Annotated in this window: 37 protein-coding genes and 1 rRNA gene (1 of these 38 only partly in view); 32 read left to right on the top strand and 6 right to left on the bottom strand. The window is 51.3% G+C overall.

Annotation, left to right across the window (positions count from 1 at the left end; genetic code table 11):
* From BLW29_RS10370 to BLW29_RS10410, 9 genes are all read left to right on the top strand, one after another.
* On the top strand, positions 1 to 108 hold the end of the coding sequence (locus BLW29_RS10370) for a metallophosphoesterase family protein (RefSeq protein ID WP_090979021.1). The gene continues 753 nt to the left of window position 1, outside the view; only the last 108 of its 861 coding nucleotides appear in the window; its start codon lies off the left edge, out of view; its stop codon occupies positions 106 to 108.
* Positions 108 to 740, top strand: a complete 633-nt coding sequence (locus BLW29_RS10375; RefSeq protein ID WP_090979024.1) for a glycerol-3-phosphate responsive antiterminator — start codon at positions 108 to 110, stop codon at positions 738 to 740. Before BLW29_RS10370 ends, BLW29_RS10375 begins: the two co-directional genes overlap by 1 nt.
* 207 nt (positions 741 to 947) lie before the next feature.
* Positions 948 to 2,318: an ABC transporter substrate-binding protein gene (locus BLW29_RS10380; protein ID WP_090979027.1), complete on the top strand. Its 1,371-nt coding sequence runs from the start codon at positions 948 to 950 to the stop codon at positions 2,316 to 2,318.
* An 81-nt stretch (positions 2,319 to 2,399) separates the two neighbouring features.
* A complete protein-coding gene (locus BLW29_RS10385; RefSeq protein WP_090979029.1) occupies positions 2,400 to 3,317 on the top strand; it encodes an HAD family hydrolase in 918 nt (305 codons plus the stop codon).
* Positions 3,271 to 4,347: an ABC transporter ATP-binding protein gene (locus BLW29_RS10390; protein ID WP_090979032.1), complete on the top strand. Its 1,077-nt coding sequence runs from the start codon at positions 3,271 to 3,273 to the stop codon at positions 4,345 to 4,347. The genes BLW29_RS10385 and BLW29_RS10390 overlap by 47 nt, the downstream gene beginning before the upstream one ends.
* A gap of 1 nt (position 4,348) precedes the next feature.
* Complete coding sequence (locus tag BLW29_RS10395) at positions 4,349 to 5,221, top strand: carbohydrate ABC transporter permease (protein WP_090979035.1); 873 nt, start codon at positions 4,349 to 4,351, stop codon at positions 5,219 to 5,221.
* A gap of 108 nt (positions 5,222 to 5,329) precedes the next feature.
* A complete protein-coding gene (locus BLW29_RS10400; RefSeq protein WP_371264699.1) occupies positions 5,330 to 6,160 on the top strand; it encodes a carbohydrate ABC transporter permease in 831 nt (276 codons plus the stop codon).
* Positions 6,161 to 6,190: 30 nt separating this feature from the next.
* Positions 6,191 to 6,931, top strand: a complete 741-nt coding sequence (locus BLW29_RS10405; RefSeq protein WP_090979038.1) for a glycerophosphodiester phosphodiesterase — start codon at positions 6,191 to 6,193, stop codon at positions 6,929 to 6,931.
* Between the two features lie 784 nt (positions 6,932 to 7,715).
* Positions 7,716 to 14,996: an immunoglobulin-like domain-containing protein gene (locus BLW29_RS10410; protein ID WP_090979041.1), complete on the top strand. Its 7,281-nt coding sequence runs from the start codon at positions 7,716 to 7,718 to the stop codon at positions 14,994 to 14,996.
* Positions 14,997 to 15,200: 204 nt separating this feature from the next.
* Here the strand turns inward: BLW29_RS10410 and BLW29_RS10415 are convergent, their stop codons facing one another.
* Positions 15,201 to 16,976, bottom strand: coding sequence for an ABC transporter ATP-binding protein (locus tag BLW29_RS10415; RefSeq protein WP_090979044.1), 1,776 nt, complete (start codon positions 16,974 to 16,976; stop codon positions 15,201 to 15,203).
* Positions 16,969 to 18,771: an ABC transporter ATP-binding protein gene (locus BLW29_RS10420; RefSeq protein ID WP_256208502.1), complete on the bottom strand. Its 1,803-nt coding sequence runs from the start codon at positions 18,769 to 18,771 to the stop codon at positions 16,969 to 16,971. Before BLW29_RS10420 ends, BLW29_RS10415 begins: the two co-directional genes overlap by 8 nt.
* A gap of 375 nt (positions 18,772 to 19,146) precedes the next feature.
* Here BLW29_RS10420 and BLW29_RS10425 point away from each other — a divergent pair, with 375 nt between their 5' ends.
* The 3 genes from BLW29_RS10425 to BLW29_RS10435 are packed head-to-tail and all read left to right on the top strand — an operon-like array spanning position 19,147 to position 22,753.
* Positions 19,147 to 19,884, top strand: coding sequence for a hypothetical protein (locus BLW29_RS10425; protein ID WP_090979047.1), 738 nt, complete (start codon positions 19,147 to 19,149; stop codon positions 19,882 to 19,884).
* Positions 19,885 to 19,895: 11 nt separating this feature from the next.
* Positions 19,896 to 21,584: a vWA domain-containing protein gene (locus BLW29_RS10430; RefSeq protein ID WP_090979049.1), complete on the top strand. Its 1,689-nt coding sequence runs from the start codon at positions 19,896 to 19,898 to the stop codon at positions 21,582 to 21,584.
* Positions 21,585 to 21,613: 29 nt separating this feature from the next.
* Entirely contained in the window at positions 21,614 to 22,753 is a 1,140-nt protein-coding gene (locus tag BLW29_RS10435) for a toxic anion resistance protein (RefSeq protein WP_090979052.1), read from the top strand.
* Positions 22,754 to 22,824: 71 nt separating this feature from the next.
* On the opposite strand, the gene BLW29_RS10440 is transcribed toward BLW29_RS10435, so the two are convergent.
* Positions 22,825 to 23,382, bottom strand: a complete 558-nt coding sequence (locus BLW29_RS10440; protein ID WP_090979053.1) for a helix-turn-helix domain-containing protein — start codon at positions 23,380 to 23,382, stop codon at positions 22,825 to 22,827.
* A gap of 157 nt (positions 23,383 to 23,539) precedes the next feature.
* Between BLW29_RS10440 and BLW29_RS10445 the strand changes: the two genes are divergently transcribed.
* The 3 genes from BLW29_RS10445 (at position 23,540) to BLW29_RS10455 (ending at position 25,519) form a co-directional block, all read left to right on the top strand.
* On the top strand, positions 23,540 to 24,184 hold the full coding sequence (locus BLW29_RS10445; protein WP_090979056.1) for an alpha/beta hydrolase: 645 nt from the start codon (positions 23,540 to 23,542) through the stop codon (positions 24,182 to 24,184).
* A gap of 31 nt (positions 24,185 to 24,215) precedes the next feature.
* On the top strand, positions 24,216 to 24,992 hold the full coding sequence (locus BLW29_RS10450; RefSeq protein WP_090979059.1) for a DODA-type extradiol aromatic ring-opening family dioxygenase: 777 nt from the start codon (positions 24,216 to 24,218) through the stop codon (positions 24,990 to 24,992).
* Positions 24,993 to 25,141: 149 nt separating this feature from the next.
* The gene (locus BLW29_RS10455; protein WP_256208503.1) at positions 25,142 to 25,519 is read left to right on the top strand and encodes a YkvA family protein; all 378 of its coding nucleotides are present in this window, start codon (positions 25,142 to 25,144) and stop codon (positions 25,517 to 25,519) included.
* A gap of 256 nt (positions 25,520 to 25,775) precedes the next feature.
* Here BLW29_RS10455 and BLW29_RS10460 read toward each other — a convergent pair whose 3' ends face one another.
* Both BLW29_RS10460 and BLW29_RS10465 read right to left on the bottom strand, forming a co-directional pair.
* Complete coding sequence (locus BLW29_RS10460) at positions 25,776 to 26,885, bottom strand: PAS domain-containing sensor histidine kinase (protein ID WP_090979062.1); 1,110 nt, start codon at positions 26,883 to 26,885, stop codon at positions 25,776 to 25,778.
* A complete protein-coding gene (locus BLW29_RS10465; RefSeq protein ID WP_090979065.1) occupies positions 26,878 to 27,531 on the bottom strand; it encodes a response regulator transcription factor in 654 nt (217 codons plus the stop codon). Before BLW29_RS10465 ends, BLW29_RS10460 begins: the two co-directional genes overlap by 8 nt.
* Before the next feature lie 220 nt (positions 27,532 to 27,751).
* Between BLW29_RS10465 and BLW29_RS32010 the strand changes: the two genes are divergently transcribed.
* The 12 genes from BLW29_RS32010 to BLW29_RS10525 all read left to right on the top strand — a co-directional run bounded on the left by BLW29_RS32010 (position 27,752) and on the right by BLW29_RS10525 (position 43,498).
* A complete protein-coding gene (locus tag BLW29_RS32010; RefSeq protein ID WP_371264698.1) occupies positions 27,752 to 28,759 on the top strand; it encodes a globin-coupled sensor protein in 1,008 nt (335 codons plus the stop codon).
* A gap of 199 nt (positions 28,760 to 28,958) precedes the next feature.
* Positions 28,959 to 30,119, top strand: coding sequence for an MFS transporter (locus BLW29_RS10475; protein ID WP_177186571.1), 1,161 nt, complete (start codon positions 28,959 to 28,961; stop codon positions 30,117 to 30,119).
* Positions 30,120 to 30,140: 21 nt separating this feature from the next.
* Positions 30,141 to 31,301, top strand: a complete 1,161-nt coding sequence (locus BLW29_RS10480) for a dienelactone hydrolase family protein (protein WP_090979073.1) — start codon at positions 30,141 to 30,143, stop codon at positions 31,299 to 31,301.
* Positions 31,302 to 31,585: 284 nt separating this feature from the next.
* Positions 31,586 to 32,578, top strand: a complete 993-nt coding sequence (locus BLW29_RS10485; RefSeq protein WP_090979076.1) for a LysM peptidoglycan-binding domain-containing protein — start codon at positions 31,586 to 31,588, stop codon at positions 32,576 to 32,578.
* A gap of 84 nt (positions 32,579 to 32,662) precedes the next feature.
* Positions 32,663 to 33,091 carry an SRPBCC family protein gene (locus BLW29_RS10490; RefSeq protein ID WP_090979079.1) on the top strand — a complete coding sequence of 143 codons (429 nt, stop codon included), beginning with the start codon at positions 32,663 to 32,665 and terminating at the stop codon, positions 33,089 to 33,091.
* Positions 33,092 to 33,322: 231 nt separating this feature from the next.
* A complete protein-coding gene (locus tag BLW29_RS10495; protein ID WP_090979081.1) occupies positions 33,323 to 33,607 on the top strand; it encodes a hypothetical protein in 285 nt (94 codons plus the stop codon).
* 183 nt (positions 33,608 to 33,790) lie between these two features.
* Positions 33,791 to 37,975, top strand: coding sequence for a choice-of-anchor I family protein (locus BLW29_RS10500; protein ID WP_090979084.1), 4,185 nt, complete (start codon positions 33,791 to 33,793; stop codon positions 37,973 to 37,975).
* A gap of 142 nt (positions 37,976 to 38,117) precedes the next feature.
* Positions 38,118 to 39,485 (top strand): acyclic terpene utilization AtuA family protein, encoded by a 1,368-nt coding sequence (locus tag BLW29_RS10505; protein WP_090979086.1) that lies wholly within the window; start codon positions 38,118 to 38,120, stop codon positions 39,483 to 39,485.
* A 5-nt stretch (positions 39,486 to 39,490) separates the two neighbouring features.
* A complete protein-coding gene (locus BLW29_RS10510) occupies positions 39,491 to 39,889 on the top strand; it encodes an AtuA-related protein (protein WP_090979089.1) in 399 nt (132 codons plus the stop codon).
* A gap of 21 nt (positions 39,890 to 39,910) precedes the next feature.
* Positions 39,911 to 41,050, top strand: a complete 1,140-nt coding sequence (locus tag BLW29_RS10515) for an acyl-CoA dehydrogenase (protein WP_090979092.1) — start codon at positions 39,911 to 39,913, stop codon at positions 41,048 to 41,050.
* A 49-nt stretch (positions 41,051 to 41,099) separates the two neighbouring features.
* Positions 41,100 to 42,644 (top strand): acyl-CoA carboxylase subunit beta, encoded by a 1,545-nt coding sequence (locus BLW29_RS10520; protein ID WP_090979095.1) that lies wholly within the window; start codon positions 41,100 to 41,102, stop codon positions 42,642 to 42,644.
* A 35-nt stretch (positions 42,645 to 42,679) separates the two neighbouring features.
* Positions 42,680 to 43,498: an enoyl-CoA hydratase-related protein gene (locus tag BLW29_RS10525; RefSeq protein ID WP_256208505.1), complete on the top strand. Its 819-nt coding sequence runs from the start codon at positions 42,680 to 42,682 to the stop codon at positions 43,496 to 43,498.
* 65 nt (positions 43,499 to 43,563) lie between these two features.
* Here BLW29_RS10525 and uraA read toward each other — a convergent pair whose 3' ends face one another.
* Positions 43,564 to 44,835, bottom strand: a complete 1,272-nt coding sequence (uraA, locus tag BLW29_RS10530; protein WP_090979098.1) for a uracil permease — start codon at positions 44,833 to 44,835, stop codon at positions 43,564 to 43,566.
* Positions 44,836 to 45,081: 246 nt separating this feature from the next.
* On the opposite strand from uraA, the gene BLW29_RS10535 reads away from it, so the two are divergent.
* The 5 genes from BLW29_RS10535 to BLW29_RS10555 all read left to right on the top strand — a co-directional run.
* Entirely contained in the window at positions 45,082 to 45,870 is a 789-nt protein-coding gene (locus BLW29_RS10535; protein WP_256208506.1) for an NUDIX hydrolase, read from the top strand.
* A gap of 77 nt (positions 45,871 to 45,947) precedes the next feature.
* Entirely contained in the window at positions 45,948 to 46,502 is a 555-nt protein-coding gene (locus BLW29_RS10540) for a cysteine hydrolase family protein (protein ID WP_090979155.1), read from the top strand.
* A gap of 63 nt (positions 46,503 to 46,565) precedes the next feature.
* Entirely contained in the window at positions 46,566 to 47,399 is an 834-nt protein-coding gene (nadE, locus tag BLW29_RS10545; RefSeq protein WP_090979159.1) for an ammonia-dependent NAD(+) synthetase, read from the top strand.
* A 6-nt stretch (positions 47,400 to 47,405) separates the two neighbouring features.
* Complete coding sequence (locus tag BLW29_RS10550; protein ID WP_090979101.1) at positions 47,406 to 48,851, top strand: nicotinate phosphoribosyltransferase; 1,446 nt, start codon at positions 47,406 to 47,408, stop codon at positions 48,849 to 48,851.
* 362 nt (positions 48,852 to 49,213) lie between these two features.
* Positions 49,214 to 49,490, top strand: a 16S ribosomal RNA gene (locus BLW29_RS10555); the annotation flags it as partial.

The raw sequence follows: 49,490 nt of genomic DNA on the forward strand, positions 1-49,490 counted from the left end.
CATATCTCGCATTACCGCTACAACCCCGACGCTCGCGGGCTAGACACCGACCGTGAATATAACATTCCCTTGATGCCGGTAACCGCAACAGCGGAGCAGCCTCAATAATGGAGACAACCAGAACGAAGCAGGCTGCTTTGAACCATGCCACCTTTCTGGAGCGCCTTGCCGCGCACAGAATGATCGCTTCCATTAAGGACCCGAGGCATATTGAGACCGCCTTGTCCTTACGCAACCAGTTGAGCGGCGTCTTCTTGTTAACCGGGCACATCGGCGTTATACAAGGATATGTGGATGTGTTCAAGCAGCACGAGCTCCCGGTCTTCCTGCATCTGGAGAAGATCGGCGGTCTCAGCACGGACAATTACGGGTTGGATTATCTGGCGAAGGTCATTAAGCCGACAGGCATTATTTCGACCAAGACCAATGTCGTGAAGACCGCGAAGAAGATGGGCCTGCTCACCATTCAACGTTTCTTCCTCGTCGATAGCGAAGGCTTGGACAACATTGCGAAGAGCCTCGCCCTGAGCGAGCCGGATATCGTGGAGGTCATGCCTGCTCGTATTCCTGATATATTTGACAAGGTGAAGGCGTTCACTTCGCTTCCGATCATTACCGGAGGTTTGCTGTACGAACCTGAGCAGGCGGAGAGTTGTTTGAGACACGGAGCCGCTGCGATCTCGACGTCTAAGCCGGAGTTATGGAAATGCATAGGATCTTCGCTCCTAACCACTAGATGAAAATCCATATAATCTTTGCAATAGGATAACCTTGCGTTAACGAAACTGCTGTATCATTCATTATGAAAAGTAAATAGCGATCGGTTGGAGTAATGGAGAAACCTTATCCGCTTGAGGGCTAATAGCCTTCGGCAGGATTAAGGTTTCTTTTCTGCACCCTCACGATCGTAAAACAAATTAGGTAGAGAAAAGGTGGAGGATTGGACGATGGTTAAGAAGCTTACTACTGTGACACTTGCGATGCTTATGACAACAGGAGTGCTGTCGGCATGCGGAGCAAGCGAGAAGAACACGGACAACAACACTAGCGCAAACACAAACACTAGCGCGAATGCCAACACGAACAACACGACGGCAGGAGCAGCAGAGCCCGCGACAACAGATGCATCGAAGAAGATCGTAATCAAATATTGGTATGCGTTCGGTGACAAAATCGAAGAAGCCAAGCAGCACATGGTTCAAACGTTCAATGAGTCGCAGGACAAAATTGAAGTCGTGGCGGAGCACCAAGGCAACTACGAGGATCTCCACGCGAAAGTACAAGCAGCCTTCGCAGCCGGAGACGCGCCTGCGGTATCCGATCTTGAAATCTCATCCACGGGTGTATTCGCTCACTCCGGCATGCTGGAAGAATTGACAGCTTATGCAGAGCGCGACAAGGATCAGCTGAAGCTGGATGATTTTAACCCGGGTCTGATGGGCAATGCCTACGTGGACAGCAAGCTGTACGGCCTTCCATTCATGCGCAGCACGCCGATTCTATATAAGAACGTCACGATGCTCAAAGACGCCGGACTCGACCCTGCTGGACCAAAAACATGGGATGAGCTGGAAGAATACTCCCGCGTCCTGAAGTCGAAAGGCAAGCTCGGCATGACGGTACCTGCTGATATCTGGTTCTATGAAGGTCTAGTTGCCCAAAGCGGCGGCAAAATGCTCAGCGAAGACGGCAAGACAGCCACGTTCAATACGCCTGAAGGTGTTGCGCCAGTTGAGTTCTGGAAGAAGCTGAACAGCGAAGGGTTGATCAAGATCCCGATGGGTGACGAAGCGGGAGCAACGGCGGATAAAGACTGGTCTAACCAACTGTCTGCATTCAAATTTGCTTCGACGGCCGGCGTAACCGGAAGCCTGGAACTGGCTAAGCAAGGCGGCTTCGAGATGGAGACTTCGTTCATGCCTTCCAATGTCAGCTACGGCGTTCCGACAGGCGGCTGTCAGCTTGTCATTACGTCGAAGATCAGCGATGAAGAGAAACAAGCCGCTTGGGAATTCTTGAAATGGATGACTTCGAAAGAAAATACGATCTACCAGCACAAGCATGTCGGTTACTTGCCGACTCGTATGTCCGCTGTGGAGAGCGATGAGCTGAAGGCGCATTTTGCCGAGTTCCCGCAATTCAAGGTAGCCGTTGATCAGCTGCAATACGCTAGACCGCGCCCAATGGAGAACGCATATCCGGAAGTGGCGAAGGTCATCAGAGAAGCGATCGAGAAAGCCATTCTCGATCCGAAAACAACGCCGCAGGAAGCGATGGATCAAGCGGCGGAGAAAGCCAACAAGCTGCTCGCCAAATAAGATTTCGCACTACAACCAAGGAGGAGCCTTGCGCTCGCAAGTCTTCTCCTTGTCATCTCAAGAGCAGGGGAGCTTGCATCAATGCACAACGAGAATTGGTTGTCTGGGATTAAAGTGGTTATTTTCGATATGGACGGGACGCTCTACCAGGAAGATACCTATCTGGATCGGTATATCCGTTACCTCTTAGAGGGCACGGCGCATGAAGGAGAAACCGATGCAGCCATTCAATTAGGGAGAGCGATTCGGGCAGGCGAGCATGCGATCCAATTCGGACATTTCTATCATAAGCGGGATGATGTGTGGTTGGTTCGAGAGGGAACGTCGTTCGTCCGGGGCAATACCTGGGAGGGGACTAAAGTGGCCGATGAGCAAGCTCTTGGTTACGGAACGGTGTCTGCCCAAGTGCAGCATCTTGTTCCGATTGGCGACCCATGGGGCATTGCAGCGGCACTTAACCACAGATATAAACTTCCCGAACAGAATCTGAAAGCCGCGTTCGATCGGGTTCGTAAGGAAATGGTCGAAGAAGCTCGCTATCAATTCTTCTGCCACACCGACTTGTTCCGAGCCATCCAAGAGCTGACCGCTGTCGAGATTAAAGCGCTCATGACCAATACCCATCACATTTCCGGTATCGAGTTCACGAGCTATATGGGAATCCGTCATTTGTTCGAAGAGGTCGTGTACGACGCCAATAAGCCTAACGGCCTTCATTTATACATGAAAACGCTGCTTGAGCAAGGGTACCAGGCACATGAAATTCTGTCGATTGGGGATAACCCGTGGAATGATCTGCATCCGGTGAAGCAGCTGGGCGGCAGAACTTGTTTGATCTCTCCTTATCCAAGCAGTGATCGGGAGGTCTGGGATTTGCGTTTGCACCATCTGGATGAGCTGGAGCAGCTCATGCGTACGATTCAACAATCCATCACAAGGAGGAACATGGCGGATGGCGAAGATCGAATTGAAGCAGATCGGCAAGAAGTTCAAGGATGAGACCGTCATTGAGAATTTGAACCTGACCATCAAGGATGGATCGTTCACCGTTCTTGTCGGGCCTTCGGGCTGTGGGAAATCCACGACTCTGCGCATGGTAGCGGGGCTTGAGAAGCTGACGAGCGGGGAGATCTGGATAGACGATAAATGCGTGAACGATACGCCGCCGGGGCTGCGGGACGTGGCGATGGTTTTTCAGAACTATGCGCTGTATCCCACGATGACCGTGCGCGGCAATATCGAATTCGGCCTTAAGAATAGAGGCATTGCCAAGAGCGAGCGAGAGAAGCTGATCACGGACATTTGCGAGATTGTCGGTTTAGCTCCGCATCTGAACAAGAAACCGCAGACCTTATCCGGCGGACAACGCCAGCGGGTGGCGCTCGCTCGGGCCATGGTGAAACAGCCGAAGGTGTTCATTCTCGATGAGCCCTTGTCCAATCTGGACGCGAAGCTGCGTAACCAGATGAGAACGGAATTGATTCAGCTGCATAAGCGCCTTGGCACGACGTTCGTCTACGTGACGCATGATCAGGTAGAAGCGATGTCGATGGGCGATGAGATCGTCGTCATGAACAAAGGGGTGATCCAACAAGCAGATACGCCGATGAAGCTGTATCATGACCCGGCTAACCAATTCACCGCGGAGTTCATCGGAACGCCAGCCATGAACATGATGGATGTACGAGATATCCACGAGCTGGAGATCCAGTCATCCAGCACTGTGAGCCGTGTAGGATTCCGTCCGGAGCAGGCGCTGATCGGCGCGGCCGAAGCGGTGGAAGGCTACGACATCGAAGGCGAGATTCTAACCCGCGAGAGCCTTGGAGCGGAAAATATCTATCAGATCCAATCGCGAAGCGGCATCTTCTTCGTCAAAACCTTCCTTGCTCCGCTAGTAACTACCGCGCACGTGAAAGTCACGATTCCGTATGAGCAGCTCTATTATTTCGGGCTGAACGGAGAGAGACTGCGCGGCGTGGAGGCTCGGGCAAGCTCGAAACAATTGGCGACGGCTGGAGGCAGATGACATGACGGTATGGGAAAGACTGCGTCCGTATAGCATGGTCGCCCCGGCGATTATCGTATTCTCCTTGTTCTTCATCTATCCCATCTTCTACATGATCTACTTAAGCATGTTCGATTGGAATTTCGTCAGCCCGACGAAGACCTTCGTAGGCATGCAGAACTTCAAAGACCTGCTGTCGGAGCCGGATTTCCGGCAGGTACTTACGAACACGACGATTTACACGCTGCTGACGGTAACGCTGACGACCGGAATCGCGCTGCTGCTCGCCCTATGGCTGAATCGCAAAAGCTTCTTCCACGGCTTCGTCCAAGGCGCGATCTTCAGCCCGCACATTATCTCGCTCGTGTCGATTTCCTTGCTATGGAGCTGGTTGATGGATCCCGAGTACGGGCTGCTCAACTGGGTAATCGGGCTCGTGGGTTTCGGTAAGCTGGCATGGTTGTCTCATCCTAGCACATCACTCGTCTCGCTGGTTATCGTAGCCGTATGGAAAGGACTCGGCTATAACGCGTTGGTGTTCATCGCAGGGCTGCAGAGCATCCCGCCAGATATCTTTGAAGCGGCTTCTCTGGATCGTTCGAAGCCATGGACGACGTTCAGGAAGCTGATCCTGCCGATGCTGTCGCCTTCGATTTTCTTCCTGGTGGTCATTAACATGATTGGTTCGTTCCAAGTATTCGAGACCATCGCCATTATGACGCAGGGCGGGCCGATCAACTCTACTAATACGCTGGTCTATTTCATCTACGAGAACGGATTCCGGTTCTTCAAGATCGGTTATGCTTCTGCGGCCGGCGTCATCTTGCTGGTCATCATCGGGATTCTTACGATTATCTATTTCAAATTACTGTCGAAGCGCGTTCATTACCGTTAAGAAGAGGTGAAGCTCTTGAAAGCCGTAGACAATACGATCAGCGGCCCATCTATGGGGACTGCTGCTGCAAGCAGTAAGCTCAGTCATGTACGTACCCGTGAAGCGACGATCAGACGTGCAATATCTGCTTTGTTGGGCGGGTTAAATACGATTGGCCTTCTGGTGCTGGTGTTGATTTTTGCAATGCCGTTCTTTTGGATGCTCTCCACATCGCTGAAGACGTTGTCCGAGACAATGGTATTCCCGCCGCAGTGGATTCCGGTCGATCCGGTCTGGGAGAATTATTCGAAAGCGTGGAACACGGGACCTTTCCTGAACTATTTCACGAACAGCGTCATCATTGCGGTCGGCATTCTGATCCTGCAGATGATGACGATCATTCCGGCGGCGTATGCTTTTGCCAGATATAAGTTCGTCGGTTCGGGTTTCCTGTTCGGCATCGTTATGGTGACACTGATGATTCCGGCTCAGCTGATCTTCCTGCCTGTATACCTGGAGCTGAGTGCATTCAAGCTGCTCAATACGCATCTTGGCTTGATCCTGCCCTTCGCGTCCAGCGCCTTCGGCATCTTCCTGCTGCGGCAGGCATTCATGCAAATCTCCGATGAGCTGATCGAAGCGGCGCGACTGGATCAGGCTGCCGAATGGAAGGTCATCGTGCAGATCATGGTGCCGCTCGTGAAGCCAGTGCTGGTGACGTTCGCCTTGTTCAGCTTTATTGCGCACTGGAATGACTACTTCTGGCCGCTTGTGATGACGACTAACGAAACAGCAAGAACGCTGCCGCTTGGCATCGCCAAGATTCGAGAAGTGGAAGGCGTTGCGACGTGGAATATTCTGATGGCCGGCAACGTGATTCTTGTCGTGCCGATCCTCATCGTATTCTTCTTATCGCAGCGGCAGATTATCAAGGCCTTCGTGTATAACGGCGTCAAATAAAATAGGAATGATGGGAAGGATGAAGTGACGATGGTAAGAATTGTGGCACACCGCGGATGTTCAGGAGAGGCACCGGAGAATACGATGGCAGCATTCGAGCTGGCACTAAGCGAGCCGGCTATTCCGATGATTGAGCTGGATGTGCATTTGTCCAAGGACGGCGTCCCTGTTGTCATTCACGATCATACGCTGGACCGTACTACGAGCGGGACAGGTCCTGTCAAAGCCTATACGCTGGAAGAGCTGCGCCGATTCGATGCGGGGAGCAAGTTTGATCCTGCTTTTGCGGGACAGGGGATTCCGACGCTTGAGGAAGTACTGCTGCTTGCCAAAGGCTGCTGCAAGCTGCATGTGGAGCTGAAGATGCTGGCCAATGAATACGAGGGCATCGAGGAGCGGGTGATCTCGCTGATTCAGCGGCATGGCATGCAGGAGGAAGTCGTGCTCTCCTCCTTCAATCATGATTCCATGAAGCGGGCGCATGAGATCGATCCGTCGATCCCGACGGCTCTGATCTTCCTCGGCAAGCCGACGCTGCTTGCGGAGCAGCTTCGTTATACAGGCGCAACCGGCCTGTCGGTACATTACGGCTTCGTTACGCAAGAGCTGGTGGACGAGATGACGACGCTCGGCATGGATCTGGGTGTCTGGACGGTGGATGACTCGGAAGTTCTGGCGCGGATTATCGAGGCGTATCCGAATATTCGGATTACAACGAATTATCCGGATCGCGTGCTGCGCATTGTGCGTGGCGATGTCGTTAAAGCTTAGTTTGATGTGAAAGACACGGAGGAGTTCTCCGTGTCTTTTTCAGTTGCAGAGAAACCAACGGTACGTCGCCACGAAGCTTGAGGGGGGATCCTTACCAACTGCATTCAAAAATTGTAACGGTTGTGAGCGTGGTTATTTTGCATGAAAAGGCTGTTTCTATCCGCTAACGGTTGCCAGAGAGCTAAAGTGGCCATTTCCGAGTCGAAATCGACCACTTTACAGGAAATAAGTTCTGTCACAACCGTTAGCGGTTGAAAAGCGGATTTTTTCATGAAATAAGTACGCTGACAACCGTTAGCGTTTGTTCTTTTGCCCGGATGGTTTGATTATGAACAAGGGAACGGCCCGCCGTCGTAACTTCTCGGCCCGTCTTGAAAGACACGGAATATCGTTCCGTGTCTTTTTGGCGTTTGCGAGTTAATGCTGCTCTCCTGCGCCAAACCAATAACCGTCAAGAAGAAGGAACTGGAGTTCTCGGAGTTCTCGAAGAATTGGCAGATGGAGCTTTTGTTGCAGAATATCCCCGTTTCGGGAGGTTTTTTTTTTGAGAGGGACGTTTAACAGGGAAATGATAATTTTTCGACAAGAAATCACTAGTAATGTCGAATTATACGATATAATAGTTTTAACAAATGTACTAGCGCAGCATCTTAGTCTACATTCATAGAGATGCTTGTATATAAGGCGATATGAAAGGTCGTGATAGCGTCCGAGTTGCTGGCAACAAGCCAGTAATACTGTTTCGTGAATCGTTTCAAACAAACTATTAATTGAGGTGTACTTTGTGAGTAGAACATTATCAAAATCCGTCATTATGATCATTTGTTTTACGCTTGTTTTTGGTGTGTTTTTACAGCAAAAGCAAATCGTTTCCGCCGCATCGACAGGTGCTCTGACCAGTGCTGTTCCAAATGAGCCCATCTCAGGAGCTGCGTACGGGAATGGGGTCTACGTTGCTGTAGGCTATTACGGCAAAATCCTAACGTCTGCGAACGGGCTTGATTGGCAGATTGCCGCGGATAAAACGAGACTAGACATCACCTACACAGGTGTTGCTTTTGGTAATAATGTGTTCGTTGCAGTCGGATACGACGGGACGGTGATGACGTCATCGGACGGTGCAGTTTGGACGCAGCGAGATTCTACGGTTACGAGCAGGATTGCTAAAGTTGCTTTCGTTCCACTGACGAATCAATTTTATGCCGTTACCAGCGGAGGAACGCTGCTTTCTTCACTCGATGGCGTTACGTGGACCTCGTCTTCTGTTGAGACGAGCAATGATCTTACCTCCATCGCAGCCAGTGCGAGTACGATCGTAATCGGTGATTCCGGCGGGTACATACATACTTCCACTAATGGAACCAGTTGGTCGCATAAGAAGCTGGATAATTCGTTCTTTATCAACTCCGTCCTCTGTCTGAATGATCGTTTCTATGTAAACGATCCCTTGGGAGGGACTTATACGTTTATTAACCCTTCTGACGCAGATAGCTGGTCCAATTTGGGCACTCCTATTGGCAGCGCATCTTTTCAAGTTTTCGGCGGCCTCTATGATGGCGACACGTATTATTTGTTCGGATACGATGGGGAGTCGTATGGTGGAGTCTTTACGTCTTCAAACGGCACAGCCTTCACGAAGGAAGCTGTAAAAACCACTACGATGACCGCGCAAAATGGGTTCTATGCAAATGGGGTCTACATGCAGCTTGGCAACGACGGCATCGTGGTGAAAACCAAAGTAACCACTTGGGATTACGCCTACGGCGGCGTGGTGTCCGGCGTTCAATACAACGGTACGCACTACATCGCTGTCGGGAAACATGGCAACGACGGATTTATTAAATATTCGACCGATTACGTGAATTGGACCTCTGTTGCTTTGCCGCAGCGTGTTCCTGCACTGACGGCTATTACCTCCGGAATGGGGAAATACGTGGCGGTAAGCGACTCTCGGGGCAGTGTTCTCTTATCCAGTAACGGAACGACTTGGACTGTAAACCCCACGCCTGTTTCGAGGTACGGCTTCACATCAGTCACCTTCGCAAATGCCGTATTCGTGGCAGTCGATAAGATTGGATCTATTTATAGGTCGACGGACATTGGGGAAAGCTGGACATTGGTTAAATCCGATTCCAACTATAATGCGTTACGGTTTGTTACTGGTTTAGGTGGATTTAATGCTGGCGGAGATTCAGGCTACCTTACGTCTTCAGATAGCGGTGCTACTTGGACAAGCGTTCAGTCTGTACCCACAGCAACGACTTTTGATAAGAATAGTTCTAATTCAACGGATATTTCGATTTCGTTTACAGGTACTTTGAAGAAAATCACCATCAGCAATTATGGCAGCGATTTAATTGAAGGTATCGATTATAGCATTTCAGGCACTACGGCTACGATAAAAAAGTCATTTCTGGCCAAACTGCCTTTCGGGTGGCAAGTCATTGCCATGCACGAAAGCAGCGGCAGCCCATTCAATAGGATGGCCGTCAATGTAGTGAACACAGCTCCTTCGCTATCGCAGGTTGCGGGGGTACAGCTTCTTTCGGATGGAAAAGCATCTTGGAGCAACGTGGCAGGGGCGTCTAGCTATGAAGTGCAACTGTATCGTAACGGCTCCATCTGGGGCAGCGCAGTCTCGGCAGCCGCCGGCAGCACGAGTGCAAATATCCTAGCCGCTATGCGCGCTGCAGGACCGGGCAGTTATACGGTCAAAGTCAAAGCGATCGGGGACACTGTGAATTACCAAGACGGTTCCCAATCGGCAGCTTCCGGCGCAGTCACGATTTATAAAACACCGACAGAGGATGGAACGGCTAATAAAGCGGGGACCACTCAGAGAGCGGATTTTAATATCGTTGTGAATGCCCAAAACGGGCCAAAAGCCACAGCGAAAGTTGGCGGCTTGAACGTTTTGCAGTCGGGCACAGATGTAACTGTAGGTAGCGGGAAAGCGACACTTCCGATAGGGATCGCTAAGTTAACGGAAGGCGACAATTCAATTGTGATCTCGTTGAAAGATGCCTCGGGCAACTTTTCCGAAGATTTAACGGTTCATGTAACGAAGGATACGACATCACCAATAGACGCGGTAGAAGATGGAACGGCTGACAAAGCGGGGACCACTCAGACCGCTAACTTCAACATCATCGTGAACGCTGAAACAGGAGCTTCGGTGACGGCGAAAGTTGGGGGGACAAACGTCCTCCAATCCGGAGCAAACGTGGTTGCGGCAAACGGTAAAGCGACATTGCCGGTCGACCTAACGAAACTAGCGGAGGGATCCAACAGCATTGCCATTGTTGTCACGGATCAGGTGGGTAATGTTTCCGGGACTCTGACAGTAAGCGTGACGAAGGATACGATTAGCGCAGCAAATACGGCACTAGCAATTAGTTATGGCGGCAGCGATTCAGCTGCAAGCGTAACGCAAGCGATGACGCTGCCGGTTGTCGGATTGAATGGAACGACCGTATCATGGTCTTCCAATGTTCCGGCAACGATTGGGGCGACAGGATCAGTAACACGTCCTGCATACGGAGCGGGTAATGCGACGGTAACGTTAACTGCGACGATTAGCAAAAGCGGAATAAGCCAGACGAAAACATTTGAGCTAACCGTATTGGAGCAGGCGCCAACGGATGCGCAAGCAGTAGCCGCGGCTAAATCGGCCGTTGAGGTTGGATATGGCGGAAATGATACAGTTTCAAGTGTAACGCAAGCAGTAACACTGCCAACAACAGGGCTGCTTGGTACGACAGTTACGTGGTCGTCCGATGATGCAGCAGTTATCGGAGCGACAGGTGCGGTAACGCGTCCAATCTACGGATTAGGCGACGCGACGGTAACGTTGACCGCGACAATCACTAGAGGTGGAGCGAGCGATACCAAGACGTTCACGCTGACTGTGAAAGAGCTGCCTCAGACGGATGCGCAAGCCGTAACCGCAGCGAAAGCGGCACTGGAAGTTGGTTACGGTAGCGGCGATACGTCTGCAAGTGTAACGCAAGCCGTGACGTTGTCGGCAACAGGGCAGAACGGCGTGACCATTTCGTGGTCATCCGATGATGCAGCAATTGATGCAACAACAGGTGCGGTAACTCGCCGGGTATATGGATCGGGTGATGCGACAGTAACGCTGACTGCGACGATTAAGAAGAATGCAGCAAACGAAACGAAGACGTTCACGCTGACGGTGCCGCAGCTGGCACAAACGGATACGCAGGCGGTAACCGCAGCGAAAGCGGCACTGGAAGTTGGTTACGGCAGCGGCGATACGTCTGCAAACGTAACGCAAGCCGTGACGTTGTCGGTAACAGGGCAGAACGGCGTGACCATTTCTTGGTCATCCGATGATGCAGCAATTGATGCAACAACAGGTGCGGTAACTCGCCCGGTATATGGATCGGGTGATTCATCGGTAACGTTGACTGCGACGATTAAGAAGAATGCAGCAAGCGAAACGAAGACGTTCACGCTGACGGTGCCGCAGCTGGCACAGACGGATGCGCAGGCGGTAACCGCAGCGAAGACGGCACTGGAAGTTGGTTACGGTAGCGGCGATACGTCTGCAAGCGTAACGCAAGCCGTGACGTTGTCGGCAACAGGGCAGAACGGCGTGACCATTTCGTGGTCATCCGATCATGCAGCCATCAACGCAACAACCGGAGCAGTTACTCGTCCGGCATACGGATCGGGCGATGCAACGGTAACGTTGACCGCGACGATCACGAAGAATGCAGTAACTGAGACCAAGACCTTTACGCTGACCGTGCCAGAGCTGGCCCAAACGGACTTGGAAGCCGTAACGGAAGCGAAGACGGCGCTGGTAGTTGGTTACGGCAGCGGCGAAACGGCTGCAAGTGTAACGCAAGCCGTGACGCTAGCGGCAACAGGATTGAAAGGAACAACAGTCACATGGTCGTCCGATCATGCAGCGATTGATGCAACGACAGGAGCAGTAACGCGTCCGGCATACGGATCGGGCGATGCGACAGTAACGCTTACCGCGTCGATCAAGAAGAATGCAGTAACTGAGTCTAAGACGTTCACGCTGACTGTACCAAAGTTGGCCCAAACGGACTTGGAAGCCGTAACGGAAGCGAAGACGGCGCTGGTAGTTGGTTACGGTAGCGGCGAAACGGCTGCAAGTGTAACGCAAGCCGTAACGCTAGCGGCATTAGGGCTGAACGGAACGACAGTCACATGGTCGTCCGATAATGCAGCAATTGATGAATCAACTGGTGCGGTAACACGTCCGGTTTACGGATCGGGCGATGCGATAGTAACGCTTACTGCGTCGATCAAGAAGAATGCAGTAACCGAGTCCAAGACGTTCACGCTGACGGTACCAAAGTTGGCTCAAACGGACTTGGAAGCTGTAACCGAAGCGAAGACGGCGCTGGTAGTTGGTTACGGCAGCGGCGAAACGGCTGCAGGTGTAACGCAAGCCGTGACGCTAGCGGCAACAGGACTGAACGGAACGACAGTCACATGGTCATCCGATAATGCAGCAATTGATGAAGCAACAGGTGCGGTAACCCGTCCGGCATACGGATCGGGCGATGCGACAGTAACGCTTACTGCGACGATCACCAAAGGCACAGCAAGCGAGACCAAGACGTTCACACTAACCGTAGTGGAGCTTGTACAGACGGATGCGCAAGCAGTATCCGCAGCGAAATCCGCACTGGCAATCACATACGGTGCCGGAGATACAGTTACAAACGTAACGCAAGCAGTAACACTGCCAGCATCAGGACTGAACGGAACGACAGTCACATGGTCGTCCGATAATGCAGCCATCAACGCAACGACAGGTACGGTAACACGTCCAACTTACGGATCGGGCAACGCAACGGTAACGTTGACTGCGACGATCACGAAAGGCACAGCAAGCGAGACCAAGACGTTCACGCTGACTGTAACGGAACTGACTCAAACGGATGCGCAAGCGGTATCCGCAGCAAAATCCGCACTGGCAATCACGTACGGTGCCGGAGATACAGTTACAAACGTAACGCAAGCAGTAACACTGCCAGCATCAGGGCTGAACGGAACGACAGTCACATGGTCGTCCGATAATGCAGCCATCAACGCAACGACAGGTGCGGTAACGCGTCCGGCATACGGATCGGGCAATGCAACGGTAACGTTGACCGCGACGATCACGAAAGGCACAGCAAGCGAGACCAAGACGTTCACGCTGACTGTAACGGAACTGACTCAAACGGATGCGCAAGCAGTATCCGCAGCGAAATCCGCACTGGCAATCACATACGGTGCCGGAGATACAGTTACAAACGTAACGCAAGCAGTAACACTGCCAGCATCAGGACTGAACGGAACGACAGTCACATGGTCGTCCGATAATGCAGCCATCAACGCAACGACAGGTGCGGTAACCCGTCCAACTTACGGATCGGGCAACGCAACGGTAACGTTGACGGCGACGATCACAAAAGGCACAGCAAGCGAGACCAAGACGTTCACGCTGACTGTAATCGAGCTGGACAATGTAACGCCGCCAGACACAACGCCACCGGCAGCACCGACAGTGAACGCAGTGGACAGCGATGACCTTGTCATCACAGGCACAGCGGAAGCGGGTTCAACGGTAACGGTAAAAGCAGGCGGAACAACGCTGGGATCGGCAGTAGCAACAGGAGGCACGTTCTCGATCACGCTGACGGCAGCTCTACCTACAGCTACAGAGCTTGAGGTAACGGCAACGGATGCAGCAAACAATGTAAGTCCAGCAACACTAATTACGGTAACAGAGGCAACCGTTGTAACACCGCCGGACGTAACACCACCGGCAGCACCGACAGTGAACGCAGTGGACAGCGATGACCTTGTCATCACAGGCACAGCGGAAGCAGGTTCAACGGTAACGGTAAAAGCAGGCGGAACAACGCTGGGATCGGCAGTAGCAACAGGAGGCGCGTTCTCGATCACGCTGACGGCAGCTCTACCTACAGCGACAGAGCTTGAGGTAACGGCAACGGATGCAGCAAACAATGTAAGCACGGCTGCACGTGTAACTGTAACTGCAGCACCAACTGTTACACCGCCGACAACACCAAGGGACACTACAGTGATTTCGACAGATGGTACACTAACGCTTTCTGTCGGCCAATCAGGGAAGGTTAGCTTTGGAGACTCGGTTACGATCGAGATACCGGCAGGTGCAATAAACACGAACTTGAAATTAACGATAGAGAAAGTGTTGGATACTCAACATTTACTATCGGATAAAGATGTTCTAGTCAGCCCAGTCTTCGAGATTCTGAAGAATTTCACGGAGAACTTCAGTAAATCCATCACGCTGACGTTTGCTTTTGATCCGACCAAATTGAGTGGCGATGAGAAAGTAGCGGTCTTCTATTATGACGAAGTGAAGAAGGAATGGGTCAAAGTTGGCGGTGTCCAAATCAACGCAAACCACATCTCCGTAGAGGTCAATCACTTTACGAAATATGCGGTAATGGTTGTTAATCAGAAACCAACGGATCCAACGCCAGCAATTAAATTCAGCGATATCTCCGGACATTGGGCTGAAGCTAATATCAAGAAGGCGGTAACCAGCGGAATCGTTAACGGTTACCAAGACGGTACATTCAAGCCTGGCAAAACCGTCACGCGCGCTGAGTTCGCAGTTATGCTGATGAATGCTTTGAAGCCGCAAGAAGCAGGAGCAAAGCTTACGTTCACAGATCATGCGAAAATCGGAGCTTGGGCTCAGAAAGCTATCGCTCAAGCGGTACAAGCCGCTATTATTACAGGTTATGCAGACGGCAGCTTCCGCCCGGATGCACAAATATCTCGCGCTGAGATGGCAGCGATGATCGCGAAGGCAATGGGTCAAGCTACTAAAGAAGTGGCGGCAACCGACTTCTCCGATGACAAAGCTATCCCGGCATGGGCAAAAGCCAGCGTTGCGTTTGTGAAGCAAGCAGGCATTGTGCAAGGCAAGGGCAATAACGAATTCGCCCCTGCAGACCATGCAACAAGAGCAGAAGCTGTAACGGTGCTGCTTAACATGCTGGCACAGATGAGCAAGTAAGTAGTGTAATTGATAAAAGGGTCACCTAGCATGCGGCTAATCAAGCTGCTTGCAAGGAGGCCCTTTTTTTATCGATTGTTGCGCGAAAAGCAACATTCCACCTGCGAGCTGCCAGCCTGCTTAAATACGAACCTCAACAACAAACAAACAAGCCCCCGAACCTCTCTACGAAGAGGATCGGGGGCTTGCCTAACATCGGAGGCTTTAAGCCTCCATCTTCTGCGCCGAATACAGCTTGTAATACCGGCCGCGCCGCGCGAGCAGCTCGTCATGCGAGCCGCTTTCGGCGATGCCTTTGTCAGCAACGTACATGATGCGGTCGCAGTTCTTCACCGTAGAGAGACGGTGCGCGATGATGAACGACGTGCGTCCCTTCAGCAATTCGTTCAACCCCATCTGCACCAGACGCTCGGTCTGCGCATCGATGGACGAAGTTGCCTCATCGAGAATGAGGATGCGCGGGTTCGCCAGCAGCGTGCGAGCGAAGGAGATGAGCTGCCGTTGACCCTGGGAGAGCTTCGAGCCGCGCTCGTTCACCTCGGTCATATAGCCCTTCTCGAACTCGCGGATAAATTCATCCGCGCAGACGGCCTTGGCAGCAGCGATAACTTCTTCCTCGGTAGCATCGAGCTTGCCGTAGCGGATATTATCCAGAATCGTGCCGGAGAAGATGAAGCTGTCCTGCAGCATAATCCCCATCTGACTGCGCAGCGATTTAAGCTTGATTTGCGCAATATCATGACCGTCAATGCGAATCTGTCCGCCTGTGATGTTGTAGAAACGCGAGATCAGATTGACTACTGTCGTCTTGCCTGCACCTGTCGGACCGACGAGCGCGATGCTTTCGCCTGCTTTGACATCGAACGAAAGGTTCCGCAGAATGTCATGTCCCGGTTCGTAAGCGAAGGTTACGTCATCGAAGGTCACCCTCCCTTGAATAGGCGGCAATTCCTTCGCATCCTTGACGTCGCTGACGGTCACCGGCTCATCCAATGTCTCGAAGATACGCTCCAAGTAGGCGACGGAGTTGATGAAGCTGTTGTACAAGTTCGAGATATTCAGGATCGGCTGCCAGAAGCGCGACGCGTAGCTGCTCATCGCGAGGATGACGCCGAACGTTACCTCTTCCGGTCCGAGTGCCAGCAGACCTACGAAGTAGATCGCTGTAGTTACCGTCGTCGCCAGGTTATCGACCGAGAACGGAACCAGGAAGTTGAGATACATCGTTCTCATCCATGCACTGCGGTAGTTGGTGGACAGCCGTGTGAAGATGCCTTCATTATGCTGCTCACGAGTGAAGATTTGGGTGACGCGAATGCCGCTGATGCTCTCTTGCAAGTAAGCATTCAAGTTGGAGCTTTTGTTCGATACCGATTGCCATGCACGGCGCTGCTTGGTCTTGATCAGCATGATGATGCCAAGGAAGACAGGCAGACCGCCCAGAATGACAAAAGACAGCTTTACATCAACAGCGAACATAAAGATGGCAATGAAGAGCAGATTCATAATTTCTAGGATTAAGTTGATGATCCCGTTGGATAGCACATCCGACACGGAGTTGACGTAGTTGACGACCCGTATGAGAATCTTGCCCTGCGGGCGATCGTCATAATATTGGAACGGCAGCTCTTGCAAGTGCTTGAACAAGTCCGTTCGGATATCGAAGATGATATCCTGCCCGACGCTCGTCATCATACGCGAGCGAATCGTGGCCAAGATAACGCTGACGACGATGGTGGCCAGTGTAAGCAGCGACCAGAAGACAAGCCCTTGATGATCCTTAGCCGGAATCGTGACGTCGACGACATGCTGCATAATGAGAGGCGCGGAGAGCGCGATACCGGCTGACAAAGCGCTAAGCACAAACGCGATAATCATCGGCTTCTGCTGCCTTCTAATGTAGACCAGCGCCCGCCGGAAATGTCGGATATTAAACGGTGACTCCAAATTCTCGTCGATATCGAACTTATTTCTAGCCATGAGCGATCGCCCCCCTTCCGATGCCTTCGATCTGCAGCTTGAATACGTCGTAATAGTAACCGCGCTTAGCTAGAAGCTCGGCGTGCGTGCCTTCTTCAATGACACGTCCATTGTCCAAAATAAGAATGCGGTCAGCCTGCGACGTCGTGGATACCCGCTGAGCGATGATAATCTTCGTACATGGGAAGTCCAGCTCGCGCAGACTCTTCTGAATATGCTCTTCCGTCTCTAAATCGACTGCGGATGTCGTATCGTCGAGAATCAGAATCGGAGGCTGTACGGCCAAAGCCCGAGCCAAGGCGATACGCTGCTTCTGACCGCCGGACAATCCGACGCCGCGTTCACCGACGACGGTATTGTAGCCTTCCGGCATTTTGCGAATGAAATCTTGGGCAGCTGCAAGCTCGGCGAACTTGAAGACATCCTCTTCCGGTATATCCGGATTGCTGTAGGCAATGTTGCCGTCGATCGTATCGGAGAACAGCAGGACATCCTGTGTTGCGATGCCGATATTGCCGCGCAGCTCGTCGAGCTCAAGCTTACGCACATCCTTGCCGTCCACCAAGACGCGGCCTTTCGTAATGTCATAGAAGCGTGGGATGAGGTTGATTAGCGTCGTTTTCCCGGATCCCGTCGCACCCATGATGGCGATTGTCTCACCGGGCTCAATCGTGAAGTTAATGTCTTCCAGCACCGTCACGCTGTCATACTTAAAGCTCACATGCTCGAACTGAATGCGGCCGTTATAACGCCGCTTAACTGTGCCGCTGTTGTGATTGTTGACGATTTCCGGATGCGCGTAATAGACTTCAATGATCTTGGTAAGGCTCGCGAAGAAACGCTGAATATCATTGATAATGATGCCAATGCTGCGCATCGGGTTGGATAGTCCCCATACGAGCGCGGAGAAAGCCGAGAATTCCCCGAATGTAATCCGTCCGTTCATGACGAACAGACCTCCTGCCAGCATCAGAATAACGCTGAATCCCTGAGAGAAGATCTCCAAGTAGGGGAAATAGTCCAGCCAAACCAAGGCCGCTTTCTTATTGGCCGTAGAATAGTTCACGCTTTTCTCCGTGAATTTGTTGATTTCGAATTCCTCGCGCGCGAACGCTTTGACCACGCGATTACCCGCGATATTTTCCTGAGTCGTCGTATTCAGCTGCGAGAGGCGCTCTCTAAGATCCACATACATCGGACGTACGCGTCTGGCGAATATGAAGGCTACAATCCCAATCGGAGGCGACAGGATGAGCAGCCACCAAGTCAGTTCTGCGTCGATATAGAAGAAATACACCACTGCCGCAATAAATACCGTTAGCGACTCGATGATCGTTTTGATGATCCACGCCAAGGAATGCCGGACCATCTCGAGGTCGCCTGTCATCTTGGTCATGAGATCCCCGGTACGATTGCGATCGTAGTACTTCATGTCCTGGCCTTGGATCTTGTTATACAGGTAGATCCGGACGCGATAAAGCATGTTCTGCGAAGCTCGTTCATACAGCAAGGTCGTACAATAGGCCAGGCTCGTGCGAAGCAAGGAAAACCCGATCATCCCCAAGCAAAGGCCGATCAGCAGCCCTCGTTTGTCCGTCAGATTACTTGCTGCATCATTGCCAGCGATGAAGAGATCGACAATTCGCTGTCCAATGTAAGGATTAATAATGGTGAGCGAGGAACCCACCACCGATAGGCATAATGCGAAAATATAACGCGCTCGATCACCTATCAGATTGTGCCAAAGCCACTTGAATTGAAACATGTGATCACCGACTTCTGTAAGTTTCTGCATTTTGAGGTTCCGAATATCGCCTTACTCCAGTTAGGGCAGTTCTCCGGTCAAAAAACTATGGAAATTATAACACAAATAGTTGGAAATCAAGTGAAAAAATTATTCGTTTTGGGACTCTCTGTCAGTATGTGAGAGATCAGGGAAGCGAATGCATCGGTCATTCTTATGGAAAATTTTAAATAATCGCCAAGGATAATGGAAGAAAATGTCGAATAGGAACAACTTGTCGAGCTTCGCGACTTCTTGTCCGAATGGACGAATGGAACGATGTTGAAACTACGCGCCCGATCTTCCGTAATCCAGATTAAGGAAACGGAAATATGTTGCGATCAAGCCGCGTACATTGGAATGAACCTGGATGGAGGAGCATGGTCGATGGGAACTAAATTCGTGAAGCTGCTGGGTATGATCGTGGTCATCGCGGCTGTGAATATTGCGGTATTTTCGCCCGGCTTTATAGGTACCAAGATCGGAGAGCGTCCGCTCGAGTCGGCTCTCGGAGTCACCTTGCTTCTTGCAAGTGGCATAGCGCTTCTATATGGAAGCTACCTGCTGCTGTTTAAGCAGCAGGAGTCGATTCCGCTCAAGCAGCTTCAAACGCGAGAAGACTTCGAGGAGGCGCTCATGCGGTATCGACGAGTGAAAGTGCTGCAGGAGGATATGGCTTACGCCTTGGATCAGATGGAACGGATGAATAAGCGGCAGGATACGTTGTTGAACGTTCTTGGGCAGCGATTCGATCCGAATGAGCTCAGCTACAAGAAATTCGCTTCTGTGACCCGGGAGGTTGAGAAATTATTTTACCTGAATGTAAGAAGTATCTTGAATCGGCTGCAAATGTTCGACGAATCGGAGCTTCAGCATGCCGGTGGAGGTCGGAAGCCTTCCCGAATATCTCCGGAGCTGCTCCAAGTGAGGGCGGGGATCGTGGGCGAACAGCTGACATTCGTCAAGCAATCGCTGGAGTCGAACGAAGAGATGTTGATTAAGCTGGATAAACTGCTGCTTGAAATTTCGCGCTTGGACAGCTTCGAGCCGAGTGAGATCGATCAGATGCCATGCATGCAAGAGATCGATTCGTTAATCAAGCAGACTAAATATTACAAACAGTGAGAGGTGCGGTTATGTCCAAACAGAGCAAGTTTTTGGTGATATCGATTTTGGTCTTGGGTCTCGTATTCGTCCTCGTCTATTACGGCATTAATCTGACCTCGAACTTAGGGAAGTCCAAAGCGGAAGTCACTTCCGAGAACGCCGGCAAGCAGCTAAGCAATTTGTACGAAGATATTTCCGTCACGACCGCGGAGCCGGTGAAAGGGCAGATCGATCTGGATCCCATCGACGTCGCCGCATCGCTGCCGGACATCTCCAAATTCCCGATTACGGTGAACAGCACGACCAATCAATTCGTAGAGATCTTCTCCTCCACGGAGAAATCGGGAACCGGCGTTGACGGCTGGTTAACCGAAGTCGCAACGGAATTCAACAATGCCGGGATCGAAGTGAATGGCCAGCCCGCCTCTGTGAAAATCCGCAACATCGCCTCTGGGACGGCGACCGATTATATTAAGACCGGTAAATATGTTCCGGACGCGTTCACGCCATCCAATGAGTTATGGGGCAAGATGGCGGAAGCCAGCGGCGTCAAGACGCAGCTTATCGCACCGCGACTCGTCGGCAATGTGCCGGGCATCGTCATTGCTAAAGCCAAGTACGATGCCTTGGTCGATAAATACGGCTCGGTCAACGTCAAAACCGTTACCGAAGCCATTGCGAACAATGAGTTCTCGATGGGGTACACCGATCCTTTTGCCAGCTCGACCGGACTTAACTTTCTCGTAACCGCACTTCATACCTTCGATAATGCCAATAGCTTGAGCGATAAAGCGGTTCAAGGGTTCGAGAAGTTTCAAGCGAACGTGCCGTTCATCGCTTCTACTACCTTGCAGATGCGAGACGCAGCCAAGTCAGGCATGCTGGACGGTTTCGTGCTTGAATATCAGACCTTCGTCAACGCCGCGGAATTGAAGAGCGGCTATGTATTTACGCCGTTCGGTGTTCGACATGACAGTCCGTTGTTCGCTCTGGGGGATCTTCCACAAGAGAAAATCGACATCATCAAGAAATTTGCGGAATTCGTGACCCAAGACAAATACCAACAGATGGCGAAGGACAAAGGATTCAACCAGCTTGAAGAGTACAAATCCGAGCTGGCTGTCATGGACGGCGCAACGCTGACTTCCGCTCAGAAGCTGTGGAAAGAGAAGAAGAACGGAAGCAAACCGATTTCAGCCGTATTCGTTACCGATATTTCCGGAAGTATGGACGGAGAGCCGCTAGCCCGCCTCAAGGAATCGCTGCTTAAAGGGCAGAAGTATCTCGGCCGCGACAACAGCATCGGACTCGTCTCGTACTCCAGCGACGTAACCATCGATGTGCCGATCGGCAAATACGATGCGATTCAACAATCATTGTTCGTGGGAGCCGTGAACAATCTGCAATCCAGCGGCGGAACGGCGACCTTCGATGGCATCATCGTCGCACTCAAGATGCTGCAAGACCAATTGCTTGTTAATCCGAATACGAAGCCTGTTATCTTCGTCCTAAGCGATGGGGAGACGAACGAAGGCCATTCGCTCAACGATATCAAAGAGCTGGTCGAAATCTACAAAGTTCCGATCTACACCATCGGCTACAATGCCAACATCAAAGCGCTTCAAAGCATATCGAGCATTAACGAGGCAGCAAGCATCAACGCCGATACAGATGACGTTGTCTACAAGATCGGCAACCTTCTCAACGTTCAAATGTAAGGGAATGCCCAACCTAAAGGAGGAATTCGATGTCATTCTCGATGGAAGTCGCAAGCCCAGAGCAAATTAAGCAGGTAATCGAGCAAGAGGTGAAGCCGGTCCCCGAAGAGATCGCTAAACTCAAGGAAATCGCAGATAACAACGTATCTACAATCATGGCTTTAGACACGGAATCGCTCGAGAAACGCAAGGAGATTCTCACGTCCATCGACTCATTCGGGCTGAACACGATGAAATCATCCTCAGATAAGAATTCGCTGCTCCAAGTGTCAGTCGGCAATCTCTCCAAGACGGGCGATGACGGCGGGCAGGTTGCCAAAGGATTATCCGAGCTTCACACGCAGCTGAAGGATTTGGACCCGAGTGTCGTGGATTTTGCGAAGACTGGATTTCTGGGCAAGTTATTTAATCCGTTACGCGCTTACTTTCTTAAATATCAGAAGGCCGATGCGGTTATCGCCGACATCGTGGTCTCCTTGGATAAGGGGAAAATGACGCTCAAGAACGATAATACGACACTTGAGATCGAGCAGCAGACGCTTCGCGAGTTGACCAAGAAGCTTCAGAAGGAAATTCAGCTTGGCATGTTGATGGATGAATCCATCGCCACGCAAATCGCTGAAGCGACAGCCCGTAATGAAGATCCCGATAAGATTCGTTTTATTACGGAGGAAGTCTTGTTTCCCTTGCGCCAGCGCGTCATGGACCTGCAGCAGATGCTGGTCGTCAATCAACAGGGAATCATGGCCATCGAAGTCGTCATCCGCAACAACAAGGAGCTCATTCGCGGTGTTGATAGAGCGAAGAATGTGACCATATCGGCACTGCGAATTTCCGTTACGGTCGCCAGCGCCCTCTATAATCAGAAGATCGTATTGAAAAAGATCGAACTGCTGAACCAAACGACCAACGAGTTAATCGCAGGCACTTCCCGCATGTTGAAGGAGCAGGGAGCAGAGATTCACAAGCAGGCGCTTAATGCGAGCATCTCCGTAGACACGCTGAAGCAAGCATTCACGGATGTCCTTGCTGCGCTGGATTCGATCAGCACGTACAAGAAGGAAGCTCTCCCCAAAATGCGCGAAACGATCGGTCAATTCCGTGATCTGGCAGACGAAGGCGAGAAGCAGATTCAGCGGCTGGAGAAAGGGCAGAAGCTCGGGATTTAATACAAAAGAAGAGGCTATCCTCAAGGTCGAGTTTGCGACTGGAGGATGAGCCTCTTCTTTGTTTGCGTGTGCTATAGATACTCCTGTTCCAAATCCTCTTCCGACCCGGTGTATACGGAGATGAGGACGATGCTGATACCATCGCTGACATTGGTTACTCTATGGGGAGTGGAGGCGTTCCAGCTGAAGGAGTCGCCTGCTTCCAGAACGGCTGAATCCTCGCCTTGCTCGGCAATGATTTTCCCTTGGATCACGAGATGAGACTCCTCGCCTTTATGGGCATGGGGGGCTGCTCCCGTAGAGGCGCCGGGCGGAAGCTCAACAAGCATCATTCGCATCCCTCTAGTCGAACTTAGGTGCTCGACCTTCAGCTTCTCTATGCCGCTTGTCGTTACGTTGCGGTCATCTTTGCGGACGATCGTCATGCGTTCGTCCTTCTTCATGAGCAAATAAGTTAAAGGTACGCTCAGCGCCGAAGCGATGTTATCCAGCGTTGATATCGAAGGAGACGTTTTATTCGTTTCGACTTGGCTCATGAAGCCTTGCGACAAACCGGTTTCTTCACAGATTTGGGCGATCGTGATGTTCTTGCGTTTGCGTATTGCGCGAATGGTGGAACCGATGTCCATCAGAATCACCTGCCTATAAATATTAGTAATACCGAATATAATTACATATTATCAATAAATTCATTGACATACTAGTGGAGTGGAGTTATATTAGCCATATAAAAATTAATTCTTTATTACTAATATTTTAGCGAGCTTGATTGGGAGGTTGTTTGAAGTGAACGCAGCTTACGAATATGATATCCATCTACCGCCTAACAGCGATTCAAGCAAGAAATACCCGGCTATCTTCACCCTTCACGGTAAGGGCTCCAATGAACGGAACATGCATGGCCTGGTGGCTCCATTGTCGGGTGATTTTATTATCATCAACATTCGGGGAGACCTTCGTTTAGGCGCAGGCTACCAATATTACGAGCTGAAGGGATTGGGCAATCCGATTCGCGAAAGCTTCGACCGTGCGGTTCAGCAGCTAGAAGCGTTCATCGACTACGCGACAGAGAAGTATCCGATTGACCCTGCGGGGCGATACTTGCTTGGCTTTAGCCAAGGCGCGATTCTATCCATGACGCTTGCGCTGACAATGGGTAAGCAATTGAAAGGAATCGTAGCCTTGAACGGTTATGTTCCGGAGTTCGTGAAGACGGAATACGAGCTGCAGTCTGTAGATCAAGTGTCCGTGTTCATCTCGCATGGTGAGTTTGATTCCATATTCCCGGTTCAGATCGGGAAGGACAACGCGGCGTATTTTCAACAAGTAACGCCGAACTGCACGTTCAAGATCTATCCGACGGATCATGGCGTATCGGAAGAGAATCAACGAGACTTCGTCAACTGGTTTCAAGCGGAAGCCGGACGATAAGCGAAACGAAACGAAGGAGTGAACAACCATTATGTTGCCATCTTATTTCATTGCTCATGGAGCACCGTCACTTGTACTCGAACAGCATGACTACACAGAGTTTCTGAAGCAGTTTGCCTCTACGCTGCCAGCCAAACCAAGAGCTATCGTCATTTTCTCGGCGCATTGGGAGAACAGAACGCAAACGGTCAGCACCGTGGATACGTACTCCACTATCTATGATTTTTCCGGTTTTCAAGATGAACTATACCAGGTGACTTACCCTGCTAATGGCGATCTTGCGATCAGTGAGGAAATTGGGCAGCTATTCGAGAAGAATGGCATTCCGAGCGTCATGGATTCGGAGAGAGGGCTTGATCATGGAGCTTGGGCTGTGCTGAAACTGATGTATCCTGCCGCGGATATTCCGGTAATTGCCTTGTCCGTCAACCGTTATCTGTCGAATGAGCAGCAATATCAAATCGGGAAAGCTTTGGCAGCGCTGCGGGAGCAAGACATTCTAGTCCTTGGCAGTGGTGGTATCGTTCATAATTTGCGGATGTTGAATTGGCGCGGAGGAAATACCCCGGAGGAATGGGCACTCTCCTTCGACAAGTGGATTCAAGATAAGCTGGAGAACTGGGACCTAGAAGCGTTGTTCAATTATGAAGAGCGGGCACCATACGCCAAAGAAGCGGTTCCGACGAATGAACATTTCATTCCGCTGCTTCTTGCCATGGGAGCCGGCGATAGCAACCGACAAGCGAAGCTTCTGCATCGCAGTTACCAGCTGGGCACGTTAAGCTTGAACTGCTGGGAATTCAATTGAAATAAACCTCTGCATATGGCATATGCAGAGGTTTTTTGTATCCATAATGTAGGATTACGTGTAAACACAATGGGGTAATAGGGATTGTTGCCAACATTGGTTGTACAATGCCAATATCCTAAAATCACCTTTCACAAGGAGGGGCTACCATGCAAATGATCGTTGAGTGCGAGGAAGTCGAAACGGACAAGTATATTTCCAGAATCGGTGATCATGAAGAGCAAGCCAACTATGTGAACAAGGGCTTCTGGTCCAAAGTGAAGAAATATGCGGCCAAAGTTCCATTCTCCCACGAAGCCGTATCGATGTATTATTGCGCGATGGACCCGGCTACACCGACGGCCGCGAAAGTGACAGCAATCGGCGCGCTGGCCTACTTCATACTTCCGATCGACGTCATTCCTGACTTCATTCCCGTCGCAGGTTTCGCGGATGATGGAACAGCGGTATATATCGCCTATAAAGCGATAACCATTCATATCACGGAAGATCATCGTGCGAAGGCTGCGCAGTTTTTTGCGGAATGAGTTGGAGGAGTAACTGTTTACTGTTTACAGCGTAGTTCCGCTATTGGCTATTGAGTTTTAACGGTTGTCAGCGTGGCTATTTCATGAAAAGAACAGCTTCTAAAATTCTAACGGTTGCGAGCAGCGTTATTCACATCATAATGGTTGATTTCTTTCAGATATTGTCCAAATAAGCTCGCTCACAACCGTAAGAAAATAAAAACAGGTTTTTTAGACCAAATAACGACTCTCACAACCGTTACAGGTTGGGGGCTGCCTACAGCCTCTTCGGCGCCATCAACGTAATCGTAGTCCCTTCCCCCTGGGCAGAGACCACCTCAAGTTGTCCGGCAATACCGCGAGCACGTTCTTCCATGCTGAAGAGTCCGACGCCCTGTCGGTTCATATTGGGATTAAACCCTCTCCCATGATCCATAATTCGAATATAAACATGCTCCTCCGACTCCGACACATCAACTGCCGCATCGGACACCGCCGCATATTTGGCCACGTTAGTCAGCGCTTCCTGCACAATTCGATATAGGGCGGTCTCGGTGCGAGGGTCCAGACGAGTGCGCAGCGAGCAGGTGAATTGTACACGGATATCGTAATGTTGCTTGTAATTTTCGATATACGTGCGCAGCGCAGGGATAACGCCCAAGTCATCGAGCACAGAAGGGCGCAAATCCCACGCGAGGCTGCGCACTTCTTCAATAATTGTCGAGACCGATTGACGAATCGTCGACAACTTGGATTGATCAATTAGCTGTTCCCCAATCAACTGATCCAACTGAATCACAAGCCCGAACAAGCTTTGCCCAATGCCGTCATGCAGCTCCCGCGAGAAACGCTGCCGCTCCGTCTCCTGAATGTGCATCACGCGCTTCATCATTTCCTGAAGCTCCTCTTCGACCTTCTTCAGCTGCGTAACCTCGTTGCGAATGGCCAAATATTGATAGGGAAGCCCGTCGTTATCAAGAAAGGGCATGATGGTCGTGTTCACCCAATAAATACTGCCGTCCTTTGCCCGATTTCGAATCTCTCCGCGCCACACCCGGCCGGATTGTATGGTCTGCCATAACTCCTCGAAGAACGCTTTGCCGTGGAACCCCGAGTTAATAATGCGGTGATCCTTGCCGATCAATTCGTCGCGTGTATACTGGGAAATTTCACAGAACTTGTCGTTCACATATTGAATAATCCCGTGATGATCGGTAACGACGACAATGGAGGATTCATCGAGTGCCAGCTTCACGTCAGTCAGTTGCTTCAGCATTTGATGCAAATCTTCACGGAACGCGGGCTCGGTAATATAATCATCGAGGCGCGCCAGAAGAGAATTCACCTTTTGCCCGATCACCTCCGGATACGAGCGCCTGCTATTCATAGCATAACAGTCCTCTCTCCACGGCGTAGCGAACCAAGTCCGGCCGCGTGCGCAGTCCGAGCTTGTCCATCAGGTTGCTTTTGTGCGTTTCGATGGTTTTGACACTGATCACGAGCTGTTCGGCGAGCTCTTTGTTCGAGTAGCCCTTGGCAATCCCGACTAACACTTCCTGCTCACGGTCGGACAACGAAGCATAGCTCCCCGTATTTTCGCCTTGCCGCAGCTTCTCCAAGTACTCATTCATGAGACGTTTCGTAGCGGTCGGATATAAGTAGGCGTTCCCATCGGCAATCGTCTGGATCGCGGTAATTAACTCTTCGTATGGAGCGCTCTTCAAAATATAACCGGAGGCGCCGGCATGAATCGCACGGAATAAATATTCGCCATCGTCATGCATCGTAAGAATAAGGACATAGGCATCCGGCAGCAGCGCCTTCAACTCTCTTGTAGCGGTCATTCCGTCTTTGCCGTGAGGCATGCTTAGATCCATTAACACCACATCCGGCTTCAGCTCTTGTGCGAGACGAATGGCTTCGTCCCCTTCTGCTGCATCGCCGACTATACACATGTCATGCTTTCCATCCAGTAGAGACCTCAGCCCCGACCGGACGATAACATGATCGTCTACGATGAATATGCGAATCATAAGAGGTTCCTCCCTCTGGCTTTCTCTGCCAATCAGACTAATTCTCTCATCTTAACAAGATACCGTCTACAAATGAAGGAGATCCCGGAGCACAGCCCTGAAATTCAGGGTTTTCAAGCCTCTTTATCAGGGAATATCCTGATATACGGTCATGCCGCTTATCGTTAGAATATAGGGGAGTTGCACATGCAGGTTTTTTTTCCAACAACGAGGAGAGATCATGATGATCCAAGTCAGCCCTGAACGAAGAAAACAAATCGATTACATAGGCATTACGGAAGAAGATCTTCAACTGCTTCACTCGCAAGCCGGCATCTTTAAGCAAATCACGGAATCCGTCGTGGACGAATTATATGACCGTGTACTCACACAGCCCGAGTTGGTTGAGATTATTAACAAGCACAGCACGGTCGACCGATTGAAGGGGACGCAAATTTGGTATTTCCAAACGATGACGGAAAGCAGAATCGATGAAGAGTTCATCAAGCGCCGCCTGTTCATCGGCAATGTGCACTCCCGGATCGGTTTGACGACGACATGGTACCTCGGTACCTATATGCTGTATCTAGATATCGCAACCAAACATATGAAAGCGGCAGCTCCGGAACAGTGGACAGCCATTATTTTCGCGCTTAGCAAAATGTTTAATTTCGACTCCCAGCTCGTGCTGGAAGCCTATGAAATGGACGAGAAGGCGATTATCCAGGGAATGGCCGATGAAAGACAGCAGATGCTTCAGAAGATCAGCGCGGCTGTGCAAGAGTTAGCGTCGATGATGGTTGAGCTGAGGAGCAGCACGCAATCGGTTGCCGCATCTGCTTCGTTTACTTCGGAGCTCCAAGAGAAGTCGCACAGAAACGTGGAAGTGCTGCAGGGGGAAATCAAAGAGATTCACCTCATGGGCGCCATGATTCGCGAAATATCCGACCAAACCCATCTGCTCGGCTTGAACGCTGCAATAGAAGCGGCACGTGCGGGCGAGAGCGGGCGGGGGTTCGAGGTGGTTGCCAATGAGATCCGTAAGCTGGCCAGTCACTCGAAGGAATCGTTGAAGACCATTCAAGACAAGCTGTCCAATATTGGACAGATCTTAGGTGAAGTACAGGGAGGCAGCGTGAAAACGGTCAAAATCGCACGCGATCAAGCTGCCAGCTCCCAGGAACTAGCCGCTTTCGTTACGATGATCGGCTCTGTAACGGCCGAGCTTGATGCATTGAATCACGCCTAGGGCCAAGGCATGAAAGAAAGCTCGCAATAGTTGCGGCGTGCGCGCAATGCTCTATCGCGCTGCATGAGGAGTGCGAGGTGGTGCAGGGACAATGAATCCTTGTACCGCCTTTTTTTATTGCACGGATGATCTATTAAACTGGAAGCTGGTTCCTTATAATAACAGTATAGTTAAATGCATAGGCATCGGAGAGAAACACGTGAGAACGATTAACCCCAAGATCTTACTGGTCCACAGAGTCATGAATGAGCTTGCGGACAGCTTGCTCAAAGTATTTATCCCCATCTTGATCTACAAAGAGCTGGGCTCGATCGGTTACGCAGCCGCCTACTTGGGCGGCTATTACATTCTTCAGTCCCTGCTCAATATGACGTTAGGACGTTACATGACGTCCAAGCCGATTGTGTTCATTTTGCTCCGGCTTATTCCCGTACTAGCTACACAGTATTTATTGGTAGCGGGACACGGCAGCGTGCTCTTGTATGGCTTGATTGCATCAACAGCCTGCGCCAATGCGTTCTACTGGGTTCCGTTGAACTATCTATTCGCCGCTTCAGCAGGCAAAGCAGTGGGGAAAGCTACGGGACGCTTCCGCGCCGCATCGGTTGCAGGCAAAATCATCGGACCCGGCATAAGCGGCATCGTGCTGACTTATTTCGGCATTGAAGCGGTATCGACGATCGCGATCGCCTTCTTCGTTGTATCGATTGTCGTGCTGCTAGTTTCTTACCTGAGCAAGAGCATGAAGGAAGAAGCTCCCGTGATCCCCCTTCCTATTGCCGAGGCGACGACGTCGGCGGAACAGCCCCAATCGCCAATCGCCGCCATCCGAATTTATCTGGTTTCATCGGTATTGTCTGGCTTCAGCGATACGGCCGACATCTTCTGGTCGTTGTATGTGTTCACCGTCTCCGCAGCTTTCATTGATGTTGGTTTTGTTGCCGTGTTTATTCAATTTGGCGTACTGGCTGCTAATCTAGTGATCGGCAAATTGACGGATGTGCGCAAATGGCTGCTGCCAGCACTCCTGCCATTGCTTGCTTACGCAATCATCTGGATCATAAGGCCGTATGCGATGGCGCCGGTGAGTGTATTTACCTTGTCCGCAGCGGGCGGGTTTCTAGTCCCGTTCTTCACCATTCCGATCTTCGCGAATTTCGTTCAAGAAAGCAAACGAACGCATAACCTGCCCGTATGCCTGGTTTCCCGAGAGGTAGCGCTCAAAGGCGGAGGGGCAATCTCCATAGCAGGGTACTTGGCTACGGGGATGATTGCAATGCCATTCTTCTTAGCAGGAGCTGCTTCGCTGCTGTTGTCCATCCCATTGCTGCGAATCTTTAACAGAATCAAGGCTGTCTAAGTATGGAAGGGAGAATCCGACATGAAGATGAAGAGTCTAATCGGCAATTATTTACCACTGGCCATGAATGCCATGGAGAAATGTTCGTTTCCGCTTTCTTTTCTGGCGTATGAGGGGGCTGACATCGAGAGTTGGCGAACGACGACTAAGGCGAAGGTGATGGAGCTGCTGGCCTATCAGGCTGATGAATGTCCCTTGCAAGCAAGCGTAGACCGCTCGTACGTGAAGGATGGCCTTGTCGTGGAGCATGTCAGTTACGAGCAGCCGTTTGGCCCAAGAACGGAGGGCATTCTGCTGTATCCGTCGGAACGGGAAGGGAAGCTGCCTGCTGTCGTGGCTCTTCATGATCATGGAGGGTTCAAGTACTTCGGCAAAGAGAAGCTGGTGGAGCTCGATGACGAGCCTGAAATCATAACAGAATTCAAGCAGGCCGCTTATGAAGGCAGTTCATGGGCGACCAAGCTGGCTAAACGGGGCTATGTTGTCTTTGTGCCGGATGTTTTTCTATGGGGATCACGGAAGCTGGACGCTGAGAGTGTCACGGAAGAATTTGTACAACCGGTGCTGCATGCAGAGCCGGGCTCCAGAGCTTATATTGAGGCCTACAATCAGTTCTCGGGCGAGCATGAATCGATGATTGCCAAAACGTTATTTCTTGCAGGCACCACATGGACGGGAATCATGGCTTATGAGGATCGGCGAGCGGTCGATTATTTGTTGACAAGGCCCGAGGTAGACGGTGATCGAATCGGCTGCGGCGGCTTGTCCGGAGGAGGCCTAAGGACGATTTTCCTCGCGGGATTGGATGATCGAATTAAATGCTCGGTATGCATAGGTTTCATGTCCACGAACCGTGAAGTCGTAGCCCATCGCATTCAGCGGCATACATGGATGATGCATGTCCCGCATTTATCCGCCTATCTGGATATGCCGGACATCATTTCTTTAAACGGAACGGGTGCCGTAATGGTGCAATACGATATCGACGATCCCTTATGGACCATCGAAGGCCAAGAAGAGAGTGACCGGAAGCTGAAGGGGATCTATGAGAAGATGGGTGCCGGGGATCATTATCGCGGTCTGTTCTACCCCGGACCTCATAAATTCGATAATCAGATGCAAGAGGATGCATTCCAATGGTTTGATCAATGGCTCTGCAATGCCAACGATACGGTGCTTTAAAGCCGCCGCATCGAGCTGGGACTTTATTCCTCTCAGACAACCGGGCAAACGGAGAAGCGGGTTGGTGCTCAAGAACCCACTGCGGCCGCGCTTCTTCGCCGGTCTCCTACGATTGGATTATTTTTCAAAAATCGACATGAAATAAAAAGGATTCCTGACGAATGATGACGAATCATCTGAGCCGCAAATTATTACGGCAGAAGGTGTGATCATCGTTGAGTAGGCAATCGAAGTGGGTCTTAAGTATAGTGTTGTTGGTGGTCTTTTGTACAAGCTTTCCAGTCATGACGAACGCGCAGGGATACACAGAAACAGAATCCTTCAGCAGCGTATCGTACAGCATAAAGCCCGGCGATACGTTATACGGCATTGCGAAGAAATTTTATCTGACCGGCGACTACGAACAGGTTGCAAGAACGAACGGGCTGGATCCGAAGGTAAGCTTGAAAGCAGGGACGGCGCTCAAGTTGTCGAACCCGCTGGTATTGGATCAATACACAGTCAAACAAGGCGATACCTTATACGCGATTACGAATCACTATTTCAACCGCATCTACTACATGAACGCATTAATGGCGTACAATCACATAACGGAAGCGGATTTGAAAGCAGATATGGCGCTGCGCGTACCGCTGCCGGCAGGCGAACTGAAATATACGGTACATAAGGGCGATACCTTGTACAGCCTGTCGACCAAATATTTTAAAGTGCAGGACTATCAGCAAATGATCGCCAAGGTGAACGGCATCGAAACAGCTTCAGCCTCGATCAAAGCGGGGCAGGTTGTGCAAATTCCGAATCCGTTCTACTCGATCGAGGACTGCGCGGGCATCGCGGGCCCGGTGGAGACGGCTGCGGCGACTCCGCCCGCTTCAACTTCCACCTCCGCCAAGTTAGTCTCCATTGAGATCGACATTACGCGAAACAAATTATATGTCATCGCAGGTGGAGCAGTTGAGAAGAGCTTCGATATCGCTAGCGGCAGGAAGAAGGGTTCAACGCCGACCGGGAGCTTCGAGATTATTACGAAGATCAAGAATCCGTGGTACATGGCCAAAGAAATCCCGGGCGGCGATCCGAAGAACCCGCTGGGCAGCCGGTGGCTTGGACTTAGCGTGCCGAATACGCAAGGAACGAAATACGGCATTCATGGTACGAATGCGCCTTCTTCCATCGGAACGAACGCCAGCGCCGGCTGCATCCGGATGCTGAATAAAGATGTAGAATGGTTGTTCAGCACCGTTCCGACAGGTACGAAAGTGAAGATTCACGCGTAATGCTGCGAGGCGTTGAGCAAGAATGATTGATCTGATAAAATGTGCTTGTCAGTAATTATTATACGAGTAGAGGCGGTTTTGATAATGGGAACAGGTGCTGAGAAAGTAACCGTACAAACAGTCGTGCAATTACCCGTGGAGAAAGTTTGGAAATACTGGACCGAGCCGGCGCATATCACCCAATGGAATAACGCCTCTGATGACTGGCACACGCCATTCTCCGAGAACGATTTACGAGTTGGCGGGTCTTTTACTTCCAAGATGGCCGCGAAAGACGGCAGCTTTGAATTCGAATTTGGCGGCGTTTATGATGAGGTGCGGATCCATGAGTACATTGCTTATACATTAGGCGATGGCAGAGAAGTGTCGATCACATTCATCAGCCAAGATAACGAGACGAAAGTCATCGAAACGTTCGAGACGGAAACGATGAACGCTGTCGAAATGCAGCAAGCAGGCTGGCAGGCGATTATGGATAACTTTAAGAAGTACGCAGAATCGGTTAACGATTAATAGAAATTGTCGACTTGCCAGATAGCGTGGAAGAGGTACCCTTAGACAGGACACTTTGAAAAAAGGTGTTCAAACTAGGGGTACCTTTTGTATACTGGGTAGAGTAGCAGTGTGCCGTGTCTGACTTTCACATATACTGAGTTTGAATAAACAGGAAGAAATCAGTATCGTCATGGTTATACTAATGATAATAATCTTTTTAGGGGTGAGCGTCTGAGAAAGCATAAACCAATGCCATTTGATGAGTTGCTAAAGGAATTACAAGGACAGAAGACCGTTCAGGAAGATCCGGAACATCTGTCGTTTGATCGGTTGTTCAACGATTCCTTCATGGGGAAGTATTCGAACTGGAATAGCTTTTCGGAGTTTCTGGAGAAGGGCAATTTCCAAGTGGAGACGCACGAGGACATTCGCAATATTCCCGATGAGCTGTTTGATCGTCACGTAGCCAGAGAGACCCAATTTGCGAATTGGAACGATATGCTGGATAAGGCGACTAAAGAAGCATCGAAATAAGCTGTGTTTTTCCAATTCAATAAACGCATGAAAGTAGATAACCACGCGTAATTCAGGGCTGTTCCTGAGTTGGCGGGGTTATTTTTTTACCTATCGTTTACATAATATCCATTTCACCTTAATAGATACTTCACAGTTCTCCCCTATACTTTCTAGGACAAACCATATAATAGGAGTGAAGACATGTTGAAGAAGAGAAATAAACAGCTACTGGCACTGCTGCTCTCAACTGAACTTGCTGCAGGTCTGCTTGCTGGAGTATTGCCTGCTTCGGCGGATGCGGCAGCTGTTACGAATGGAACTCCCTACGATACAAACGGGTATAAAGTCCAAGTTCCACATGTAATCATCAATCAGTATTTTGGCGGTGGGACTTCAAGTGGAGCAGCGGTAAGCCATGGCTTTATCGAGCTTTATAATCCTACAGATAGTAATGTGGATCTGAGCAGCTGGTCCATCCAATATGCAGATCGTGGTGCTTCATCGTCCAACACTACCGAACCAACAGGTGCTTGGGAGAAGCTGGATCTGTCAGGGACGATCAATGCACACTCTTCGTATTTGATTCGTGCTAATGCAACCACGGCTTCTGTTAACAAAGTGGTAATTGCGGACGGCGATTTCGATCTGAATTTTCCTCGTACACTCCAGAACAAAGGGATGAAGCTCGTCTTGATGAGCAATCAAGATCTGCTGGATAAAGATGTATCGGTGAATCCGTTTGTCAATAAACCAACAGGTTATGTAGATATGCTGGGTACAGGCAGTAACGACAATGGGAGTACGATTAGTGGGTTTGAGTCGGAATTCCCTGCAGGCCCAGCGGTCGGTAGCGGAGTCGTGGGCACTACTGGAGGCACTTCCAAGAACATGTCGCTAAGACGTGTGAATTTTGCGGACTCTGATAATAACAAGAGCGATTTTGTGCAAATCATCTTTGGTTCCATGACTGCCGGTCAAGCGGAGCTGACTACTTATGGCCCTCGCAGCGCTAATGACGGCGAGTGGGGAGTTGTTCCGACACCGCTTGTCGTTTCCACTAACGAGCTTGCTGATGGAACAGCAACGAAAGCCTATTCGGCTAAGATCAATGTGACAGGCGGTAAGTCGCCATATCACTTTAGCGCGACGGGCTTGCCTGCGGGTCTGGCAATCGATGCGGCTACGGGAGATATTTCCGGATCGCCGGCTTCCGATGCTCCAGCGAGTAACAATGTGGAAGTTACCATTACAGACAGCGCTTCGACTCCGCAAACAACAAGCAAGCCTTATGTGCTTCTTGTCAATCAGCCGATTAATGATACGTTGACGATGACGAGATTAGGCTCCTTTATCGCCGGTGAACCGAATGGGGATGGCGGCGTTGCGGAGATCGTGAGGTACAACCCGGAGAATCATAAATTCTATTCCGTCAATGGATCCAGCGATCCTGCGACATTGGATATTGTTTCTTTGGATAACACCGGTAAACCGGAAGCAAATGCAACTTCCATTAATATTGAAGAAGTCGTCAGTGATCATCTTCCTGACTTCGAATACGGCGACTTTACAAGTGTCGATATCGACCTGAAGAATGACTTGGTTTACGCCGCTATTCAAGAGAAGACGTATACGAATAACGGAGCGATCCTCGTATTTGACTACGACGGCAAGTATGTCACTTCCTACGAAGCAGGCGTTCAGCCGGATATGATTAAGGTTACGCATGACGGCCGTTACGTATTGACAGCGGATGAAGCCGAGCCGCGTCTGGCCGGCGCTGATCCGGAAGGCAGCGTAACGATCGTTGATCGCGTGAATAACGTGACGAAACATGTGAAATTCGACGATGTCAGCGTGATCGATGATCTGGTTCATCTTCGCGGCACTGCCAATGAGGCGGGACTCATTACGGGTCCGGCTGCATCGAAAGAAGCAGCTAAGTATGACTTGGAGCCGGAATACATCGCATTATCTGCTGACGAGAAAACAGCTTACGTATCCTTACAAGAGGCTAACGCGATTGCGACGATCGACATTGCAAGTGGAACGGTAACTTCGGTCAAAGGACTTGGCTACAAGGATTTGAATGTAGAAGTGAATTCCCTTGATTTGGTGAAGGACAGCAAGATCAAGTTCGAGAACGTGCCGTTCAAAGGCATGTTCATGCCGGATGGAATCGATACGTACACCGTTGATGGAGATACGTATTTGTTCACAGCGAACGAAGGGGATGCGACGGAGTGGCCGGGCAGAACCAATATCTCTACGATTGGCGGCCTGAAAGCCGGCTTGACATCGACATCGGATGCAGCTATTTTCTTAGCTGGAAAAACGGTAAGCGGCAAAACAGCTTATGACGGAGTAGAGGTACCAAGCGACATGGGACCTGACGGCATCTACCTGTATGGCGGACGCTCATTCTCCATTTGGAATGCGGACAGCTTAGAACCTGTCTTTGACAGCAAGAATGATTTCGAGAAAATTACAGCACAACGGCTTCCGAAGTATTTCAACTCCGATCATAAAGAAGTTGCATTCGATAAACGAAGCACGAAGAAAGGCCCTGAGCCGGAGTATGTGAAAGTGGGCAAAGTGGGCAGCAAAGCACTGGCCTTCATTGGTCTTGAGCGTGTAGGCGGCATCATGGCTTATGATGTGACAGACCCGAAGAATCCTACTTTCGTCAATTATACGAACACGCGTAACTTTGAGTCTAATTCGCTGCAAGGCGATATCGGCCCGGAGGGTCTAGAGTTTATACCTGCAACAGCAAGTCCAAGCGGAATGCCGCTTCTTCTGGTCGCTCATGAAGTAGGCGGTATGATTACGGTGTATCAGCTAAATGTGGACAAAGTGACTTTGAATCAGAAGACCGTTTCCCTTAAGGTTGGCGGTTCGACGGCTCAGCTTGAAGCTACGGTAGTCCCGGTTGGCGAAGGTGCTTCGACTGTGACTTGGTCATCCTCGGATGATACGGTGGCTAAGGTGGATGCAACAGGTAAAGTTTCGCCAATTCAAGCGGGAACGGCTGTAATAACGGCACTAAGTGCAGATGGTTACGGTGTAGCCGAAGCTGCAGTTACGGTTGCGAGTGCAGATGCTCCGCCAAGCAGTCCAAATACCGGCCCAACTACGCCACCAGCCACTGGACCCGTTGTGGACGGAACGAAAGTAACGACGGAAGTGAAAGCAGTTACGGATGCTTCGGGCAAAGCGACGGCGGTAGTTACGGATAAGCAAGTTGAGGAAGTGTTGTCTAAGCTGTCAGCTTCAAATTCGGCAAGTGTGAAAGACATCGTTGCGATCAAAGCTACAGCAGATGCAGCTGCAAAGGAGACGGCAGTAACCTTCTCGGCAGCGGCAATGGATAAGATCTCCGGCAGCGGCGCAGATGCGCTCGTTATTGAATCGGGAATCGGACAGGTGCAGCTGGATAAGAAAGCCATGTCCACGGTAGCGAATGCTGCAAGCTCAGGAGCTGTAACGGTTTCCGTTGCCAAGGTTTCGGCTTCCGACCTGGCAGCTCTTACGAAGAACAATCAAGCGGCTATAGCTGAAGCAATTGGCTCGCATCCTGTGTATGATTTTAGTGTAATGGCAGATGGGAAGAAGGTATCTGATTTTGCGGGCGGTATCGTGAATATCAGTATTCCTTATGTACTGGGCGCAGGCGAAGATGCCAATGCCATCATCGCTTACTATATCGCTGATAATGGGAATATCGAGCTGGTGCCTAATGCAAAGTATGACAAGGCAACGGGTCAATTAACCTTCTCCGTTACCCATTTCTCGACGTATGCGATCGCCAGCAACAATGTGAAGTATAGTGATACGGCATCCAGCTTTGCGAAAGACCAAATCACTTACTTGTCTGCAAGAAAGATCATGGAAGGTGTAGGCGGGGGAAGTTTTGCCCCTAAGAAACAGGTGACAAGAGCCGACTTTACGCTGATTCTGGCCCGAGTGGCGGGGGTCGACCTGACGACTTATGAAGGAAGTAAGTTTAGCGATGTAAGCGCAGATGCTTATTATGCACAGTCCGTGCAATGGGCGGCGGCAACCGGAATTACAAGCGGTGCAGCGGAAGGCGTATTTAATCCGAATGCTCCGATTACAAGAGAGCAAATGGTAGCTATGATTGCTCGTCTTGCCGCAACCTTGCATTACACGCTTCCGAAAACAGTGGCGAGCGTGACATTCACGGATGCGTCGAGTATTTCTGCTTATGCGCAGGATGCCGTTTCCGCTGTTCAGCAAGCAGGTATTATTAACGGCAGAGCATCTGCAGGTGCAGGAAGCAGCTTCGATCCGCAGCAATTGGCTACGCGTGAAGAGACGGCGAAGATGATCAGCGTTCTGTTCCAAGGCATGATGAAACACGAATAGGTTTGGAATGATGAATACCCCGAGCTGGCATGATGCCAATGCTCGGGGTATTGTTTCTATGTCTAGCCTACTTTTACCCGCCATACAATGATACTAGTACGCACGCCTCGCGATCGATTGCGATTATCGAAAGGAGGTTCGAATGAAAACGATCCGGATTGGAGCGGGACAGGGATTCTATGGCGATTCCTTTCTGCCTGCCATCGAGACGGCCAAGCGGGGAAATGTGCAGTATATCTGCTTTGACAGCCTCGCTGAGCTTACGCTTGCCATCCTGCAGAAAGACCGGCAGCGCGATCCTTCCCGCGGCTACGCTGCTGATATTGGTCGCATGATGAGAGAACTGCTTCCGATAGCTAAAGCGCAAGGCATCCGCATCATCACGAATGCAGGTGGCATGAACCCGATTGGGGCAATGCAGGAAACGGAACGAATTGCGCAGGAACTGGGCCTCACGGGTTTGAAGATAGCGGTCGTAACCGGAGATGATGTGCGCTCGAAGCTGCCCGAGTTCATGAGTCAAGGAGCTCCGCTCTCCCATATGGAAGATGGCCGGGATATTCGGATGATCGAGGAACGAATCGTCTTCGCTAACGCCTACTTAGGTGCCGAACCGATCGTGAAGGCGCTTCAGCAAGGGGCGGACGTGATTATTACTGGCCGAACGACGGACTCGGCGTTATTTCTGGCGCCGTTAATGGTTGAGTTTAATATTGAGGCGGATGATTGGAATCGATTGGCGCAAGGCGTGCTGATGGGGCATCTTCTGGAATGCTCCGGGCAAGCGTCGGGCGGCAATTTCAGCGGTGACTGGCAGGCGGTAGAGGCGCTTGAGCATATTGGCTTTCCGATTGCGGAAGTTCGCGAGGACTTAACGTTCATGGTGACCAAGACAGAGGGAACCGGTGGACTCGTCTCCGTTGACACCGTGAAGGAACAGCTGCTGTATGAAATCCACGACCCGGCCGCGTATGTCACACCTGATGTCGTGCTGGATCTGATGGGGGTAAAGCTGTCTGATGCCGGCCCGAATAGGGTTGAAGTTTCAGGTGCATGCGGCTCCATAAGGCCCGATACGCTGAAAGTCGTAATGGGCTACGCCGACGGCTGGCTCGGGCAGGCGATCTGGGGTTATTCGTGGCCGGACGCGCTTGCCAAAGCACAGACGGCTGATCGGATTGTTCGCAGGCATATCGATCGGATCGGTCTTCGGTACGAAGAACTTCGAACCGACTATTTGGGCTATAACTCGTTGCACGGACCGCTTGCTAAGCTGCCGCAGGAGGGAGAGCTGAACGAGATTTATGTGCGCTTGGCGATGCGGACGAAGAGTAAGGACGATGCGGCTGCACTGGGCCGGCTCGTTCCTCCGCTCATGCTGAGCGGACCTCCGGCGATGGGGGCTTTCCTTGGCGTGATGAAGCCGCGCGAGCTGCTCGGCATGTGGTCTTGTCTCGCTCCGCGTGAGCTGATCGAGCAAGGCGTGCAAGTGACGGTTGTGGAGGTGTAGCCGCTATGGCACGTATACGCAAACAGCTTCGTCATTTGGTGCAAGCACGATCAGGCGACAAGGGAAATACGATCAATATTGCGGTATTTGCACCAGGCGTGGCGATGTTCGAATTATTGAAGCGGGAGCTGACTTCCGAGCGGGTTAAATCGCATTTTGCCGGCATGATCGAAGGGGAAGTGACCCGTTATGTCGTGCCGAATCTGCTGGCAATGAATTATGTATGTCGCACCGCGCTAGGCGGCGGCGGCTCCGCCACGCTTCGGATGGATAACCTCGGCAAGTGTTATGCGGCTAATCTGCTGCGGCTCGAAATCGAAATGGACGACGATGGTGAAGCCGAAGAGGAGGAAGAACCCGTAACACCTGCACCACCTGTGCCGCCGCCGCCCACCACGACTTAAGCAGAAGAGGGGTTGCTTGCGATGAATTTCGACTTAACGGAAGAGCAGGCGATGATTCGGGATTTGATTCATGATTTTGCAGATGCGGAGGTGGCGCCGGGGGCTGTTGATCGGGATCGCACCGGCCATTTTCCGGTGGAGGTCTTCGAGAAGCTTGCCAAGCTCGGCTTGATGGGCCTTCCTTTTCCGGAGCAGTACGGCGGGGGCGGGGCAGATACAATCAGCTTTGCAATCGTTGTGGAAGAGCTCAGCCGAGTATGCGCTTCAACCGGCATCACCTACTCTGCGCATGTGTCACTCGGTGGAGCACCTCTTGCACTGTTCGGGACTGAGGAGCAGAAGGCTGCTTACTTAACGCCGCTATGCAGAGGCGATTATCTTGGCGCGTTTGGGTTAACGGAGCCGGATGCCGGATCGGATGCGGGCGGAACCCGCACGACTGCGGTTCGAACCGGGGATCAGTGGGTCATTAGCGGTTCCAAATGCTTCATTACCAATGCCAGCTATGCCCGCAATCTCGCCCTTACAGCCGTTACCGATCGGTCGAAAGGCACGAGCGGCATCAGCGCGTTTATTGTACCGACGAATGCACCCGGATTCACCACCCACTGCAACTACGAGAAAATGGGGCTTCACGCCTCGAACACAACCGAGCTCGTGCTGGAAGAAGTGGCGGTCCCGCTGGAGAATTTGCTCGGCAAGGAAGGGAACGGCTTTAAGCAGTTTCTCGCCGTTCTCGACGGCGGTCGTATTGGTATTGCTGCCATGGGAGTTGGCATTGCCCAAGGCGCTTACGACAAATCGCTGCGTTATGCGAAGCAGCGTAAGCAATTCGGCCGGACGCTCAGCGCGTTTCAGGCGATCCAGTTCAAGCTGGCTGACATGGCGATGAACATCGAGCTCGCCCGTACGATGGTCTATAAGGCTGCATGGCTGAAGGATCAGGGGAGGCCGTTCAAGAAAGAAGCGGCGATGGCGAAGCTTTTTGCAACGGAGATGTGCATGAAGGTATGCGATCAAGCCGTGCAGATTCATGGCGGCTATGGCTATATGAAGGAGTACGAGGTGGAGCGTTTCATGCGCGATGCCAAGCTGCTTGAGATCGGCGAAGGTACTTCAGAAATTCAGCGTCTCGTCATTGCAGCCCAGATCGGCTGTTAACGCCGTTTCATCTTGGCAGAGTCAGCAGCAGAGGGGAGTTCCGAGAACAATGGAATCTGATCACGAATCGGCGAATGACCGGCTGCAGGAACAGATGGAGGAGATCAAGAAGGGCGGTGCCGCCAAGTATCACGTAAAGAATGCGGAGCAAGGCAAACTCTTCGTGCGCGACCGCTTGAAGCTGCTGTTTGATCCGGACTTCGAGATCGAGGATGCTTTGTTCGCCAGCTGCAACGAGGCAGGCTTGCCGGCCGATGGCGTGGTTACGGCGATTGGCAAGATTCACGGAGGTACCGTATGCGTCATTGCCAACGATTCCACGGTGAAAGCCGGCTCTTGGGGAGCGCGTACCGTTGAGAAAATCATTCGGATGCAGGAAACGGCAGATAAGCTGCGAGTACCCTTGCTCTATCTTGTCGACTCCGCTGGGGCTCGGATAACCGATCAAGCGCTCATGTATCCGGGGCGGCGTGGAGCCGGCAGAATTTTCTACAATGAGGTGAAGCTGTCCGGCAAAATCCCGCAGGTATGTCTCTTGTTCGGGCCTTCGGCGGCAGGCGGCGCTTATATCCCGGCCTTTTGCGATATCGTCATCATGGTCGAGGGCAATGCTTCGATGTACCTTGGATCCCCTCGCATCGTGGAGATGGTGACAGGGGAGAAGGCTACTTTGGAGCAGCTTGGCGGAGCCCGCATGCACTGCTCTGTCTCGGGCTGTGGAGATGTACTCGCCAAGAGCGAGGAGGAAGCGATCGCGCTGACGAGACAATACTTAGCTTACTTCCCGCCTAATTTCACGGAGAAACCTCCAACCCAAGAACCCCGTCCCCCGGCAGATCTGAGAGTACCCCTCGACTCGATTATACCGGATAACCAGTACACCCCATTCGATATGTATCCGTTCATCGAAGGTTTAATCGACGAGCATTCGTTCTTCGAAATCAAACGTCTCTTCGCGAGGGAGCTCATTACGGGCTTAGCTAGGATCGCCGGCAAACCGGTCGGCATCATCGCGAATCAGCCGAAGATCAAAGGCGGCATCCTGTTCCACGATTCCGCGGACAAAGCCGCCAAATTCATCAGCTTATGTGATGCGTTCCACATCCCGCTGTTGTTTCTCGCCGATGTGCCCGGATTCATGGTCGGCACGGCGGTGGAGCAAGCAGGCATCATTCGGCATGGAGCCAAAATGATCGCCGCCGTATCCGAAGCGACGGTGCCGAAGATATCCGTCATCGTCCGCAAAGCTTACGGAGCCGGCCTGTATGCCATGGCCGGTCCGGCCTTCGAGCCCGATTGCTGCCTGGCGCTGCCCTCGGCCCAAATCGCCGTCATGGGACCTGAAGCAGCGGTCAACGCCGTGTACGCGAACAAGATCGCGGAGCTGCAAGAGCCACAGCGCTCCGAGTTCATCGCGGCCAAACGCGAGGAATATCGCCAAGATATCGACCTCTACCAGTTGGCCTCCGACATGGTCATCGACGGCATCGTTCCGGCTCATTCGCTGCGCAGAGAGCTGATCAAGCGCTTCGAGGTGTACGCGAGCAAAACCGTTATTTTCACAGAGCGTAAGCACCCGGTTTATCCGGTCTAGAAGCAGCGTGATGGAAGGAGGAGGGGGCCGGCGCCATGACTACGGAGCCAATGCAACCGCAATCGCAATCGCAACAGCCAATTCTATGGGAGCAAAGAGGGCATATCGGCTATATTCGGCTTAATCGCCCGGAGAGCCTGAATGCGATTAATGAAGCGATGCTTATTGCCCTTGAGGAGCAGCTGCATCACATTGCTTCCGATCCCCGGGGGATTCGCGTTGTCATCCTCGAAGGTGAAGGCCGTGCCTTCTGCGCCGGCGCGGATCTCAAAGAGCGGAGCATGCTGACCGATCCGCAGAAAATTCGGCAGCGTCTGATCCGCAGCAAGGCCGTGTTCGCTGCGCTGGAGCGGCTGCCCCAGCCGACGATCGCTAAGATCAATGGCCTCGCCTTCGGCGGCGGGCTGGAGCTGGCGCTTTGCTGCGATTTTCGCTACGCCATCAGCAGTGAGAGGCTGGGGCTGACCGAGGTTAGCCTCGGCATCATCCCCGGCGCCGGGGGCACGCAACGATTGCCGCGGCTGATCGGCCCGGCACGCGCGAAGGAGTTGATCCTCACGGCGCGGCGGATCACGGCCGAACAAGCGCTTACGCTCGGTCTGCTCACCGGCATCGCGGAGAACGAAGAGCAACTGCAATCGCAATGCGCATCGCTTGCAGAAGAGCTTCTTGCCAATGCCCCTCTCGCCGTGTACCAAGCGAAGCGGGCCATTGACCAAGGGCTGGACCTCGACCTCCCGTCAGGTCTCGCCCTCGAAACCTCCGCCTACGAAGCGATCATCCCGACCAAAGACCGGCTGGAGGCGCTCGAAGCCTTCCGCGCGAAGCGGCCTCCGCATTTTACAGGCGAATGACTTTATCGTGTATAACCATTCCATCAAGAAGAAGAGGGCGCCCACCTGGACGCCCTCTTCTTTGTCTATTCTTCAGCAAGCTTGTACACTTCTATAACCTTCAAGAACAAGCTGAGTACAATGGCGGAAACCGTGGCGAGCGCCATGCCCTTCAGCTCGAAATTCCCCCATTTCAACGTCGCGCCGCTTAATCCGACGACAAGCACGATGGTGGTCAGCATCAAGTTGGCAGGCTTCGAGTAATCGATCTTGGTTTCAACCAACATACGAATCCCCGAAGCTGCGATAACACCGAAGAGCAGTAGGGATACGCCGCCCATGACTGCCTCAGGGACGGTTTGGATCAAGGAGGACAGCTTCCCGATAAAAGAGAGCACAATCGCAATAATAGCTGCACCGCCGACAACCCACACGGAGTAAACGCGACTGATGGCCATAACGCCGATATTTTCGCCATAGGTCGTATTAGGTGTAGAACCGACGAAGCCGGATAGAATCGTAGATACGCCATTGCCAAGCAGCGAGCGGCTAAGGCCCGGATCCTTCGTCAAATCCTTCTCGACAATGTTACCCGTGACGATCAAATGGCCGATATGCTCGGCGATGACTACTAGAGCTGCCGGGGCGATGATCGCGATGCTGGACCAGTCGAACGTCGGTGAGTAGAAGGTAGGTGCTTTGAACCAAACAGCTGCGTCTACCGTTGCTTTTACTTCAACCAGTCCAAGAATCGAAGCGAGCACATACCCGACAATAACGGAAATCAGAATCGGAATGACCTTCATGAATCCGCGGAAAAGCACGGAGCCGACAACGCCAATACATAGTGTAACGAGGGATACCGTGACGGTAGCCGCATCGGGAGACCATTCTGCCGGTGAGCCCGGTTTGGCAATTAGGCCAGCCATCTGCGCAGCAGTCGGCACGAGCTCAAGGCCGATAACGGCAACAATCGCGCCCATAGCCGCCGGCGGGAAAACGACATCGATCCAGCGCGTCCCGGCGAGCTTAATGATGAAGGATACGAGCATGAAGATGAGACCTACTACAATGAAGCCCCCGAGCGCCGCGGAGTATCCGCCTTCGGATTTCAGCACCACGAATACCGGCGAGAGGAAAGCGAAGCTGGACCCTAGATAAGCCGGGATTTTGAATTTCGTAAGGATGAGATAGAGCAAGGTGCCAATACCGTTCATAAGCAGAATCGTTGCAGGATCTACTTGGAATAAAATCGGGACGAGTACGGTGGAGCCAAACATGGCGAATAAATGCTGCAAACTAAGCGGAATGCTGGCCGCGAGCGACGGCCGTTCATGGACTTGTATGATCTTCGACAACGGTGATGGCCTCCTGGAGTAGCGGATATAGTGATTTTGCCAAACGTAATAGTATCATAATTTGCCCAATTGATAAATTGCATAACAGAACGAAGCAACTATTCAGAGCTTGGCCCGCTTAGTCTGCATGTGGAACGAATAGTCTGGCTGCCGCATGGATAACATTTACTTCAAACCGCTTGACAAAATATTTAATAATGTCATAATGACAATATAAAGAAAGATAAACGAAGCAGGTGATGCACCTTGACCCAACCTATTGACGAGGCTAACGAGTCTGAAGCCAAGACTTATTCCCCGCGTAATTACCGAACACCGGATGGTGCGCCTGCGGATATCGTGATTTTCACGATTACTTCGACTCAGCGAAATACGTTGAAGAAGTCTCTCCCGATCCGCCAATTGGAAGTCCTGCTCATTCAGCGCCGAAGCTGGCCCTTCGCCGGGCAGTGGGCACTGCCTGGAGGATTCTCGAAAGATACCGAGACGATTCTCGAGAGCGCGAAGCGGGAGCTGCAAGAAGAAACCGGCGTCGACAATGTTCATATCGAATATTTCAACGCTTACAGCGAGCCCGGGCGGGACCCGCGTGGGTGGATGATCTCGCATGCCTTCTGCGCGCTCGTGCATGAAGGGGAACTTGAGCATCGCAAAGCTGCCGATGATGCGGCGGATGTTCGACTCTTCTCCGTGCGGGAGGCACTTGAAATGGATCTGGCATTCGATCATAAGCAGATTTTGCAGGATGCGCTTGAGTATATTCGTCGCAGCATGATGACTTCGGCAATTGCCAGAGCGTTTCTACCCGAGGAATTCACGATCGGCGAGCTGTATCAGGTTATTGAAGCGGTTGTGCCGGATTTCGTGGAACGCAATTTTATCCGCAAGATTACGTCGACCCAAAGCCGCAAAGGCATTATTGAAGAAATTCGAGATTCAAGCGGTGAGCTGAAGATGTCGAATCGCTACTCCCAGCGGGCAGCACAGCTTTATCGGTTCACGGATTATGTGCCTCAGTTGTCCATATACAGCTAGGCATTCTTTTTACAGGGTTGATATTGTCGCAATGACATGATTTAAAACCATGAATTCAAATAAGGAAGGTGGATATGATGAAAGCATTGGTCGTGATTGATTACACGGTTGATTTTGTGAACGGTCGTCTACCGGTCGGTCAGCCCGCAATTGAGATTGAGAGCCGCATCGCAGCGATAACGAAGCAGTTTGCGGAACAAGGTGACTATGTTGTGATGGCAATAGATTTGCATGATGAACAAGATATGCTTCATCCCGAACACAAGCTGTTTCCTCCGCACAATATTAGGGGTACTGCTGGACGGGAGCTCTACGGCAAACTGCGTGAGATTTATGAGCTGAAGAAAGACCGTATTCATTGGATGGACAAAACGAGATACAGCGCCTTCTGCGGAACGGACTTGGAACTGCAGCTTCGGGCTAGAGGGATTACGGAGCTTCATCTGGTTGGCGTCTGTACGGACATCTGTGTGCTGCATACGGCAGTGGATGCTTACAATAGAGGCTATCAGATTGTTGTGCATGCCGATGCGGTGGCAACCTTTAATGAGCAGGGGCATGAGTGGGCGTTGCAGCATTTCAAGCATTCGCTCGGTGCAGAAGTAGTAGCTGGCGATCAACCAATCACCTAATTAGTCAATCACCCCACTTGGCGGCACAATCACACAACCCAATAAAGGAGAGAGTGAATGATTATGAATAAGCAGCAGCAAGAAATTATCGAACATCTGAAGGTGAAACCGACGATTGATGTAGAGGAAGAAATTCGGCGCAGAGTCGGGTTTATGAAAAGCTATTTACAGCATACAGGCGCCAAAGGTTATGCGCTTGGCATCTCGGGCGGTCAAGATTCCACTCTAGCAGGCAAGCTCGCGCAGATGGCCGTTGACGAATATAATGCAGACCCAACCAGCAAGAACCAAGCCACCTTCCTTGCAATACGTTTGCCATACGGCGTGCAGCAGGATGAGGACGATTGCCAGGACGCGCTTCGGTTTATTGGGCCGACTCGAACGAGCGTCGTCAATATTAAACCGGCGGTCGATGCCGCAGTCGAGCAGTTTGAGGCGGCGACGGGCGACAAACTGGGTGATTTTCATAAAGGGAATGTGAAAGCGCGCGAGCGGATGAAGGCGCAATATGATTTGGCGGCGCATTATGGGCTGCTCGTGCTGGGTACGGATCATGCTGCTGAAGCGATCACGGGGTTTTATACGAAGCATGGTGACGGAGCCTGCGATATGGCGCCAATCTATGGCCTGAATAAGCGTCAAGGAAGAGCATTATTGGAAGCATTGCATTGCCCCGTTCACTTATATACGAAGAAGCCGACTGCAGATTTAGAAGATTTGAAGCCCGGCATTCCGGATGAGGTTGCGTTGGGTATGACTTATGAGCAGCTTGACGACTACTTAGAGGGCAAGACTTTGCCTGCTGATCTGAGCGACAAAATCGAAGCGCGCTACAAATTAACCGAGCATAAACGCCGTGGTCCCGTGACGGTTTATGATGACTGGTGGAAGGATTGAGGCTCCATGTCGAACTACGAGAACCTGACGCTCCATACGGATAAGTATCAGATCAATATGATGTACGCGCATTGGATGAACGGTACATTGCATGATAAAGCGGTATTTGAGCTGTTTTTCCGCAAGCTGCCTTTCGGGAATGGATATGCGGTAGCTGCCGGGCTTGAGCGGGTTGTAGCTTATATTAGAGATCTGCAATTTGGCGACGAAGAGATCGCTTATTTGGGGGAGCAAGAAGAGAACTATGAGGAGACGTTCCTGCAGGAGCTGCGTGGGTTTCGATTTACAGGTAACCTGGATGCCGTTCCGGAAGGAACGATTATCTTCCCGAATGAGCCTCTGATTCGCGTAGAAGCCAGAGTGTTCGAGGCGCAGCTTATTGAAACGGCTATGCTGAACTTCGTTAACTTTCAGACGTTGATCGCTACCAAAGCTTCGCGGATTAAGCAGGTTGCCGGTGGAGATGGTCTGCTGGAGTTTGGAACAAGGCGCGCGCAGGAGGCGGATGCATCGATCTGGGGAGCAAGGGCTGCGTATCTTGCCGGCTTCCATGCTACCTCCAACTTAAGAGCGGGAATGTTGTTTCGTATTCCCACCAAAGGTACGCATGCACACGCTTGGGTTCAAGGGCATGAAACAGAAGAGGAAGCCTTTCGCAAATATGCGGAAGTGCTTCCGGATCACGTGACGCTCCTGGTGGATACGTACGATACGCTGAAGAGCGGAGTGCCGAACGCGATTAGCATCGCACGCATGCTGGAGCAGCAGGGGAAGCGGATGAACGCAATTCGACTCGACAGCGGTGACCTGGCTTATTTATCGCAGCGTGCGAGACATATGCTCGATGAAGCAGGGTTCCCTTATGTCCAAATCATCGCATCGAATGACTTGGATGAGAACATTATTTTCAACCTTAAGGCGCAAGGGGCGCGTATCGATGTGTGGGGTGTCGGCACCCAGCTCATTACTGCCGGTGACCAGCCGTCGCTGGGCGGTGTTTATAAGCTTGTTGCGCGTGAGGGCTGCGATGGAGAATTTGTCCCCGTTATTAAGATCTCAGGCAATCCCGAGAAAGTAAGCACGCCGGGTATCAAAGAGGTCTACCGTATAATTAACCGAGAAACCGGAATGGCTGACGGCGACTATATCGCACTTCGTCATGAGGAAGCCGTGAAGCGGGGAGAGGCGATTGATCTGTTCGACCCTCTTCATCCTTACATCCACAAGGTTATTACAGATTACGATGCTGTGCCTTTATTGCAACCAATATTTAAGTCGGGGGAACTTGTGTATGCAATCCCAACTCTTGAGGGCATTCGGAGCTATCATGAGGAGCAGTTGAAGTTGTTCTGGCCGCAATACCTTCGGAAGCTGAATCCCGAGATGTATCGCGTGAATATTAGTGTCGAAGCTTGGCAATTAAAACTTGATCTTATCCAGCGTCATAGATAGTCCTATTGCCGGTCTGGAGGCGCTTGTTGCGTCTCCGGATTCCTTATTCGAAATTTATTTGCAAAAAAGACTTGCCATATGATGTCGAACCATGATATATTCTAATTCCGCCGCTGAGAGATACGGGATGCGGTGATCGAAACACTAACAAGTTGAAAAATTAAACTTGCAATCATGTTTCGAAGTATGGTATCATCTGATTCTGGGTCAACAAGCCCGAACATGAAATTTGTTCTTTGAAAACTGAACAATGAGCGACCAGTCAAATGGTTATAAATCGCAGAAGTAACATTCTGCAAGCTAGTATTTTGAATGAGCTAACAAGCGAATTCATACAATGGCGAGTTTTCGGACGAGCCACTTTTATGGAGAGTTTGATCCTGGCTCAGGACGAACGCTGGCGGCGTGCCTAATACATGCAAGTCGAGCGGAGTTATTCCTTCGGGGATAGCTTAGCGGCGGACGGGTGAGTAACACGTAGGCAACCTGCCTGTAAGACCGGGATAACATTCGGAAACGAATGCTAATACCGGATATGCAATTTAGCTGCATGGCTGAATTGGGAAAGACGGTGCAAGCTGTCACTTACAGATGGGCCTGCGGTGCATTAGCTAGTTGGTGGGGTAACGGCTCACCAAG

Source organism: Paenibacillus sp. CF384 (genome assembly GCF_900106745.1).
In the GTDB taxonomy this organism is placed as follows: Bacteria; Bacillota; Bacilli; order Paenibacillales; family Paenibacillaceae; genus Paenibacillus_Z.

Excerpts from the sequence above, each read along its gene's own strand:
- BLW29_RS10375 (WP_090979024.1), top strand. The coding sequence starts at position 108 with ATGGAGACAACCAGAACGAAGCAGGCTGCTTTGAACCATGCCACCTTT.
- BLW29_RS10380 (WP_090979027.1), top strand. The coding sequence starts at position 948 with ATGGTTAAGAAGCTTACTACTGTGACACTTGCGATGCTTATGACAACA.
- BLW29_RS10385 (WP_090979029.1), top strand. The coding sequence starts at position 2,400 with ATGCACAACGAGAATTGGTTGTCTGGGATTAAAGTGGTTATTTTCGAT.
- BLW29_RS10390 (WP_090979032.1), top strand. The coding sequence starts at position 3,271 with ATGGCGAAGATCGAATTGAAGCAGATCGGCAAGAAGTTCAAGGATGAG.
- BLW29_RS10395 (WP_090979035.1), top strand. The coding sequence starts at position 4,349 with ATGACGGTATGGGAAAGACTGCGTCCGTATAGCATGGTCGCCCCGGCG.
- BLW29_RS10405 (WP_090979038.1), top strand. The coding sequence starts at position 6,191 with ATGGTAAGAATTGTGGCACACCGCGGATGTTCAGGAGAGGCACCGGAG.
- BLW29_RS10415 (WP_090979044.1), bottom strand. The coding sequence starts at position 16,976 with ATGGCTAGAAATAAGTTCGATATCGACGAGAATTTGGAGTCACCGTTT.
- BLW29_RS10420 (WP_256208502.1), bottom strand. The coding sequence starts at position 18,771 with ATGCAGAAACTTACAGAAGTCGGTGATCACATGTTTCAATTCAAGTGG.
- BLW29_RS10425 (WP_090979047.1), top strand. The coding sequence starts at position 19,147 with ATGGGAACTAAATTCGTGAAGCTGCTGGGTATGATCGTGGTCATCGCG.
- BLW29_RS10430 (WP_090979049.1), top strand. The coding sequence starts at position 19,896 with ATGTCCAAACAGAGCAAGTTTTTGGTGATATCGATTTTGGTCTTGGGT.
- BLW29_RS10435 (WP_090979052.1), top strand. The coding sequence starts at position 21,614 with ATGTCATTCTCGATGGAAGTCGCAAGCCCAGAGCAAATTAAGCAGGTA.
- BLW29_RS10440 (WP_090979053.1), bottom strand. The coding sequence starts at position 23,382 with ATGGACATCGGTTCCACCATTCGCGCAATACGCAAACGCAAGAACATC.
- BLW29_RS10450 (WP_090979059.1), top strand. The coding sequence starts at position 24,216 with ATGTTGCCATCTTATTTCATTGCTCATGGAGCACCGTCACTTGTACTC.
- BLW29_RS10455 (WP_256208503.1), top strand. The coding sequence starts at position 25,142 with ATGCAAATGATCGTTGAGTGCGAGGAAGTCGAAACGGACAAGTATATT.
- BLW29_RS10460 (WP_090979062.1), bottom strand. The coding sequence starts at position 26,885 with ATGAATAGCAGGCGCTCGTATCCGGAGGTGATCGGGCAAAAGGTGAAT.
- BLW29_RS10465 (WP_090979065.1), bottom strand. The coding sequence starts at position 27,531 with ATGATTCGCATATTCATCGTAGACGATCATGTTATCGTCCGGTCGGGG.
- BLW29_RS32010 (WP_371264698.1), top strand. The coding sequence starts at position 27,752 with ATGATGATCCAAGTCAGCCCTGAACGAAGAAAACAAATCGATTACATA.
- BLW29_RS10480 (WP_090979073.1), top strand. The coding sequence starts at position 30,141 with ATGAAGATGAAGAGTCTAATCGGCAATTATTTACCACTGGCCATGAAT.
- BLW29_RS10485 (WP_090979076.1), top strand. The coding sequence starts at position 31,586 with ATGACGAACGCGCAGGGATACACAGAAACAGAATCCTTCAGCAGCGTA.
- BLW29_RS10490 (WP_090979079.1), top strand. The coding sequence starts at position 32,663 with ATGGGAACAGGTGCTGAGAAAGTAACCGTACAAACAGTCGTGCAATTA.
- BLW29_RS10495 (WP_090979081.1), top strand. The coding sequence starts at position 33,323 with ATGCCATTTGATGAGTTGCTAAAGGAATTACAAGGACAGAAGACCGTT.
- BLW29_RS10500 (WP_090979084.1), top strand. The coding sequence starts at position 33,791 with ATGTTGAAGAAGAGAAATAAACAGCTACTGGCACTGCTGCTCTCAACT.
- BLW29_RS10505 (WP_090979086.1), top strand. The coding sequence starts at position 38,118 with ATGAAAACGATCCGGATTGGAGCGGGACAGGGATTCTATGGCGATTCC.
- BLW29_RS10510 (WP_090979089.1), top strand. The coding sequence starts at position 39,491 with ATGGCACGTATACGCAAACAGCTTCGTCATTTGGTGCAAGCACGATCA.
- BLW29_RS10515 (WP_090979092.1), top strand. The coding sequence starts at position 39,911 with ATGAATTTCGACTTAACGGAAGAGCAGGCGATGATTCGGGATTTGATT.
- BLW29_RS10520 (WP_090979095.1), top strand. The coding sequence starts at position 41,100 with ATGGAATCTGATCACGAATCGGCGAATGACCGGCTGCAGGAACAGATG.
- BLW29_RS10525 (WP_256208505.1), top strand. The coding sequence starts at position 42,680 with ATGACTACGGAGCCAATGCAACCGCAATCGCAATCGCAACAGCCAATT.
- BLW29_RS10540 (WP_090979155.1), top strand. The coding sequence starts at position 45,948 with ATGAAAGCATTGGTCGTGATTGATTACACGGTTGATTTTGTGAACGGT.
- nadE (WP_090979159.1), top strand. The coding sequence starts at position 46,566 with ATGAATAAGCAGCAGCAAGAAATTATCGAACATCTGAAGGTGAAACCG.
- BLW29_RS10550 (WP_090979101.1), top strand. The coding sequence starts at position 47,406 with ATGTCGAACTACGAGAACCTGACGCTCCATACGGATAAGTATCAGATC.